The sequence below is a fragment of the Kitasatospora sp. Xyl93 genome, assembly GCF_055383135.1.
Map to the genome: position 1 here is coordinate 4,923,063 of NZ_AP029185.1, position 56,761 is coordinate 4,979,823.

Genomic DNA, 56,761 nt, shown 5'->3' on the forward strand with positions numbered 1-56,761 from the left:
CGCCGCCGTCTGCGAGGTGATCCGCCACTTCGACCACCAGGGCCCGGTCGGGCTGACCTTCCCCGGCGTGGTCGTCGACGGCCGCACCAGGACGGCGGCCAACGTGGACAAGGGCTGGATCGGCCTGGACGCGGCCGGCCTCTTCCGCCAGGCGCTGGGGATGCCCGCGACCGTCCTGAACGACGCGGACGCGGCCGGGCTGGCCGAGCTGACGCACGGCGCCGGGCGGGGCGAGCCGGGCGTGGTCCTGGTGCTCACCTTCGGGACCGGCATCGGCAGCGCCCTGTTCGTGGACGGCGTGCTGGTGCCCAACACCGAGCTGGGCCACCTGGAGGTGCGCGGCAAGGACGCCGAGCGCCGGGCCTCCTCGGCCGCCAAGGAGCGGCACGGGCTGAACTGGGAAGAGTGGGCCGGGCGGGTCGACGAGTACCTGGACGTGGTGGAGACGCTGTTCTCGCCGCGGCTGATCGTGATCGGCGGCGGGGTCAGCCGCAAGCACGAGAAGTTCCTGCCGCTGCTGAAGGACCGCGCGGCGCGGATCGTCCCGGCGGAGCTGCGCAACGACGCGGGCATCGTCGGAGCCGCCATGGCGGCGGCCAGGGCGGAGGTCTGAGGGGCGTCCCCCGGTGGGCCGGCGGCCTGGTCGGGCGGCGCCTCGCCGGAACGGCTTCGGCCGGCGGGCGGGGTGCCGGCGGGTGGGGTGCCGGTGGGTGGGGTGCGGCCGGGGTGCCGACGGGTACGGCCTCAGCGTGCGCGGTGGATCCGGCGCTGGGCGACGAACCGGGCGAGCACGATCAGCGCGGCCAGCCCGGTGCCGGAGAACAGCCAGCCGGCCCGCAGCGCCAGCCCGGTCGCCAGCGAGACCACCTGGGCGGTGACGCCCGGGGAGTTCACCGGTTCGAGCAGCAGCAGTGCGACGGCGAAGGCGATCGGGCCGCTGATCGGTGCGGCCAGCAGGTCCGCGTAGCGCACCCGGACGGCCAGCTGGAAGCAGACCACCAGGTAGCCGAGGCCGAACAGCCAGCCGAGGCCGTCGAACAGCAGCCGGTCCACGCCCGCCACCGCGAGCGTCGCCAGGACGGCGGCCACCCCGGTGCCGACGGCCGTCAGCCGGGTCGGCCGGCCGGTGCGCCGCCGCCCGTACAGCTGCTCGTCGCCGCGCCCGCGCAGGGGCAGGCGCAGCCGCAGCCGGGGCCCGGTCGGGCGGGGGGCGCCGGACGGGCCGGCCACCGGGCGCAGCCGGGAGGCGGGGACGGACCCGGAGGGGGTGCCGGCGGCCCCGGGGGCCCGGCCCGGACCGGGGACGGCGGCTGCCGCCGCGCGGGTCGGCGGACGGCGTCTGGGCCCTGGCGGCTGGGTACGGGTGCTCTGCTCCACCCGCCCAACGTACGGTCCGATCATCGCCACACTGTGTAATGGACCGTTCAGGTCTTGTCCCGTGTCTCCTGGCGGAGTAGTCATGTGATCGTCACTCAGGTCGGCTGACCTGCGCGGTCGCGCCGACGCACGACGATCACCGGATCCGTTCACGGGTCTCTTCACGGGGGAACAGCATGACCGATTTCACGTTCGAACGGCTCGATCACGTCCAGCTCGACATCCCGGCCGGCGCCGAGGACGCGTGCCGGGCCTTCTGGTCCGGCGTGCTCGGGATGACCGAGCTGGCGAAGCCGCCGGTGCTGGCCGCCCGCGGCGGCTGCTGGTTCCGCGGCGGCGGGGTCGAGGTGCACCTGGGCGTGACCCCGGACTTCCGTCCGTCCCGCAAGGGGCACCCGGGCATCCTGGTCCGCTCGCTGGACGCGCTGGCCGACCGCCTCACCGCGCACGGCCACCAGGTGACCTGGGACGACAACCTGCCCGGCCACCGGCGCTTCTACGCCGACGACAGCCTGGGCAACCGGCTGGAGTTCCTGGAGCCCCGGGCGGCGGCGACCGAGGAGTGAGGCAGTGCGGGGGCTGCCCGTAGACTTGGGGGTCGGCCCGTACGGTGCCGACCCAACTCCTCCAAGCCCACGGGACTGCGCTTCATGTCGCTCACGATCGGAATCGTCGGCCTGCCGAACGTCGGCAAGTCGACCCTGTTCAACGCCCTGACCAAGAACGACGTGCTGGCGGCCAACTACCCGTTCGCCACGATCGAGCCGAACGTCGGCGTGGTCGGCGTCCCGGACGAGCGGCTGGCCAAGCTGGCCGAGATCTTCGGCTCCCAGCGCATCCTCCCGGCGACCGTCGACTTCGTCGACATCGCCGGCATCGTGCGCGGCGCCAGCGAGGGCGAGGGCCTGGGCAACAAGTTCCTCGCCAACATCCGCGAGTCGGACGCGATCTGCCAGGTCGTGCGCGCCTTCACCGACCCGGACGTGGTGCACGTGGACGGCAAGGTGTCGCCCAAGGACGACATCGAGACCATCCACACCGAGCTGATCCTGGCCGACCTCCAGACCATCGAGAAGGTCCTGCCGCGGCTCCAGAAGGAGGCGCGCCTCAAGAAGGAGACCGCCGCCGTGCTGGCCGCCGCCGAGGCCGCGCAGGCGATCCTGGAGACCGGGAAGACCCTCTTCGAGGCCGGCTTCGACACCGCCCCGATCCGCGACCTCCACCTGCTGACCGCCAAGCCCTTCCTCTACGTCTTCAACGTGGACGAGGACGAGCTGGCCGACGAGGACTTCAAGAAGGCCCAGCGCGAGCTGGTCGCCCCGGCCGAGGCGATCTTCCTGAACGCCAAGATCGAGTCCGAGCTGATCGAGCTGGACGACGCCGAGGCCCTGGAGCTCCTCCAGTCCATGGGCCAGGAGGAGCCCGGCCTCGCCACCCTCGCCCGGGTCGGCTTCGACACCCTCGGCCTCCAGACCTACCTGACGGCCGGCCCCAAGGAAACCCGCGCCTGGACCATCAAGAAGGGCGCCACCGCCCCCGAGGCCGCCGGAGTCATCCACACCGACTTCCAGAAGGGCTTCATCAAGGCCGAGGTGATCTCCTTCGCCGACCTGGTCGAGACCGGCTCCATCGCCGAGGCCCGCGCCAAGGGCAAGGCCCGCATCGAGGGCAAGGAGTACGTCATGCAGGACGGCGACGTCGTGGAGTTCCGCTTCAACGTGTGAGCGTTTGATTGCTTTGAGATAGCTTGATCTGTCGAATGCACAGGTCGGACGGGGCCCGCCTCCCTTGAGGCGGGCCCCGATCTCTTTTCCGTGCTGACTTGGTGCTGACTTCTTCGGCTTACTGCATCCATGCGAGTGGTACGTTATGTGGTACCACTAGTGGAGGAGCCCAGTCGATGTCGATCACTGCCAGCGAGGCGCGCAAGGCTCTCTTCCCGTTGATCAAGAAGGTCAACGACGATCACGAGGCCATTGAGATCGTCTCCAAGCACGGAAATGCCGTGCTCGTCTCGGCCGAGGACTATGCCGCCTTGCGTGAAGGCTCCTACCTGTTGCGCTCGCCCGTGAATGCCCGCCGCTTGCTCAAGGCGTACGAGAACGCCCTCGGCGGCATAGGGCTTTCCGAGCGGGAGCTCATCGACCCTGATGCGGCGGATGGCGAGAAGGGTGCCGCGTGAGGCTCGTCTTTGAGGAAGGCGGCTGGGAGGACTACACCTCCTGGCTCAAGACCGACCGCAAGATGCTCGCCCGGATCAACAAGCTCATCGAGGACGTGTTGCGCGACCCGTTCACCGGTATCGGCAAGCCCGAGCCACTGAAGTACCACTTGCCCGGGGCCTGGTCGCGGCGGATCGACGACGAGCACCGCCTCGTCTACTTGGTGACGGACCGGGAGATCATTGTTCTGGCCGCCCGCTACCACTACTGATGGCTGGCTGTGTGTCTGAGTCACCGTGCTGATTCCGTGCTGACTTGGGCCTTCAGAGTCAGCGTTTCCACAGCTCACAGCCGTGGTGGGTATTCCGCTTCAACGTCTGACCGGTCACCGTGCACGGTCCGAAGGGGCCGGACTCCCCACACGGGGTCCGGCCTCTTCGCCGTCGTCCGGTCTGCTCGGAGGTGCCGGATCGGTGCCGTGCGAGGGCTCAGCCGATGGTGACGGTGAGGAGGCCGTCGGGGGCGGCGGTGACGGTGACGGCGGTGAGGGTGGCGGCGTGGGCGTCGGGGTGGTGGGGGAGGGCGCGCGGGCCGATGCCGACGACGCGGGTGCCGGCGGCCCTGGCGGCCGCGATGCCGGCGCCGGAGTCCTCGAAGGCGAGGCAGTCGGCGGGGGCGAAGCCGAGGGCGGCGGCGCCCTTGAGGAAGCCCTCGGGGTCGGGCTTGCTGGCGCCGACGGACTCGGCGGTGACCAGGACGGGCGGCAGCGGCAGACCGGCGGCGGCCATCCGGACCCGGGCGAGCGGCTGGTCGGCGGAGGTGACCAGGGCGTGCGGGTGGCCGGCCAGCGAGGCGAGGAAGGCGGCGGCGCCGGGCACCGGCACGACGCCTTCGGTGTCGGCGCGCTCCTCGGCGAGCATCCGCTCGTTGTCGGCCAGGTTGAGTTCCATCGGGCGGTCCGGCAGGAAGTGGGCCATGGTCGCGTGGCCCTGGCGGCCGTGCGCGACGGCGAGCACCTCGGCCGGGTCCAGGCCGTGCCGCTCGGCCCAGCGGCCGAAGCAGCGCTCGACCACGGCGTCGGAGTCGACCAGGGTGCCGTCCATGTCCAGGAGGACGGCTCGGGCGGTCAGCCGGACGGGGGCGGCGGGCATGGGACGGCTCCTCAAGGGGTGAACAGCATTTGTTGTCGAATGATACAAAAAGTCACGCGGGTCCGAGCAGGTGGGCGTTGACCGCGCGGGCCTCCTCGGCCAGCTCCGACAGCTCCACCACCTCGACCCCGGCCGCCGCCAGCAGCGCGGTGCCCTGGCAGTCGGTGACGAACAGGTCCGGCTCGCGCCAGGCGACCACCACCCGCGGCACGCCCGCCGCGACGAGCAGCCGGGCGCACGGCACCGGCCGCGAGGCGCGCTGTCCGCAGGGCTCCAGCGAGCTGTAGACGGTCGCGCCGCGCAGCCGCGGGTCACCCGCCGGGAGCTTGGCCAGGGCCGCCTCCTCGGCGTGGTCGTGCGGGTCCGTCTCCCGGCTGTAGCCCTCCGCCAGCACCGTGCCGTCGGCGCCGACGATCACCGCGCCGACCGAGAAGGCCGTCTCGGACGGCGGGCACCGGCGGGAGAGTTCGACGGCCCGGCGCAGGTGGTCGAGGTCGGTGGACGCGGACTGGGTCACGGCGCGGGCTCCTTGGGGGCGTACCTGAGCAGGACGACGTCGCCCACGGTACGTGCCTCCAGCAGCCGCATCCGCCGGGCCGGGCCGCCAGGGAACGCGGCCGGGCGGACGAACCGGGGTGCCTCGGCCTGGCCGACCAGCAGCGGGGCGACGGCCAGCTGGAGCTCGTCCGCGAGCCCCTGCGCCAGGAACTGGGTGTGCACGCCGCCGCCGCCCTCGACCATCAGCCGCCGCACCCCGCGGGTGCCCAGGTCGTCCAGCACCGCGCCGAGGTCCACCGCGCCGCCCAGTGCGACCACCTCGGCCAGCCCCTCCAGCCGGGGGCGCAGCACCGCGGCCCCGGCGTCCGTGGTGTAGGCGAGCCGGGCGCCGCCGGTGTGCCAGAACCGCAGGTCGGCGCCGAGTCCGCCGCTCGCGGAGAGCGTCACCTTCAGCGGGTGCTCGGGCCGGCCGGACGCCAGGCGGGCGGCCCGGCGCCCGGGGTCGTTGACCAGCAGCCGCGGGTTGTCGGCGCGCAGGGTGTTGCCGCCGACCAGGATCGCGTCGGCGGCCGCGCGCTCCTCGTCGACCCGGTCGAAGTCGGCGGCGTTGGAGAGCAGCAGCCGGTCGGGGGAGGCGTCGTCGAGGTGGCCGTCGAGGGAGACGGCGGCGCTCAGCAGGACGTAGGGGCGCGGGCCGGGCATCTGGCGGGACCGTTCTGTCGGGGGCGCCTCCACGGTACGGCGGCCGGGTGCGCTCCGGTCCCCGAGTGATCGGAGTGTGAGACGGATCTTCTCGGGATGCGGGACGGCGAGTAGCGTCGGAGGCGCCGTGGAGCACCGCGGCCGACCGCAGTCAGTCGCCACACCAGGGGGACCCCATGACCGGACCGCAGCCCGCCGCCGTCTACACCCACGGCCACCAGGAGGCCGTGCTGCGCTCGCACCGCTCCCGCGCCGCCGCCGACTCGGCCGGCTACCTGCTGCCCGAACTGCGGCCCGGACAGGCCCTGTTGGACGTCGGCTGCGGACCGGGCACGATCACCGCGGACCTGGCCGGGCTGGTCGGCCCGCAGGGGCGGGTGGTCGCGGTGGACACCTCCGCCGAGGTGCTGGAGCAGGCCGCCGGACACATCGCCGGGCTGGGCCTGTCCAACGTCGTCGTCGAGCACGCCGACGTGCACCGACTGCCGTACCGCGACGGCGAGTTCGACGTGGTGCACGCCCACCAGGTGCTCCAGCACGTGGCCGACCCGGTGGCCGCGCTGCGCGAGCTGCGGCGGGTGACGGCGCCGGGCGGCGTGGTCGCGGTGCGCGACGTCGACTACGCCTCGATGACCTGGTTCCCCGAGGTGCCCGCGCTGGACCGGTGGCTGGAGCTGTACCGGCGGACCGCCCGCGCCAACGGCGGTGAGCCGGACGCCGGCCGGCGGCTGCTGTCCTGGGCCCGCGCGGCCGGCTTCACCGACGTCACCGCCGGCGCCTCCACCTGGACGTACGCGACGCCCGAGCAGCGCGCCTGGTGGGGCGGGATGTGGGCGGACCGGGTGACGGGCACCGCGCTGGGCCGGACGGCGGTCGGGCTGGGCTTCGCGGACCGGGACGAGCTGGGCCGGATCGCGGACGGCTGGCGGGAGTGGAGCTCCGCCGGGGACGGCTGGTTCTCGATGCTGCACGGTGAGGTCCTGGCCCGGGGCTGAGCCGGCCGAGTCGGCCGAGCCGACTGGGCGGCGGACGGCTGGCCGGCGGACGGCGGGCCGAGGGGCGCGGGCGGACGGAGCGCGGGCCGGGAGGGCGGGCAGGCGTTCGGAAAGATCGGGTAAAGTCGCGCGACCGTTCAGATCGGGCCCGTTCGGGTCCGAGCCATGATGCCGAGCGCCGAGCCGACGCCCGTTCCGGCGGGTTGGGGGAGTCCACGTGTCCAAGCCTGAGTCCGAGCCGCCCGTCCCGGGCCCGGAGTCGCCCTCGGCCACGGGGGCCGGCGCGGACACGGGTACGGACGCGGTCACGGGTACGGACGCGGTCACGGGTACGGACGCGGGCGCCGACGCGGTCACGGATCCGGCGCAGACGCCGACGGCCGGTCAGGACCCCCGGGTGGACTTCCGCAAGGACGCCGCCGAGCCCGCCGAGCCCGCCCCGAGCCCCGCCGAGCCCATCGCGGCCGCGCCGGAGCCCCAGCCCGAACCCGAGCAGTCCGCCCCCGCCGACCCCTGGGCCGCACCCGACTTCTCCGCCGGCCCGTCCGCGGCCCCGGCCCCGCCCGCCCCGGCCCCGTCCGGCGCCGTCCCGCCGTCGGCCGCCCCGCCCCAGCCCCCGCACCCGCTGCCCGCCGGCGGCTGGGCCTCCGTCACCCCCGCCGCCCAGTCCGGCTTCCAGCCCGCCCACCCCTACGCCCCGGTCCCGGGCCCTGGCCCGGCCGCGGGCCCCGGCCAGGGCCCGGCCGCCGCCCCCTTCCCCGGGTACCTCCCCGGCCCCGCACCCACCAACGGCTTCGCCGTCGGCTCCCTGGTCACCGGGCTGCTCCTGGTCGCCCCGGTGGCCCTGGTGTTCGGCGTCCTCGCGCTGGTCCAGATCAAGCGCCGCAAGGAGCGCGGCTCCGGCATGGCGGTGACCGGCCTGGTGCTCGGCACGATCGGCACGGTGCTGCTGGCCCTCCTGCTCGGCGCGGCCGACTTCAGCTCGCCGCGGGCCGGCCGCTTCGGCCAGGCCCCGAAGGCACCGGCCGGTTCGGTGCACTGGTCCGACCTCAGGGCCGGCGACTGCTACGACTCCCCCGAGGGCGGTTCGACGGCGAACGGGGACGGCGACGTGACGGTGTACTGGGTGCACCGGGTGGCCTGCGCCCAGCCGCACCACGGCGAGGTGGCGGGCAGCGCCGAGATCCCGAGCGGCAACGGCCTCTACCCGGGCGAGAGCGCGGCCCGTGAGTCGGCCGGCCGGCTGTGCCGCAAGGTGCTGGACGGCTACGCGCTCGACCAGTGGGTCGTCCCGGACGGCATGGACGACGTCTACCTCTACCCGACCGCGAGGAACTGGGAGTCCGGCGCGCGGTCCGTCACCTGCGCCTTCGAGGACCGCGACGACCGGCACCAGGGGACGGTCCGCACCGACCGGAGCCGCCTGACCGCGCCCCAGCTGGCCTACCTGGAGGCCGTCCGCGACTTCAACGACGTCTACCGGGACCCGCCGGAGGGCGAGCCCGCCGGGGCCGAGGCCGAGTACCGGGCGTGGGCCCGGCGGGTGGCCGTGGCCTCCCGGACCGAGGCGGCGGTGCTGGGCGGGCCGTCGGTGCCCTGGCCGGCCGACGTCCAGCCGAACATCGCCAAGCTGGTCGACGCCCAGTCCCAGGCCGCCGCGGCCTGGGACGCCGCGGCCGCCGGCACCGACGTGGCGGGCGACGTCCGCCGGGCCAGGGCGCTGGTGGCCAAGACGGCGCCGACGAACGTGGAGATCCGCCGGGGGCTGGGCCTGTCCACCGGCGAGCAGGCGCCCGACCTGCGGGTCTGAGCGGCCGCGTCCGGCGGTTACCGGCCGTTGACCGCGCCCGTACCTGCCGGTAACCCGTCGGCCCTACGGTCGTGGCCACGTCCCCGGCCCGACCCCCACGCGAGCCGGGGACCAGCCCGGCCGCTTCTTTGAACGGGCACGGGCCGGAACGGGCCGGTCCCGTGAACGGGCCCGACTGGGAGCGGGACGGCCCGCGGCAGCCCCCGGTACGCTCCCGCCATGGGCACCTACCGGGTGATGCGGCAGGACGACAACGGCAACCGCTTCCTGGTCGCCAGGGACCTCGACCGGGCCGGGGCCCGGCGGCTGGCCGCCGAGTTCGAGGCCCGCGGCCACAAGCAGATGTACTGGGTCGAGGCGGACGGGGAGGCCCGGCCGGAGGCGGCGGACGGAACGCTCCGCAACGCCTGAGCCGCCCGGCGACAGGTCGTAGGGTCGGGGCCATGGACGCGACCCACGCCAGCCACCCCACGCCCGGGACATCCGGCAGCCCCGCCACCCCCGCCGCTCCGACGACTCCCGCCGTACCCGAGGCCCCCGCCACCCCCCGGATCGTGGTCGGCGGCGCGCTGGTCCGCGGCGGCCGGGTGCTCGCCGCCCGGCGCAGCGCGCCCGAGTCGGTGGCCGGCCGGTGGGAGTTCCCCGGCGGGAAGGCCGAGCCCGGCGAGACCGAGGAGCAGGCGCTGGAGCGGGAGCTGCTGGAGGAGCTGGGCGTCCGGGCGCGCGCGCTGACCCGGCTGCCGGGCGCGTGGGCCGTGCGCCCCGGCCTGGAACTGCGCTTCTGGGCCGCGGAACTGCTGGCCGGCGAGCCGCGCGCACTCGAGGACCACGACGCGCTGCGCTGGCTGGGCCCGGACGAGCTGGACACCGTGGACTGGATCGACCACGACCGCGACGTGCTGCCGCACGTCGCCCGCCTGCTCACGGACGCCCGGGCGGAGGCCTGAGCAGACGCCCGAGCGGACGCCCCACCGCACGCCCGAGCGGACGCCCGCCGGACACCTGTACAGGAGCCCCCGACAGGAACCCCGGACGGCGAGCCGACGGCCGGCGACGCGCCGTCCGCCGGGTAGGTCAATCGGACAAGACGACCCAGGGGCCGGGATAGCCTGGGTGCTGCTGGGTATGTCACTTTTCGGCAGTATTCGTCACCATCGGTGAGCCGTCCCCAGCCGGCGACGCCGATCCCGACCAGAGCCGGAGGCCCCGTCGGTGTCGAGTACCGGGAACGGTGGCGGGGAAGAGCGGCGGGCAGGTTCCGCGGGGAGCGCCGCCGCCCGCGCCCGACTGCGCCGCGCCGCCCGTCCGGCCGCCCCCCAGCCGCCGGTCGGCCGTCGCCGCGGCGGCACCGTCGAGGCCCCCGACACCGTGCGGCCCGACCATCCGGCGCCCACCCTGGCGGTGGCCGACCCGGGCGCCCGTTCCGGCCTGCGCGGCCGCCCCGCCCGGCCGTTCCCCGGCGGGCCCGCCGACGTCCAGGGCGGCCAGGGCACGCCCGCCGAGGGCAGCCTGCTGGACATGCTCAAGGTCGCCATCGCGATCCTGGACACCGCGGGCCGGGTGGTGCTCTGGAGCCCGGCCGCCGAGGAACTGCTCGGCTGGCCGAACGAGCTGCTGGTCGGCCGCCGGATCGACGAGCTGATCCCCGACCGGGAGCAGGTCGCCCGGATCCGGGCCGCGATCCAGGACACCCTGCGGCAGGGCCGCTGGGCCGGCCACACCGAGCTGCGCGACCGGGACGGCCTGCCGGTCGCCGTGGACGCCCGGATCTCCCTCCTGGTGGACGGCGACGGCACCCCGTTCCTCCAGGTCAACATGGCCGAGGCGGCCGCCGTCCGGGCCGTCGAGCGGGACCTCGCGGTGCGCGACGCGCTGTTCGAGCAGTCCCCGCTGGGCATCGCCATCCTGGACACCGACCTGCGCTACACCGCCGTCAACCGGACGCTGGCCGAGATGAACGGCGTCGCCCCGGACGACCACGTCGGCCGCACCACCGGGGAGACCCTGCCGGAGCGGGCCGCCGACGAGATCACCGCCATCCAGCGCCAGGTGCTGGCCACCGGCGAGCCGGTCATCGACGTCACCCTGGCCTCCCCGGTCACCACCCGGGCCGGCTACCGCTCGATCTCCTACAGCCGGATGACCGACCGCTCCGGCCGGGTCCTCGGCATCTCCGGCACCGTGATGGACGTGACCGAGCGCTACCGGGCGGTCGCCAAGGTCGAGCACGCCCGGCGCCGGCTCTCGCTGCTCAACGAGTTCGGCTCCCGGGTCGGCGACCTGCTGGACGCCTCCCGGATCGCCCAGGAGCTGGCCGGCTCGGTCGTCCCCCGGCTGACCGACCACTCGGCGGTGATCCTGCTCCAGGCCGTCGCGCACGGTGACGACCTGCCCCGGCACGGCCACGACCGGCGCACCTCGCTGCTCCAGCTCGGCACCGCCTCCGTCCAGGACGGCCCCGAGGTGGACGTGATGCTCCGCCGCGGCGCCCGGATCACCTTCGCCGAGGACTCGGTCTGCGGCCGGGTGCTGCGCACCGGCGTGCCGGAGCTGCTCTCCGGCGCCGAGCAGCTGGACGACGTCACCTACCCCGGCGACCCGAAGATGCAGGCCGCCCGGGACCTCGGCGTGCACTCGATGCTGGTCGTGCCGCTGCGCGCCCGCGGCATCGTGATCGGCCTGCTGCTGGTCAGCCGGGCCGGCTACCGCGAGGGCTTCGACCGGGACGACCTGGCCTTCACCGTCGAGCTGGCCGACCGGGCCGGCAGCTCGCTGGACAACGCCCGCCTCTACGCCCGCGAGCGCACCGCCGCGCTCACCCTCCAGCGCACCCTGCTCCCGCAGCAGGTCCCGCAGCCCACCGGCGTCGAGGTCGCCTACCGGTACGTGCCCGGCAGCAGCGGCACCGAGGTCGGCGGCGACTGGTTCGACGTCATCCCGCTGCCCGGCGACCGCACCGCGCTGGTGGTCGGCGACGTGATGGGCCACGGCCTGCGGGCCGCCGCCACCATGGGGCGGCTGCGCACCGCCGTCCGGGTGCTGGCCGCCCTCGACCTGCCGCCGGACGTCCTGCTGCGGCACGTCCACGAGCTGGCCGACGACCTCGCCCAGGGGCCGGACGAGGCGCTGCTGGCCACCTGCGTCTACGCGGTCTTCGACCCGGCGACGGCCCGGCTCACCGTCGCCAAGGCCGGGCACATCCCGCCGGTGCTGGTGGTGCCGGGCGGGGACGCCGGGGAGCCGACCCGCACCGGCGGCCCGCTGCCCGGCGGCGCCGGCCGCATCCTCGACCTGCCCTCCGGCGCCCCGCTCGGCGTGGGCGGAGTTCCGTTCGAATCGGTCGAACTGAAGATCCCCGAGGGCAGCCTGCTGGCGCTGTGCACCGACGGCCTGGTCGAGTCCCGGGACAAGGACCTGGACGTCGGCCTCGGCCGGCTGGTCACCGTGCTCCAGGAGCCGCACGCCTCGATCCAGGCCGCCTGCGAGGCGGTGCTGGACACCATGGAGCAGGGCCGGGAGCCGGACGACGTCGCGCTGCTGCTGGCCCGGCTCGGCCACGGCCAGGCCGGCACCCCGACGGCGGGCTGGACGCTGCCGGCCGAGCCCACCGCCGTCTCCCGGGCCCGCCGGCTGGTCCGCGCCACGCTCGTCGAGTGGAGCGTCGAGGAGCTCACCGACACCGCCGAGCTGCTGGTCAGCGAGCTGGTCACGAACGCCGTCCGGTACGCCAGCGCCCCCATCGGGGTGCGGCTGACGCTCGGTGAGACGCTGCTGGTCGAGATCTCCGACCCACTGCCCGACCCGCCCCGGGAGCGGCACGCGGCCGAGGTCGACGAGGGCGGGCGCGGGCTGGAACTGGTCCACCGCCTGGCGCTGCGCTGGGGCGCCCGGGCCGAGGGCATCGGCAAGGTGGTCTGGTTCGAGCAGGCGCTGCCGGGTAATGAGTCCGACGGATCGTGAGCGGAGCGAACAGCAGGGGAGCGGTGCCGCATATGCCATCGGGCGCTCAGGGGGAGCGCGCGCTCCGGAAGGGGGCGCGAGCGTGGCATTGTGGTTGCGCGGGCGGTAGGACAAAAACCTTCGCCCGATCTGATGTTGTGATGTTGAGGGCGTGTGAACGCACCCCTCGATGATGAATACTCGGTCTTCTCGACATCCGGACGGTCGCGGGTTGGAGGGGTCGGTCCGTTGAACAGCACTCCGGCGCGGAGCGCGTCGCCGAGCAGCAGCGGTCATGCCGCCGTACCCGGGCAGGCCGGTTCCGCGCACCTGCCCGCGGCGGACGGCGCGGTCACCGGCCGCGGCCACCGCCCCGTCCCCGAGGACCGGGCGTGGGGCGGCGGCGACCCGGGCTCGATCTACGACTACATCCGGGTCGCCACCTTCGCGATCGGCCCCGACGGGCGGATCAGCCAGTGGAGCGAGCGCGCCGCCGAGTTCTTCGGCGTCCCGGCCGCCGAAGCCGTCGGCTCCGACCCGATCACCACCTTCGTCCCCCGCGAGCTCTGGCAGCGCGGCCGGGTCCGGCTGGAGCGCACCCTGGCGGGCGAGGAGTGGGTCGGCACCACCCCGTACCGGGACGCCGGCGGCGGCGAGGGGCTCGCCGAGCTCTACCTGATGCCCGACAGCGCCCTGCCCACCGCGGGCGCCACCTGTCTGGCCGTCGACCTCGGGCGGCTGCGCCGGATCGAGACCGACCTGGCCGCCTCGGAGGCCGTCTTCGGGCAGACGCCCACCGGCTTCGTGCTGTTCGACGACCGGCTGCGGCTGCAGCGGGTCAACGACGCCTTCGCCTCCGGCATGGGCCTGGTCCCCACCGACCTGGAGGGCCTCACCCCGCACGACCTCTTCCCGCCGTCCGAGGCCGACCGGCTCAGCGCCGCCCTGCGCAAGGTCCTGGCCACCGGCGAGCCCGTCTTCGACCTGCGCTTCCACGGCGCCGTCCCGACCCGCGAGGGCAACCGGCTCTGGGCCGTCTCGCTCTACCGCCTGAACGGCTCCGCCGGGCAGACCATGGGCGTGGCCGGGCAGGTCTCCGACGTCACCAGCCGGCACGTCGCCGAGCGCGAGGCCGACGGGGTGCGCCGCAACCTGGCCCTGCTCAACGAGGCCAGCGCCCACATCGGCTCCACGCTGGACCTGGAGACCACCGCCAAGGAACTGCTGGACGTCGTCGTCCCGCCGTTCTGCGACCTCGCCACCGTCGACCTCTACACCGCGCTGCTCTCCGGCGAGACGGTGCCCAGCGCCGGCCGGCTCGGCGACACCGTGCTCACCGACGGCAGCGGTGAACTGCGCCGGGTCGCCGTCTCCAGCGTGGTCGGCGGCGCCTCCTCGGTGCTCGGCTCGGTCACCGGCCTGCCGATCGCCGAGGCCGGCGGCACCCTCTGCTACCCGCGCCGCTCCCCGCACGCCCGGGCCCTGCGCACCGGCCGCAGCGTCGTCCCCGAGCCGGGGCCCGACCCGCTGCTGCGTTCCACCCTGATCGTCCCGCTGGTCGCCCGCGACCAGGTGCTCGGCCTCGTCCAGCTCTCCCGGGCGATCGGCAGCGAGCCCTTCGACGCCCGCGACGTGGCGATCGCCGAGGAACTCGTCGCCCGCGCCGCCGTCTGCATCGACAACGCCCGGCTCTACCGGCGCGAGCACGAGCGGGCGCTGATCCTCCAGCGCAGCCTGCTGCCCCCGGGCAACCCGGCCGCCAGCGGTCTGGAGATCGCCTGCCGCTACCTGCCCAGCAACAACAACACCGAGGTCGGCGGCGACTGGTTCGACGTCATCCCGCTGCCCGGCAACCGCACCGCGCTGGTCATCGGCGACGTGATGGGCCGCGGCCTGCGCGCCGCCGTCGCGATGGGCCAGCTGCGCACCGCCGTCCGCACCCTGGCGATGCTCGACCTCGACCCCGCCGAGGTGCTCGGCGCCCTGGACGAGATCGCCCGCGGCCTCGGCGACGACTCGGTGCCGGCCGGCCCGCCCACCCCGTACGGCCGCCTCACCTCGACGGCCGACGAGGAGGCCCGCGAGGTCTACCTGGCCACCTGCGTCTACGCGGTCTACGACGCCGTCACCCGGCGCTGCATCTTCGCCAACGCCGGCCACCTGCCGCCCGTGCTGCTCAGCCCCGGCGAGGGCTCCCGGATGCTCGACGTGCCGCCCGGGCTGCCGCTCGGCGTCGGCGGCGAGCCCTTCGAGGAGGTCGAGATCGACCTCCCGGACGGCGCCGTGCTCGCCCTCTACACCGACGGCCTGGTGGAGAGCCGCAAGCACCAGCTGGACGAGGGCCTGCGGGCCTTCCGCTCCGCGCTCTCCGACCAGGGCAAGGGGCTGGAGGACCTCTGCGACCACGTGCTCGGCGAGCTCAACCCGCACCACGGCGAGGACGACATCGCCCTGCTGATGGCCAAGGTGCACGCCTTCCCCGACGACGCCGTCGGCAACTGGTTCCTGCCGCCCGAGCCCACCTCGGTGGCCAAGGCCCGTGAGCTGGCGTGCAGCTGGCTGCTCTCCCGGGGGCTGGAGGAGCTGGTCGACACCACCGAGCTGCTGGTCAGCGAGCTGGTCACCAACGCGCTCAAGCACGGGCGGGGCGAGATCCGGCTGCGGCTGCTGCGCGAGCGCAGCCTGGTCTGCGAGGTCTGGGACGACGGCTACGCGCAGCCCCGGCAGCGGCGCGCCCAGGAGACCGACGAGGGCGGGCGCGGCCTGCAGCTGGTCAGCCTGCTGGCGGAGCGCTGGGGCAGCCGGCGCACCCCCAAGGGCAAGATCGTCTGGTTCGAGCTGGCGCTGTAGGGCGGGTCGGACGGTCCCGCGGGCCCGGCTGGACCCGAAGGACGCGCCCGGACCGCCCGGAGCGGTGGGCCGGACGGGTGCAGTCGCCCGGCGGCCCGCCGTGTCGGCCCGGGCCCGGCGCCCCGGGCGGCGTTCGATGGCCGCCATGCGCGTCCGCCAGCTCACCACCGCAGCCGCCGCGCTGCTGCTCGCCGCCGGCCTCGGCGGCTGCTCCGGCGACCCGGGGCCCGCCCGCACGCCGGCCCCCGCGCCCGTCCCGGCCGAGCCCACCGCCACCACCGGGGACGTCCGGCCCGCCGACCGCACCGCCGTCCGGGACGGCGGCACGCTGCGCTGGGCGGTGGACGGCGTCCCGGCCACGCTGAACGCCTACCAGGGCGCGGCGACCGCCGACTCGGCGCTGCTCGCCCACGCGCTGTACCCCTCGCTGTTCCGGCCCGACGAGCACGGCCGGCTCGTCCCCGACCCGGACTACCTGGCGGGCACCGACTCCACTCCGCCCGGGCAGTCGCCGCAGGTGGTGACCTACCGGCTCAACCCGCGCGCCGTCTGGAGCGACGGCACCCCGGTCTCGGCCGCCGACCTCGACGCCCAGCGGACCGCGCTGTCCGGCCTGGACCCGGCCTACCGGGGCCGGAGGGTGGCCGGGTACGACGCCGTCGACTCGGTCGTCCAGGGCGCCGACCCGCACGAGGTGCGGGTGACCTTCCGGCGGCCGTACGCGGAGTGGCGCTCGCTGTTCGGGCCGCTCTACCCGGCCGCCGAGACGGCCACCCCGGCCGCCTTCGGCCGGCCACTGACCGGCGGCCGGCCGAGCGCGGGGCCGTACACCCTCTCCCGGTACGACGCCGAGGGCGGGACGGTCAGCCTGACGCGCAGCCCGCTCTGGTGGGGCGACCGGCCGAAGGCCGACCGGATCGACTTCATCGCCGTGCCGCCCGACCAGCGGCTGGACGCGCTGGGCCAGGGCCGGCTGGACGTCGCCCCGCTCACCGCGGCGGTGGACCGGGCGGTACCGGCCGCCTCCCCGGCCACCGCTTCGGCCCCGGCCTCCGCCCCCGCTTCGGCCCCCGCCACCGCCTCCGGGTCCGCCGCACCGCCCCCGGCGGCCGCGCCCGAGGCGGCGGCACTGGCGCTGCGGCGGGCCGAGTCGCTGCCCGGTGTCACCGTGCACCGGGCCGCCGCGGCCTCGCTCACCCAGCTCACCCTCAACACCGCGCGCGGCCCGCTGACCGACCCGCTGGTGCGCCGAGCCCTCACCCTGGCCGTCGACCGGCGGCGGGTCGCCGACGCCGCGCTCACCCCGCTCGGTCTGCCCGCCGCGCCGCTGGGCAACCACCTGCTCGCGGGCGACCAGGAGGGCTACCGGGACAACAGCGGCGCGGCCGGTCCGGGGGACCCGGGCCGGCTGCTGGACGACGCGGGCTGGATGCGGCCCGCCGGCGGTGGCGCCCGGACCAAGGACGGCAAGCCGCTCGACCTCTCGCTGCTCGTCCCGGCCGGTTCGGCGACGGCCAGGCGCACCGCCGACGCGCTCACCGCCGGCCTCGCGGAGTCCGGGATCGCGGTGCGGCAGGTGCCCGCGTCCGCCGAGTCCTTCGTCGGGCAGCACCTGGCGGCCGGGGACTACGACCTCGCGCTCTTCTCCTGGCCGGTCGGCCCCAGCCCGGCGGGCGAACAGCGCCCCGCCTACGCCAAGCCCCGGCCGGACCCCGACGGGGTGCCCGACCCGGGCGGCAACTTCGGCCGCGGCGGCACCGAGGAGATCGACCGGCTGTTCGACCGGGCCGCCGCCGAACCCGACCCGGCGACCCGGCTGGACCTGCTCCAGGAGGCGGACGTACGGATCTGGCAGCTCGGGCACTCGGTGCCGCTCTACCAGCGGCCGGAGCTGGTCGGGGTCCGCACCGGGGTGGTCGGCGCGGGCGCGTACGGCTTCGGGTGGCCGCGCTTCCAGGACGTGGGCTGGAGCGGGTAGCCGTCCCGTCCCACGAGGTCGCCTCCGACGCCGGCGCGGAGCTCCGGGGCAGCGGGGTACCGAGTCGTCGGATCACGAACGGAAGGGGGCGGGGACCCGGCCGCGAGGTGACGGGCGCGTGACCCGCCTGTGATCTTGATCCCGCCCGACCTGCTCGTTTCTGCCCACCTCGGTGCTTCCCCGTACGATAGGAGGAAGCCGAGGCATGGCCATGTGCCCGGCGGGTGGACCGGTAGTAGCAGGCGGAACGGGCGGCGGCGATCGACAGGGATCGCAAGTGCGCGTCACGCAGCCGGGCGCCGCAACCCACGATTCCGGGAGAATCCGCTAGGCATGCCCACGCGCAACGACATCCGTAACGTCGCCATCGTCGCCCACGTCGACCACGGCAAGACCACTCTGGTCGACGCCATGCTGAAGCAGGCCGGCGCCTTCGCCGCCCACCAGCAGCTCGATGACCGGATGATGGACTCCAACGACCTGGAGCGCGAGAAGGGCATCACCATTCTCGCGAAGAACACCGCGGTCAAGTACCACCCCAAGGATGGTGGCGCGCCGATCACCATCAACATCATCGACACCCCGGGCCACGCCGACTTCGGTGGCGAGGTCGAGCGCGGTCTGTCGATGGTGGACGCCGTCGTCCTGCTGGTCGACGCCTCCGAGGGCCCGCTGCCGCAGACCCGCTTCGTGCTCCGCAAGGCGCTCTCGGCCCGTCTGCCCGTCATCCTCTGCATCAACAAGACCGACCGTCCGGACTCCCGGATCGACGAGGTCATCAACGAGACCTACGACCTGTTCCTGGACCTGGACGCGGACGAGGACCAGATCGAGTTCCCGATCGTCTACGCCTGCGCCCGAGACGGCGTCGCCTCGCTGACCAAGCCGGAGAACGGCACCGTCCCGGCCGACAGCACCAACCTGGAGCCGTTCTTCTCCACCCTGCTGGAGCACGTCCCGGCCCCCAGCTACGACGAGGACGCCCCGCTCCAGGCCCACGTCACCAACCTGGACGCCGACAACTTCCTCGGCCGCATCGCGCTGCTCCGCGTCGAGCAGGGCGAGCTGCGCAAGGGCCAGACCGTGGCCTGGATCAAGCGCGACGGCAGCATCTCGAACGTCCGCATCTCCGAGCTGCTGATGACCGAGGCGCTCACCCGCAAGCCGGCCGAGGTGGCCGGCCCCGGTGACATCTGCGCCGTCGCCGGCATCTCCGACATCATGATCGGCGAGACCCTGGCCGACCCGGAGAACCCGATCGCGCTGCCGCTGATCACGGTGGACGAGCCGGCCATCTCGATGACCATCGGCACCAACACCTCGCCGCTGGTCGGCCGTGGCGGCAGCGGCAAGGGCGCGGACGCCAAGTCCGGCGCCAAGGTGGACCGCAAGGTCACCGCCCGCCAGGTGAAGGACCGCCTGGACCGCGAGCTGATCGGCAACGTCTCGCTGCGCGTGCTGGACACCGAGCGTCCGGACGCCTGGGAGGTGCAGGGCCGCGGTGAGCTGGCGCTGGCCATCCTGATCGAGACCATGCGCCGCGAGGGCTTCGAGCTGACCGTCGGCAAGCCGCAGGTGGTCACCAAGGAGGTCAACGGCAAGACCCACGAGCCGGTCGAGCGCCTCACCGTGGACGTGCCCGAGGAGCACATGGGTGCCGTCACCCAGCTCATGGGCGTCCGCAAGGGCCGGATGGACAACATGTCCAACCACGGCTCGGGCTGGGTCCGGATGGAGTTCGTCGTCCCGTCCCGCGGCCTGATCGGCTTCCGGACCGAGTTCCTCACCAGCACCCGCGGCACCGGCATCGCGCACTCGATCCACGAGGGCCACGAGCCGTGGTTCGGCACCCTGACCACCCGCAACAACGGCTCGCTGGTCGCCGACCGCGCCGGCGTGGTCACCGCCTTCGCGATGACCAACCTCCAGGAGCGCGGCGTGCTCTTCTGCGAGCCGGGCACCGAGGTGTACGAGGGCATGATCGTCGGTGAGAACTCGCGCTCCGACGACATGGACGTGAACATCACCAAGGAGAAGAAGCTCACCAACATGCGGTCCTCGACCGCCGACGTGGCCGAGTCGATCGTCCCGCCGCGCAAGCTCTCGCTGGAGCAGTCGCTGGAGTTCTGCCGCGAGGACGAGTGCATCGAGGTGACCCCGGAGACGGTTCGCATCCGTAAGGTCGTCCTTGACCAGAAGGACCGCGGACGCACTGCCTCGCGCGCCAAGAAGGCGTGATCCGGACGCACTGAACGGCCATTGGCCGGAATGATTCGCCCCCCTTTCCCATGGAGAGGGGGGCGAACTTTTTCAACTACTCCAAGTTGTCGGGGCCGCTATTAACGGAATAGCGCTCATCACACCCGAGTGTCCGCTGAGCGGACATGACAGTTCGTCATCCGTGACGACTGTCCGTTTGGTGCCTGTCTGGCTATGTCTCAAATGTCCGGTTTTCGAAACTTACCGACTGTTCATGTGACCTAATTGAGATCGTCACTGGTCACTTTCGTGTCCGTGCGTGACGGATAGTGGGTGCAGTCAGGCTCGGGTCAAGGGTGAACGCGCAGGGGTGCGCGCCGAAACCACGAGCGCGGACGGCACAGCGGGTCCGGTGAACAACCGTTCCGCGATGCCCTCCTCGTTGCAACGTCGAATTCAGGAGGCACACCGATGCGCGGTGCGAGCCAGGCCAAGTGGGTTGTCGCAGCTGTTGCTGTCGCCCTCGCTGCGACTGCGTGCAGCAGCGGCGGCGACTCCTCCGGGGGTAGCACCGACGGTGCTGCGGTCGACCCCGGGGCCAGCTTCAGCTACCAGAGCGCGGAGCCGCAGCGCCCGCTCCAGCCGGCGAACGCCATGGAGAACCAGGGCGGCCGTATCGTCAAGCAGCTCTTCAAGGGCCTCGTCGACTACGACCCCGCGACCGGTGCGCTGCGCAACCAGGTGGCCGACAAGATCGAGACCACCGACGCCAAGAACTACACCGTCACGCTGAAGTCCGGCTGGACCTTCCACGACGGCACCCCGGTCACCGCCAAGTCCTTCGTGAGCTCCTGGAACTGGTCGGCCAACCCGAAGAACAACCAGATCAACTCGGACTGGTTCTCGGACATCGTCGGCTACGACGCCGTGCACCCGGACAAGGACAAGGGCGAGCCCACCGCCACCGAGATGTCCGGCCTGAAGGTCGTCGACGACACCCACTTCACCATCGAGCTGACCACCCCGGTCTCGTACTTCACGTACAAGCTCGGCTACTCGGCCTTCTTCCCGCTCCCCGAGGGCTTCTTCGCCGACCCGGCCGGCTACGGCCAGAAGCCGGTCGGCAACGGCCCCTACAAGTTCGTCTCGTGGGAGCACAACAAGGCCATCACGCTGGCCGCGTTCGACAAGTACACGGGCATCGACAAGCCGAAGAACGGCGGCGTCGTCTTCCGCAACTACACCGCCGGCGAGGCCGCGTACAAGGACCTGATGTCCGACACGCTGGACGTGCTGGACCAGGTCGACCCGACCGACCTGCCGAAGTACAAGGACGACCTGGGCAAGCGCGCGGTCGACCAGCCGCAGGGCGCCATCCAGAACATCGGCTTCGCGCTGTACCAGGGCGGCTGGGACACCCCGGGCAAGGAGAAGGTCCGTCAGGGCCTCTCGATGGCGATCGACCGCGAGACGATCACCAAGACCGTGCTGAACGGCAACCGCCTGCCCGCCGACTCGTTCGTGGCGCCCGGCGTCATGGGCTACAAGGCCGGCACCTGCGGCGACGCCTGCAAGTTCAACCCGGAGAAGGCCAAGCAGCTGATCACCGAGGGCGGCGGCGTCCCCGGCGGCAAGATCGGCATCGTCTACAACTCGGACGGCGGCCACAAGGAGTGGGTGGACGCGGTCTGCAACTCGATCCGCCAGAGCACCGGCGTCGAGTGCCTCGGTGACCCGAAGCCGGACTTCAAGACCTCGCGTGACCTGATCACCAACAAGCAGGTCCCGAGCATGATGCGCACCGGCTGGGTCCAGGACTACCCGCTGAACGCCAACTTCCTGCGCGACGTCTACGGCACCGGTGCCGCGGCCAACGACGGCGGCTACTCGAGCCCCGAGTTCGACAAGCTGTCGAAGGAGGCGGACGCGGCCACCACGGTCGAGAAGACCGCCGAGCTCTACCAGCAGGCCGAGGCCGTTCTGGCCAAGGACATGCCGGCCATCCCGCTCTGGTACTACAAGACCAGCTCCGGCTACTCCAAGAACGTCCAGAACGTGAAGTTCAACTCCTTCGGCGACCCGGTCTACACCGACGTCGAGGTCAAGAAGAAGAAGTAATCGGTCGGCACCGCCTGACCCGGTGACAACGGCCGGTGCCCGTCCATCCCCACAAGGGCGAGGACTGGCACCGGCCGTTGGCACGCCGACTTATCTCTTGCCGAGTTGACGGGCTCGGCAGAGTCATACATGGAGGCACGATGGGGCGCTTTGTCGCGAGGCGACTGCTCCAGATGATCCCGGTGTTCCTCGGAACGACCGCACTCATCTTTTTCATGGTGCACTTGCTGCCTGGTGACCCGGTGGCAGCGCTGTGGGGCGACAAGGCACCGGACCCGGTGCAGCTCGCCGCGCTGAAGCACCAGCAGGGCTTCGACAAGCCGCTGATCCAGCAGTACTTCGACTACATGGGCAAGCTGTTCACCGGTGACTTCGGCACCGGCCTGGACCAGCGACCGGTCATCGACAAGATCACCGAGGCGCTGCCGGTCACGGTCCGGCTGGCGCTGTTCGCCTTCGCCATCGAGATCGTGCTGGGCATCGGCATCGGCCTGTACGCCGGCCTGCGCCGCGGCAAGGTGTTCGACAAGGGCGCCCTGGTCCTCACCCTGCTGCTGATCTCGATCCCGGTCCCGGTGCTGGGCTTCATCTTCCAGACGGTCTTCGGGCAGAACCTGAAGTGGGTCACCCCGACCGTCCAGGACAGCAACGACATCACCCAGCTGGTGCTGCCGGCCGTGGTGCTCGGCTCCCTCTCGCTGGCCTACGTCGCGCGCCTCACCCGTACTTCCATAGCCGAGAACATCAAGGCCGACTACGTCCGCACCGCGGTGGCCAAGGGTCTGCCCCGGCGCAAGGTGATCGGCACCCACCTGCTCCGCAACTCGATGATCCCGGTGGTCACCTTCCTCGGTACCGACCTCGGCGCCCTGATGGGCGGCGCGATCGTGACCGAAGGCATCTTCAACGTCCAGGGCGTGGGCCACGCGCTCTACCAAGCGATCAACATGAAGGAGGGCGCGACGGTCTCCGGCTTCGTCGCCTTCCTGGTGATCGTCTACCTGGCCGCCGGCCTGATCGTCGACCTGCTTTACGCGGTCCTGGACCCGAGGATCCGTTATGCCTGACCTGACCGAGAAGAAGACCGCCGGGGACATCCCGGCCCAGCGCGCGGCCGACACCCCGGCCCCGAAGCAGGAGAAGGCCCGCAGCCTCGGCTCGGACGCCTGGCACGACCTGCGCCGCAAGCCGATCTTCGTGATCTCCGCGCTGCTGATCCTGCTGCTGATCGTCATCGCCATCGCCCCCGGCCTGTTCACCTCGGTGGACCCGCGGGCCGGCGACCTGCGCAACCACTACCTGACGAAGCCGAACTACAGCCACCTCTTCCAGGCCGACTGGTTCGGTTACGACCTCCAGGGCCGCAGCATCTACGCCCGCGTCGTCTACGGCGCCCGCGCCTCGGTCGTGGTCGGCATCTGCGTCACCCTGGGCGTGACCATCCTCGGCGGCCTCGCCGGCATGGTGGCCGGCTACTTCGGCGGCTGGGTCGACACGATCATCTCCCGCGTCACCGACATCTTCTTCGGCATCCCGCTGCTGCTCGGTTCGCTGGTGGTCCTGAACGCCTTCACCTCGCGCACCGTCTGGAGCGTGGTCTTCGCGCTGGTCGCCCTGGGCTGGACCCAGATGACCCGTGTCATGCGCGGCTCGGTGATCACGGTCAAGCAGGCCGACTTCGTGACGGCCGCCAAGGCGCTCGGCGCCGGCACCGGCCGGATCATGTTCAAGCACATCCTGCCGAACGCGATCGCCCCGGTGATCGTCGTCGCCACCATCGCGCTCGGCGGCTACATCGCCACCGAGGCGACGCTGAGCTTCCTCGGCATCGGTCTGCAGGACCCGACCATCTCCTGGGGCATCGACATCAACTCGGCCCAGAAGGTGATCCGTACGGCTCCGTTCGCCCTGTTCTTCCCCGCCGGAATGCTGAGCCTCACCGTTCTTGCGTTCATCATGCTCGGCGACGCGGTGCGCGACGCCCTCGACCCGAAGCTCCGCTGAGAGAAGAGGTGACGACCCGATGACCACCGTGATCGAGAACAACCAGAAGAACGACCGGCTCGAAGTGGGCACGCCTCTGCTCGAGGTGAAGGACCTCCACGTGGAGTTCCACACCCGGGACGGCGTCGCCAAGGCCGTGAACGGCGTCAACTACTCCGTCGCGGCCGGCGAGACCCTCGCCGTGCTCGGCGAGTCCGGCTCCGGCAAGTCCGTGACGGCGCAGACCATCATGGGCATCCTGGACATGCCCCCGGGCAAGGTGACCCAGGGCGAGATCCTGTACCGCGGCCAGGACATGCTCAAGATGAGCAACGAGGAGCGGCGGCGGATCCGCGGCCGGAAGATCGCGATGATCTTCCAGGACGCGCTCTCCGCGCTGAACCCGGTGCTCAGCGTCGGCTACCAGCTCGGCGAGATGTTCCGCGTGCACCAGGGCGCCTCCCGGAAGGAGGCGAAGGAGAAGGCCATCGAGCTGATGGAGCGGGTGCGCATCCCGGCCGCCCGCCAGCGGGTGAACGACTACCCGCACCAGTTCTCCGGCGGCATGCGCCAGCGCATCATGATCGCGATGGCGCTGGCCCTGGAACCGGACCTGATCATCGCGGACGAGCCGACCACGGCCCTGGACGTGACGGTGCAGGCGCAGGTGATGGACCTGCTGGCCGAGCTCCAGGCCGAGTACAACATGGGGCTGATCCTGATCACCCACGACCTCGGCGTGGTCGCCGACGTCGCGGACAAGATCGCCGTGATGTACGCGGGCCGGATCGTGGAGACCGCCCCGGTGCACGACCTGTACGCGAACCCCGCGCACCCGTACACCAAGGGCCTGCTCCGCTCCATCCCGCGCCTGGACCAGAAGGGCCAGGAGCTCTACGCGATCAAGGGCCTGCCCCCGAACCTGCTCAAGGTCCCCACGGGCTGCGCGTTCAACCCCCGCTGCGACGTCGCCACCGACCTGTGCCGCACCGAGATCCCGGCGCTGCACCACGTGACGGACAAGGACGGCAAGGAGCTCACCGGCCGCCGCAGCGCGTGCCACCTCTGGAAGGAGACCCTCCATGGCTGAGAACATCCTGGAGGTCAAGGACCTGGTCAAGCACTACCCGCTGACCCAGGGTGTCCTCTTGAAGAAGCAGGTCGGCGCGGTCAAGGCGGTCGACGGCATCTCCTTCGAGCTGAAGAAGGGCGAGACGCTCGGGATCGTCGGCGAGTCCGGCTGTGGCAAGTCCACGCTGGCCAAGGTGCTGATGAACCTGGAGCGGGCCACCTCCGGCCAGGTGCTCTTCAAGGGCGAGGACATCTCCACGCTGCAGGGTGCGGCCCTCAAGGCCGTCCGCCGCAACATCCAGATGGTGTTCCAGGACCCGTACACCTCGCTCAACCCGCGGATGACGGTCGGCGACATCATCGGCGAGCCGTTCGAGATCCACCCCGAGGTGGCGCCCAAGGGCGACCGCCGCAAGGCCGTCCAGGACCTGCTGGACGTCGTGGGTCTGAACCCGGAGTACATCAACCGGTACCCGCACCAGTTCTCCGGCGGTCAGCGCCAGCGCATCGGCATCGCCCGCGGTCTCGCGCTCAAGCCCGAGATCATCATCTGCGACGAGCCGGTCTCCGCGCTGGACGTGTCCGTCCAGGCGCAGGTGATCAACCTGCTGGAGCAGCTGCAGGGCGAGTTCGGCCTCTCCTACATGTTCATCGCGCACGACCTCTCCATCGTCCGGCACATCTCCGACCGCGTCGGCGTGATGTACCTGGGCAAGATGGTCGAGATCGGCTCGGACGAGGAGATCTACGAGAACGCCACCCACCCGTACACCCAGGCGCTGCTGTCCGCGGTGCCGGTGCCGGACCCGGCGGCGCGCGAGTCCCGCGAGCGGATCATCCTGACCGGCGACATCCCCTCGCCGGCCAACCCGCCGTCCGGCTGCCGCTTCCGCACCCGCTGCTGGAAGGCGGAGGACCGCTGCTCCGAGGAGATCCCGCTGCTCGCGGTCCCCTCGGTGCTGAAGGGCGCGGCCGCCCACGAGACGGCCTGCCACTTCCCGGAGGTCCGGGAGCAGGCCGCGGCCTGATCCCCGCTGTACCCAGGAAGGGCCCGTGGCGTTCGCGCCGCGGGCCCTTCCGGCGTTCGGCGGGGCGGCGCGCCGATCCGGCGCCGCGTCAACTCCGGAGCGGGTCACGGCACCCGTCCGGGTGCTCCTGACTCGCGCCGTCGCCGGGGCGCGCTTCTCATGGGGTGTGATGCGACACACACCCTGAGGAGGGACCTCCATGCCCGTAGCCGCCCGTGCTCGTTGGGTCCTCGCCGTTGCGACGTCCGTGGTCCTGGTGGCCACCGGGTGCAGCAGCAACGACAGCGGAGGAGGCAGCGGTTCGTCGGACGCCAGCAAGACCTTCAGCTACCAGAGCAGCGAGCCGCAGAACCCCCTGCAGCCCGCCAACGCGAACGAGACCGGCGGCGGTCGCATCATCCAGAACCTCTTCAAGGGGCTGGTCGACTACGATCCCGGCAACGCCAAGATCCGGATGCAGGTCGCCGACAAGATCGACACCAGCGACTCGCTGACCTTCGACATCACGCTGAAGGACGGCTGGAAGTTCCACGACGGCACCCCGGTGCACGCCCGGAACTTCGTCGACGCCTGGAACTGGAGCGCCAACCCCGCCAACAACCAGATCAACAGCTCCTGGTTCTCCGACATCGAGGGCTACCAGGACGTCCACCCGGCCTCCGGCCAGCCGACCACGGACAAGATGTCCGGCCTGACCGTCACCGACGACCTGCACTTCACCGTCAAGCTGAACCACAAGGTCTCGTACTTCGAGTACAAGCTCGGCTACATCGCCTTCTCGCCGCTGCCGGACGGCTTCTTCAAGGACCCGGCCGGGTACGGCCAGAAACCGGTGGGCAACGGCCCGTACCAGTTCGTCAGCTGGTCGCACAACAGCAACCTGGTGACCAAGGCCTTCCCGGACTACCAGGGCGTGGACAAGCCGAAGAACGGCGGCATCGTCTTCAAGATGTACACCACGTCCGAGGCCGCCTACGCGGACCTCCAGTCCAACAACCTGGACGTGATGGACCAGGTGCCGCCGTCCGCGCTGGCCACCTACAAGAGCGACCTCGGCGACCGCGCGGTGGACGCCCCGCAGGGCGCCATCCAGAACATCGGCTTCACGCTCTACCAGGCGGACTGGGCCTCGCCGGACAAGGCCAAGGTGCGCCAGGGCCTGTCGATGGCGATCGACCGCGACACCATCACCAAGACGGTGCTCCAGGGCTCCCGCAAGCCCGCCACCGCCTGGGTGGCCGAGGGCGTCGAGGGCTACAAGGACGGCGCCTGCGGCGACTTCTGCAAGTTCGACCCGGCCAGGGCCAAGCAGCTGATCCAGGAGGGCGGCGGCGCCCCCGGCAACAAGCTGCTGATCACCTACAACGCGGACGGCGGCCACAAGGAGTGGGTCGACGCGGTCTGCAACTCGATCCGGCAGAACACCGGGGTCGACTGCCTGGGCGACCCGAAGCCCGACTTCAAGACCGCGCGGGCCGCGATCACCGGGCACACGATCAACGGCGCCTTCCGCACCGGCTGGGTGCAGGACTACCCGCTGAACGCCAACTTCCTCGCCGACGTGTACCGCACCGGTGCCGCGTCCAACGACTTCGGCTACAGCAACCCGCAGTTCGACGAGGCGGCCACCAAGGCCGACGAGGCCGCCGGCGTCGCCGAGACGGTGACCGGCTACCAGCAGGCCGAGGCGGTGCTGCCGAGCGGGATGCCCGCCATCCCGCTCTGGTACTACCGCACCACCTCGGGCTACTCGACCAAGGTGCGGAACGTGAAGTTCGACTCCTTCGGAAACCCGGCCTGGACCCAGGTCGAGGTCAAGGGCTGAGCCGCCGGGCCCCGCTCCGGCCCCGCCCTCCCCGCACGGAGGGCGGGGCGCGGTCTCTCGGCCGGCCGGACCGGTCGGCCGGGCACCCAGTCGGAACCTAGGAAGGAGGCTCGGATGGGCAGTTACGTGCTGCGGCGGGTGCTGCAGATGATCCCGGTGTTCTTCGGCACCACGCTGCTGATCTTCCTGATGGTCTACACGCTGCCCGGCGACCCCGTCTCGGCGCTGTTCGGCGAGAAGGCCGCCGACCCGGCGGTGGTCGCCAGCATCAAGCACACGTACTACCTGGACCAGCCGCTCTGGAAGCAGTACCTGCACTACATGGGGAACCTCTTCCAGGGGGACTTCGGCACCAGCTTCACCGGCCGGCCGGTCACCGACATCATGGCGGACGCCTTCCCGGTCACCATCCGGCTCGCGCTGCTGGCCTTCGTCTTCGAGATGATCGCGGGCCTGGTCCTCGGCCTCCTCTCCGGCCTGCGGCGCGGCAGCCTGGTGGACACCCTGGTGCTCGTCCTGACCCTGGTGGTGATCTCGATCCCGGTCTTCGTGCTGGCGTACATCGCCCAGACGGTGATCGCCACCGACCTGGGCTGGGTCACCCCGACGGTGCAGGACAGCTACGACCTGTCCCAGCTGGTGCTGCCGGCGATCGTGCTGGGCTCGCTCTCGCTCGCGTACGTCGCCCGGCTCACCCGGACGTCGATCGGCGAGAACCTGCGGGCGGACTACATGCGCACCGCGGTCGCCAAGGGCCTGCCCCGGCGCACCATCATCTCCCGCCACCTGCTGCGCAACTCGCTGATCCCGGTGGTCACGTTCCTCGGCACCGACCTCGGCGCGCTGATGGGCGGGGCGATCGTCACCGAGGGGATCTTCAACGTGCAGGGCATCGGCAACGTCCTGTACCGGGCGATCAACCAGAAGGAGGGCCCCACCGTGGTCGGCATCGTGACCGTCCTGGTGATCGTCTACCTGGTCGCCAGCCTGCTCGTCGACCTGCTCTACGCGGTCCTGGACCCGAGGATCCGCTATGCCTGACATCCACGACGAGGAGTCGTACGAGCCGCACCCCAAGCCCGGGGTCTCGCGCCTCGACTACGCGGGCGAACAGGGCATGGCGGTCGAGCAGGAGACGTTAGTCGAACCCGACGTGGTGAAGCGGGAGGAGGCCCGCAGCCTGTGGGCCGACGCCTGGCGGGACCTGCGCGGGCGGCCGATCTTCCTGGTCTCGGCGGTCCTGATCCTGCTGCTGGTGGTGATGGCGGTCTTCCCCTGGGCGTTCACCGACGCCGACCCGCGCAAGGCCGACCTGGTGAACAACTACCTCAGGCGGCCGGACTGGGGCGACGTCTTCGGGGCCGGCTGGTTCGGCTACGACGCGCAGGGCCGGTCCATCTTCGCCCGGGTGGTGTACGGGGCCCGGGCCTCGATCACCGTCGGCATCTTCGTGACCGCCGCCGTCACCGTGCTCGGCGGGCTGACCGGCATGGTGGCCGGCTACTTCGGCGGCTGGATCGACGCGGTGCTCTCCCGGATCACCGACATCTTCTTCGGCATCCCGCTGCTGCTGGGCGCGCTGGTGCTGCTGAACGCCTTCGCGACCCGCACGGTGTGGAGCGTGGTCCTCGCGCTGGGCGTGCTCGGCTGGACCCAGATCGCCCGCGTGATGCGCGGGGCGGTGCTGACCGTCAAGCAGTCCGACTACGTGGTGGCCGGCCGGGCGCTCGGTGCCGGGACGGGCCGGCTGATGTTCCGGCACATCCTGCCGAACGCGATCGCCCCGGTGATCGTGGTGGCGACGATCGCGCTCGGCGGCTACATCGCCACCGAGGCGACGCTGAGCTTCCTCGGCATCGGTCTGCAGGACCCGACCATCTCCTGGGGCATCGACATCTCCTCCGCCCAGAAGGTGATCCGGACCGCGCCGTACGTGCTGTTCTTCCCGGCCGTGGCGCTGTCGATCACCGTGCTGGCCTTCATCATGCTGGGCGACGCGGTGCGCGACGCCCTCGATCCGAAGCTTCGCTGAGCGAGGGAGCGCAACGTGAGCACAGCGGTGGGCATCACCGGACGCGGGCAGGAGGCGCCCTACCAGGGGCCGCTGCTCGACGTCCGGGACCTGCACGTCGAGTTCGTCACCCGGGACGGCGTCGCCAGGGCCGTGAACGGCGTCAACTACTCCGTCGCGGCCGGGGAGACGCTGGCGGTGCTGGGGGAGTCCGGCTCGGGCAAGTCGGTGACGGCGCAGGCGGTCATGGGCATCCTGGACATGCCGCCGGCCAGGATCCCGCGCGGCGAGATCCTGTACCGGGGCCAGGACATGCTCACCATGGGGAAGGAGGAGCGGCGGCGGATCCGCGGCCGGAAGATCGCGATGATCTTCCAGGACGCGTTGTCCGCGCTGAACCCGGTGCTCAGCGTGGGCTACCAGCTGGGCGAGATGTTCCGGGCGCACCGCGGGACCTCCCGCAAGGAGGCCGGGCAGAAGGCCGTCGAGCTGATGGAGCGGGTGCGCATCCCGGCGGCCAAGCAGCGGGTGAACGACTATCCGCACCAGTTCTCCGGCGGCATGCGCCAGCGCATCATGATCGCGATGGCGCTGGCCCTGGAACCGGACCTGATCATCGCGGACGAGCCGACCACGGCCCTGGACGTCACCGTCCAGGCGCAGGTGATGGACCTGCTGGCCGAGCTCCAGGCCGAGTACAACATGGGGCTGATCCTGATCACCCACGACCTGGGCGTGGTGGCGGACGTCGCCGACAAGATCGCGGTGATGTACGCGGGCCGGATCGTGGAGACGGCGCCGGTGCACGAGCTGTACGCCCGGCCCGCCCACCCGTACACCCGCGGGCTGCTCGACTCGATCCCCCGGCTGGACCAGAAGGGCCAGGAGCTCTACGCGATCAAGGGCCTGCCGCCCAACCTGCTGCGCATCCCCAGCGGCTGCGCCTTCAACCCCCGCTGCCCGCGCGCCCGGGACGTCTGCCGGGCCGAGGTGCCGGAGCTGTTCCCGGTGACCGAGGAGGACGGGACGCCGCTGGAGGGGCGCGGCAGCGCCTGCTTCTTCTGGAAGGAGACCCTCCATGACCGTTGACGGGGCCAGCGCACTGGGCGCGGCGTTGCCGGAGGAGGTCGTCTTCGAGCAGGAGGTGCCGCGGGGCGAGCCGATCCTCGAAGTCCGGGACCTGGTCAAGCACTTCCCGCTGACCAAGGGGGTCCTGCTCAGGCGGCAGGTCGGCGCGGTGAAGGCGGTCGACGGGATCACCTTCGACCTGATGCAGGGCGAGACGCTCGGGATCGTCGGCGAGTCCGGCTGCGGGAAGTCCACGCTGGCCAAGGTGCTGATGAACCTGGAGCCGGCCACCGCGGGATCGGTCCGCTACAAGGGGGAGGAGATCTCCCGGCTCTCCGGCGCGGGGCTGAAGGCCGTCCGGCGGAACATCCAGATGGTGTTCCAGGACCCGTACACCTCGCTCAACCCGCGGATGACGGTCGGCGACATCATCGGCGAGCCGTTCCAGATCCACCCCGAGGTGGCGCCCAAGGGGGACCGCCGCAAGGCCGTCCAGGACCTGCTGGACGTGGTCGGGCTCAATCCCGAGTACATCAACCGCTATCCGCACCAGTTCTCCGGCGGTCAGCGCCAGCGCATCGGCATCGCACGGGGGTTGGCGCTCAAGCCGGAGATCATCATCTGCGACGAGCCGGTCTCGGCGCTGGACGTCTCGGTGCAGGCGCAGGTGATCAACCTGCTGGAGCAGCTGCAGGGCGACTTCGACCTGTCGTACATGTTCATCGCGCACGACCTCTCCATCGTCCGGCACATCTCGGACCGGGTCGGGGTGATGTACCTGGGGAAGATGGTCGAGATCGGCAGCGACACGGAGATCTACGACCACGCGACGCACCCGTACACCCAGGCGCTGCTCTCCGCGGTGCCGGTGCCGGACCCGACGGCGCGGGAGACGCGGGACCGGATCGTGCTCACCGGCGACGTGCCCTCGCCGGCCAACCCGCCGTCCGGCTGCCGCTTCCGCACCCGCTGCTGGAAGGCGCAGCGGCGGTGCGAGGTCGAGGAGCCGCTGCTGGCCGCGCCGTCCTGGCTGGACGGGGCGGCGCGGCACGACTCGGCGTGCCACTTCGCGGCGGAGCGCGGGGACGGGCAGGGCGCGGCCGGGCCGGGCGACGAGCCGGGCTGACGGCCGAGGGGCCACGACCAGGGCGCGTCCTCGCAGGTGGGGGCGCGCCCTGTCCCGTGACGGAAAAGAGATCTGCCGCAGGCTCGCCAAGTGCGGTCCGCTCCTTGATAGTTGCTCTGCGCCCAGTGGTGGACGCCGTGGTGCTGAGGAGGGCTGCTCTGATGGACGCGGTGGAGGTGATCGGCGGCGGCCGGGGGAGCGTGGAGCCCGGGACGCCGCTGCTGGAGGTCGACGACCTGCACGTGGAGTTCCACACCCGGGACGGCGTCGCCAGGGCGGTCAACGGGGTGAGCTACTCCGTCGCGGCCGGGGAGACGCTGGCGGTGCTGGGGGAGTCAGGCTCGGGCAAGTCGGTGACGGCGCAGGCGGTCATGGGCATCCTGGACATGCCGCCGGGGCGGATCACCGCGGGGCGGATCCTGTTCCGCGGCGAGGACCTGCTGACCATGGGCGCCAACGCCCGGCGGTCCATCCGGGGCGGGCACATCGCGATGATCTTCCAGGACGCGCTGTCGGCGCTGAACCCGGTGCTCAGCGTGGGCTACCAGCTGGGGGAGATGTTCCGGGCGCACCGCGGCGTCTCCCGCAGGGAGGCGAGGGAGAAGGCCGTCGAGCTGATGGAGCGGGTGCGCATCCCGGCCGCCCGCCAGCGCGTCGGCGACTTCCCGCACCAGTTCTCCGGCGGCATGCGCCAGCGCATCATGATCGCGATGGCGCTGGCCCTGGAGCCCGACCTGATCATCGCGGACGAGCCGACCACGGCCCTGGACGTCACCGTCCAGGCCCAGGTGATGGACCTGCTCGCGGACCTGCAGGCCGAGTACAACATGGGCCTTATCCTGATCACCCACGACCTCGGCGTGGTGGCGGACGTCGCGGACAAGATCGCGGTGATGTACGCCGGCCGGATCGTGGAGACGGCCCCGGTGCGGGAGCTGTACGCCCGGCCGGCGCACCCGTACACCCGTGGGCTGCTGGACTCGATCCCCCGGCTGGACCAGAAGGGCCGGAACCTGCACGCCATCAAGGGCCTGCCGCCGAGCCTGCTGAGCCTCCCGGAGGGCTGTGCCTTCAACCCCCGCTGCGACCGCGCCCAGGACCGCTGCCGGACCGAACCGCCGTCGCTGACACCGGTGACCGGCGAGCACGGGACGGAACTGGCAGGCCGCCGCAGCGCCTGCCACTACTGGCGCGAGACGCTGCACGGCTGAGGCCCGCCCGCCCCGGACGGCGGCTACTTCACGAAGCCGACGTTCTCCCAGACGATGTCGGACAGGCCCTGCGCGCCGATGTTGGCGAGGTCGGCCTTGGCGCCGAACAGCTGCGGGCGCTGGTAGAGCGGCAGGACGCCGGCGACCTTCCAGAGCTCGCCGTCGGCCTGGTTGATCGCCTCGGAGGCGGTGGCGGCGTCGGTCGCGGCGGCGGCCCGGTCGAGCGCGGCGTCCACCGCCGGGCTGCCCGCGCCGACGTGGTTGGTGCCGCCGCCCTGGACGAAGTTGGCGCGGTTGCCGCTGGCCGGGAAGGGGGTGCCGAGCAGCGAGTAGGCGGCGATGTCGAAGTCGTTGCGGTTGACGTACCGGTCGAAGAACTCGTTGGCGGGGGCGGTCACCGTGGTGACCTTGATGCCGACGTCCTTGAGCATCCTGGTGGTGCTGGCGGCCTCGGTCTGGGCCGGGGTGACGCCGGCCGGGACGACCATCCGCAGGTTGAGCTCGTGGCCGTCCTTCCTGCGCACGTCGCCGTCCGGCTTCCAGCCGGCCGAGTCCAGCTTGCGGGCGGCCTCGGCGGGGTCGTAGCGGGCCAGGCCGAGGGAGTTGTCGCGGTAGCCGTTCTGGTTGGTGACCAGCAGGTGGTTGTTGAGCGGGACGGCCGGCCAGTCCAGACCGCTGAGGTCGGCGCGGATCACCGCGTCGCGGTTGATCGCCTGGAAGACGGCCTGGCGCACGGTCGCGTCGCCGAGCAGCGGGGAGCGGGCGTTCAGGGTGAACTGGCGGAAGTCCGGCCCGCCGGCCCGGCGCACCACCGCGCCCCTGGTGTTCTTGACGACCTGGTAGCCGGCCACGTCCGGGCCGATGTTGACGAGGTCGAGCTGCCCCTTGGCGAAGGCGGCGGGCATCGCGTCGGGGAGCATGGCGTGGAAGACGATCCGGTCCAGCACCGGCTTGTCGCCCCACCAGGAGGGGTCGGCGACCAGGGTGACGGTCTGGGCGGCGCGGTCCAGCTGCTCGACCCTGAACGGGCCGGCGGTGACCGGGACGGCGTCGACGTAGGAGCTGTTGAACAGCTCCGGGGTGGAGATCCGGCTGGCGGGCAGCAGCGGGGCGTTGCCGGCGCTGTTGAACATCGACTGCCACTCGGAGAACGGGCGGTCGAAGGTCATCACGGCCTGGAAGTCGTCCTTGCCGCGCTCGACCGCGGAGACCAGCTCGAAGCCGGTGCTGCTGGAGGACTTGTAGGCCGGGTCCTTCCCGTTCAGGGCACGCCAGTTGGCCTCGATGTCGCGCCAGGTGATCGGGGTGCCGTCGGACCAGTGGGCCTTCGGGTTGAGGGTCCAGGTGACCACCTGCCGGCCGTCCCTGAGCTCGGCGCGCGCCTCCTGCAGGTAGGCCGGGTTGGGGGTCTGGGTGCCGGCCGCGTCCGAGCGGAAGAAGGTCGGCAGCAGCGGCTTGGTGACCGCGATGGTCGAGGACTCGCTGCCGTCGGTGTGGATCGGCGACCACTGGCGGGAGAACTGGGCGATCGCCAGGTTCAGGGTGCCGCCCTGGCGCAGCCGGGCCCGGTCCTGCGGGTTGATGTCGACCGAGGTGAGCTTGGGCGACGCGGGGGCGGACGGCAGGGCGTCGGAGCCGGAGCCGTCCTTCCCGGACGTGCAGGAGCAGAGCGCCAGCGAGAGCGTGAGGGCGGTGAGACCGGCGAGCAGGGCCGTCCCGTGGTGCTGGAGGCGGCGGCGCATCGGCGTGCTCCCCGGGGTGGACGTGGCGGATGGTGTGGCGTCACATCTTGCTGACCGGGAGGGGGCGTTGTCGAGGGGCGGGCCCGGATGCGGGCCCGCCCCCCGGTATCGCGGTCGGTCGGACCGCGGATCGGTCAGACCGCGAACTTGAAGGTGCGGTCCTTGTCGCCGGTCTTGTCGAGGACCGAGGCGATGCCGTCCGCGACGTCCTGCGGGGTGACCGCGACCAGCTGGCCGTTCTTCTTGACCTTCACCTTGTCGAACACGTTGCCCAGCTGGGCGGAGAGCGCGTCGAGGTCCCACTTGGGCACGATCTTGCCGGAGGCGTCCGGGACGAGGGTGAGCACCTTGGCGGCGGTCTTCGGGCCGAAGTCCCAGGACTTGGTACCGGCGACGACGTGCACCTTGCCGGAGGCAACCTGCTTGCCGAGGCTGTCGGCGGCGGCCTGGAGGGCCTGGGTGGAGTTCTTCGGCTGGGCTGCCGTGACGGCGAGGGCGATCGGCTGCTCGGGCTTGCCGTCGGCGCGGTCGCGGTAGGCCTGCGCGATCACGTCCAGGGCGCCCGCCGAGTCCACCGCCTGGCCGGCCCGGCCGGGCACGACGATCGGCTCGCCGTTGACGTCGCCGAACTTGACGTAGCCCTCCTGGAGGCCCTGGCCGGAGCCGGCCGCCAGGGTGTCCAGGGCGGCCCTGAGCTTGGCCTTGTCGACCTTGACCTCCGGGGCGACGGCCTTGGTGCCGCCCTTGAGCGACTTGATGACGTCGACCGGGTTGTAGCTGTGCTGGGCCAGGCCGTCCACGGTGGCGGTGGTGTCGAAGCTCAGCCCGGCGACCGTCGGGTCGAGGTCCACGGTCTGGTCGCCGATCTTCAGCTTGATCGGCTGCTGGCCGGCCTTGCCGACCGACTCGTCCAGCTGGTGGATCGCCTGGTCGCGGCTGCTGCCGCCGATCTCGGTGCCGAGCACCACGGTGCCCTTGGGGACGTCGGACTGGTTGAGCATCAGGCCGGTGCCGTACGCGGCGGCGCCGAGGAAGAGCACCGCGACGACGCCGTAGACGCCCAGCTTGACCAGCTTCTTGCCGGCTCCGCCGCGCTTGGCCTTGGCGGAGGCGGCGGGCTCGGCCTTCGCCTTGGCGGGGGCCGGAGCGGGGGCGGACCGGTCGTCCTCGGCGGTCTCGGTGTCCTCGGGCCGGAGGCCGGGGGCCGGCACCGGGGTGACCGCGGTGGCCTCCGGGTCGCCGGGCCGGGGGGCGCCGCCGGGCGCGCCCGGGAAGAGGGCGCCGGGGCCCGCCGGGGCGGCGGGGACGTCCTGGCCGGGAGCGGTCGGGCGCTGGGCGGCGAACGGGTCGTTACCGGTCGGGCGCTGGGCGGCGAAGGGGTCGGTGCCCGTCGGGGCCGAGGCGAACAGGCCCGGCTGGGGACGGCCGTCGGCGCCGTTCGGAGCGCCGTTCCGGGACAGGCCGGGTATCGCGGCGGACGGCGGGGTGTTGTCGCGGATCGGCGCGAAGCCGTCGACCGAGGTGTCCTCCGGGTTCGGCTCGACGGCCGGCCCGGCCTGCGGGTGCGGCGCGGGCGCCGGGTGGCCGTTCGGCTGGAAGCCGTTCTGCGGGCCGGGCTGCCGCGGGCCGCCCGCACGCTCGTCGCGCCGCTGCCCGTGGTTCTGCCGCTGCCCGTTCTGCTGCCCGCGGTTGCGCTGCGGCAGGCCGCCCTGGGGGCCGGCGTCGGGCACGGAGGTGCCGAACGGGTCGGCGACCGGGGCGAAGGGGTCCGCGGCCTCGTACACGCCGGGCTCCTCCGCCGGGGCCTCGGCGCGGAACGGCGCGACGGGCGCGGCCGGGTTCGGCTGCTTGCCCTGGCCGGGCACCGGGCGGCCGTTCGGGGCGCCGTTGGCGCGGGCAGCCGGCGCGGCCGGGCGGGCACCGCGCGGGCGCGGCTCGGCGGCGGTGCCGGACGCGGCCGGGGCCTCCGCCGGGCTCGCGGCGCCGGCCGGCACGGTGGCCGGGGCGGGCTCGGCGGCCGGGGCCTTCTTCTGGCGCGGCCGGAACCAGGCGCCGGTGGACTCCGACTCGGAGGTGGCCGGCGGGATCGGCGGGATCTGCCACTCCGGCGGCAGGTTCGGCTGGGCGGCCTGCCGGCCGCCGTCGTCCATCACACCGAGGACCGGCGAGGCCGGCGCGGAGCGGTGCCGCGGGCCGCCCGGCTCGGCGGCGGCGGCCGGGGCGTCGTCGCCCGGGCCGTCCTCGTTCTTGACGGTGCTGCGGACGACGACCGGCGGGATCGGACGCGAGCCGGGGATGTTGATCCGGACCCGGGTGGTCAGGGTGGTCTCGGTCTTCGGACCGTCGTCCTCGCCGCCCGACGCGGCGCCCGGTCCGGCGTCGGCCCGGTCGCCGCCGGGGAGCCCCGGTGTGCCGTAGGGCGGGGTGCCCGACGGGTAGGCGTCCGGGCCCGTGCGCCGGGGCGTCGGGTGGGCGTTGTCAGATTCGCGGCTGCTCAATGCTGCTCTGCTCCGGGTTCGCGGGCGGGCCGTGCGGCGCGACCGCGGTTCGTGGTCGCCGGGCCTTGACTGGGGCGGGCGGCGGTCGGGTACGGCGTTCTGCGGGACCACCATACTGGGAAGAACTGAGCGGCGAACGGCTTCGGACAGATCCTGATACGTCCGGTTCCTCCGGTATGAGAGTAAGGCCGCGAGCTCCTGACTGCTCGTCGTGCGCGGTGCGTACGCCGCGCTCGACCCGGGTCAGCGCGTGGGGCCGGGCACTCCCGGGAACCAGCTGGTGCGGGTGGGCAGCGTGGCGCAGATCACGCCCAGCACCGAACCGGCGAACAGCCAGGCCAGCGAGGTGGCGTTGGACCACAGCACGTTGTCGCCCTCGGCCCGGGGCACGATCAGCAGCAGCATCGCCAGGAACCAGCCGGCCGCGGGCACGCCCGCGCCGAGCCGGGTGCCGGTGACCCGCAGGCCGCCGTAGAAGGTGGCGGCGGTCGCGGCGAGTGCCAGCAGGACCCCCACCGGCGGCCACAGGGCCTGCACAAAGGATCCGCAGACCGACACCGCGACGCCCAGCAGGAAGAACAGGACATAGGCCGCGATCCGGGCGACGCGCGGCGGCTGGGCCTCGGCCAGCCGCTCCTCGCGGGTGCCGAGGACGACGGCGGGCAGCGGGCGGCGCGGCGACGGGGCGGCGGACCTGCTCATCGGGCGCCCTCCTCGGGTCGCGGGGCGTCGGACGCGAGGCCGGCGAACAGGTCGTCCTCCGGCTCGCCCGGCCCGGCCTGGCCGTGCACCAACTGGTAGTACTCGGTGGCGAACAGCGGCTGGGCGAGGTCGTTGGAGAGCGCGAAGAAGTCGCCGTCCACGGTGATCTGGGTGGCGTGGGCGGCCATCGCGGCGCGCTTGCGCCCCGCGTACGCGGCGCCGTCGAGCACGGTGGTGACCACCTCGTCGTCGACCACGCCGGGGACGTCGGCAGGCCGCGCGACACCCGGGAAGGACGCCTTGGCCGCGGCCTCGGCCAGCCCGGCGTCGAGCACCGAGCAGGGCATCCGGTTCCAGTACACCTTGGCGATCCGCCAGGCCGGGCCCAGCTCCGGGCGGTACGCCGGATCGGCGGCCAGCTCGTACGCGCGCGTCGCGACCCGGTGCGCCTGGATGTGGTCCGGGTGCCCGTAACCGCCGTCCGGGTCGTAGGTGACCAGGACCTGCGGGCGCACCTCGCGGACCACCGCGACCAGGTGACCGGCCGCCTGCTCGACGTCCGCCCGCCAGAAGCAGCCGGGCACGTCGTTCTCGGGCACGCCCATCATCCCGGAGTCGCGGTAGCGTCCGGGGCCGCCGAGGAAGCGGAAGTCGGTCACGCCGAGGGCGCGCATCGCCTCGGTCAGCTCGCCGATCCGGTACGCGCCGAGGGTGTCGTCCCGATCGGCCGTCAGGTGGGCCAGCTCCGGGGGGATCACCTCGCCGCCCTCGCCGAGGGTGCAGGTCACCAGCGTGACCCGGGCGCCCTCGGCGACGTACCGGGCCATGGTGGCGCCGTTGCCGATCGACTCGTCGTCGGGGTGCGCGTGCACCAGCAGGAGGCGGCGTCCGGTAGTCGCGGTCATGGAGGAAGCCTAGCGACCGCCACGGGGGTCAGAGCCGCAGGCCGTTGATCATTCCGGCGAGGTTGCTGGTGACCTGGCTGATCGACGGGGCGATCGAGCTGGAGGCCAGGTAGAAGCCGAGCAGCGCGCAGACGATGGCGTGCGCCAGCTTCAGGCCGGAGCGGCGGATCAGCACCACCACGATGACCAGCATCAGCACGGCGGCGGAGATGTTCATGGCCATGTCGGCTCACACCCCTTCTCGGGCACGCCGCCCCGGGGGAGGGCGGCGAGGGACGGTGCGGGACTGCGGGCTGCGGGCGACCGAGGTCCGGGACGGGGTCCGACGGTCACCCACCGGACAAGTCATACCCGATGGGTGAGGGTGCCATTACCTTCGGTGAGGCCGTGCGCGCCGGGGCACGGTGGCGTCCGAGGGGCGCATGGGCCGGTCGGAGGCGGTTTCGACCCCTTTGGGGTGCACTTGCGGACGATGCTCCGAACGAGTGATCAACGTGCGTCCGGGGGTGGTGGTCCGGCGTCATAAGGTCTGGTGCCATGACCTCCCACACCTCTGCCGACACCTTTCCACGGCAGTACGCGCGGACCCTGCGGTACACCGTCGGCGCCCCCCGCTCCTTCTCCGTCGCGCCCGACGGCTCGCGGGTCGTCTTCCTCCGCTCGCGCTCGGGCCGCGACCGGGCCAACCTGCTCTGGACCCTCGACACCGCCACCGGCGAGGAGCGGGTCGCCGCCGACCCGGCCGCGCTGCTCGGCGGCGGCGAGGAGGACCTCTCGCCGGCCGAGAAGGCCCGCCGCGAGCGCAGCCGCGAGGGCTCGGCCGGCATCGTCGGCTACGCCCTGGACGCGGCCGGCGGGCTCGCCGCCTTCGCCCTCTCCGGCCGTCTGTTCACCGCCGACCTGGCCACCGGCGCCACCGCCGAACTGCCCGCCGAGGGGCCGCTGCTGGACCCGCGGCCGTCCCCCGACGGCACCCACGTCGCGTACGCCAACACCGCCGGCGAGCTGCGGCTGACCCGCACCGACGGCAGCGGCGACCGGGTGCTCGCCGAGCCGGACGGCCCGAACGTCACCTGGGGCCAGGCCGAGTTCATCGCCCAGGAGGAGATGGACCGCGACCGCGGCTTCTGGTGGTCCCCGGAGGGCGACCGGCTGCTGGTCGAGCGCGCCGACGACGGCGCGGTGCGCCGCTGGTGGATCGCCGACCCGGCGAACCCGGACCGCGAGCCCGCCGAGATCGCCTACCCGGCGGCCGGCAGCGCCAACGCCGAGGTCGGGCTCTGGCTGCTCGACCTGCACGGCGGCCGCACCGAGGTGGTCTGGGACCGCGAGGCCTACCCGTACCTGGGCCGGGTGCACTGGTCGAAGGGCGGCGTCCCGCTGCTCCAGGTCCAGACCCGCGACCAGCGCGGCCAGCGGATCCTCGGCCTGGACACCGCCACCGGCGCCACCGAGGTGCTGCACGAGGAGAAGGACGGCGCCTGGCTGGAGCTGTTCCCGGGCGCGCCGGCCTGGACCCCGGACGGCAAGCTGGTCCGGATCTCCGACGAGGGCGGAGTGCGGGCGCTGGTGATCGGCGACCGCGCCGTGACCGGGGCCGACCTGCACGTCCGCTCGGTCGTCGCGGTCACCGAGCGGGAGGTGTTCTTCAGCGCCTCCGGCGGCGCCGAGGAGGCCGACCCCGAGCCGGGCTGGGTCGGCGTCGGCCGGATCAGCCACGACGGCACCCGGCTGGGCTGGGAGTCCGCCAACGGACGGCCGTTCACCTCCGTCACCAGCGCGGTGCACGGCGGCGGGATCACCGTCCGCGCCACCGCCGAGCCCGACCTGCCCGGCACCCTGGTGCGGGTCGCCCGGGACCTGCCCGAGGGCGTGGTGGTCGACGACGTCGCCACCGTCGCCTCGTACGCCGAGACCCCGGTCATCACCGCCCGCCCGGTCTTCCGCTTCGCCGGCGAGCGCCGCATTCCGGCCGCCGTCTTCCTGCCGACCGGCTACGACCGCGAGCGGGACGGCCTGCTGCCCGTCCTGATGGACCCGTACGGCGGCCCCGGTGGCCAGCGCGTCTACCAGGCGCACAACCCGCACCTGCAGTCGCAGTGGTTCGCCGACCAGGGCTTCGCCGTGATCGTCGCCGACGGGCGCGGCACCCCCGGGCGCGGGCCGGCCTGGGAGAAGTCGATCGCCTTCGACTTCGCCGGCTCCACCCTGGACGACCAGGTGGAGGCGCTGCGGGCGCTCGCCGGGGAGTTCCCGCTGGACCTCGACCGGGTCGCCATCCGCGGCTGGTCGTACGGCGGCTACCTCTCCGCGCTCGCCGTGCTGCGCCGCCCGGACGTCTTCCACGCGGCGGTGGCCGGGGCGCCGGTCACCGACTGGGAGCTGTACGACACCCACTACACCGAGCGCTACCTGGGCGACCCGGCCGAGCGGCCCGAGGTGTACGCCGCCAACTCGCTGAGCGGGTACGCGGCGGGCCTGGAGCGCCCGCTGATGATCATCCACGGGCTGGCGGACGACAACGTGGTGGCCGCGCACACCCTGCGGCTGTCCTCGGCGCTGCTCGCCGCCGGGCGCCCGCACACCGTGCTGCCGCTGTCCGGCGTCACCCACATGACCCCGCAGGAGGAGGTCGCGGAGAACCTGCTGCTGCTCCAGGTCGACTTCGTGAAGCGCTCGCTGGGCCTGTGACACCCGCCTGACCCGCGCTCCCGGCGGCCGGTGCCCCTGTCCCCGCGGCCTGACAGGGGTACCGGCCGCCGGCATGACATCCGTCATGCCGGAGGCACGACGGCGGACACTGCCGCCGCCACCCGCCCGCGCGGGACTCTGAGGTGGTGCGAACAGCACCGACGCCACGGGCGTGACACCACCAGGGAGAGGAGCGGGGCGATGGTGACCGAGGTGGCCGCCTTCCGCGGCGTGGGCAAGAGCTACGGGCGGGTGCGTGCCGTGGACGGACTGGACCTCGTGCTCAGGCCGGGCGAGACCGTCGCCCTGCTCGGGCCGAACGGCGCCGGGAAGTCCACCAGCCTGGACCTGCTGCTCGGCCTGCGCGAGCCCGACCAGGGCAGTGTGACGCTGTTCGGCGGCGCCCCGCGGGCCGCGATCGAGGCCGGCCGGGTCGGCGCGATGCTGCAGAGCGGCGGACTGATGTCCGACGTCAAGGTGCGCGAGCTGGTACGGCTCGCCTGCGACGTGCACCCGCGCGGTCGGTCGGTCACGGGGGTGCTGACCGACGCCGGGATCGCCGAGCTGGCGGAACGACGGGTCGACAAGCTGTCCGGAGGCCAGGAGCAGCGGGTTCGCTTCGCCCTGGCCATCGCCGGCGACAGCGACCTGATCGTGCTGGACGAGCCCACCACCGGCATGGACGTCGGCGTGCGGCAGTCGTTCTGGGCGAGCATGCGCGCCCAGGCCGACGCCGGGCGCACGGTGCTGTTCGCCACCCACTACCTGGAGGAGGCCGACTCGGTCGCCGACCGCGTCCTGGTGCTGCACCGGGGCCGACTGATCGCCGACGGCAGCTCGGCGGAGATCAAGGCGCGGGCCGGCGCCCGCCGGGTCGCCTTCGAACTCCACGACGAGGACGGGGGGTTCCCCGACGAGGCGGTGCTGCGCACGCTGCCGGGCGTGCGGTCGCTGGACGTCACCGCGAGGGTCCCGGGGGTGCGGACGGTGCGGATCCGGACCGCGGACGCCGACGCCTGCGTGGCCGGGATCTACCGGGCGGGGCTGTACCCGCGCGGGCTGGAGGTCACCGGCGTGGGCCTGGAACAGGCCTTCCTGACCATCACCGGGGAGCAGGACCGCGAGGACCGCACCGGGAACGCCGACAAGGAGGGCGTGCGATGACCACCCTGATCCGGCTGGAGGTCCTGCGGACCCTCCGCAACCGCCGCTACCTGCTCTTCACCGTCGCCTACCCGGCGCTGATGTACGTCTTCTTCATCAACGCCTACAGCTCCACCCGGCTGGCCGGCGGCCTGCCCGTGAAGACCTACTTCATGGTCTCGATGGCCACCTTCGGCGCGGTCGGCGCCGTCCTGACCAACAGCGCGCAGCGGATCTCGCTGGAACGCCGGAGCGGCTGGGTGCGCCAGCTGCGGCTGACCGCGCTGCCCGGCCGGGCGTACACCGTCGGCAAGATCGCGGCGAGCGCGGTGACCACGCTGCCGGCGATCCTGGTGGTCTTCGCGGTCGGCGCGAGCCAGGGGGTCTCGCTCACCGCGGCGCAGTGGACCGCACTGGCCGTCGCGCTCTGGCTGGGCAGCTTCGTCTTCGCCGCGCTCGGGGTGGCCCTCGGGTACGCGGCGGCGCCGGACGCGGTGCAGACCATCGTGATGATCACCTACATGGCGATGGCGCTGCTCGGCGGCACCTGGTTCCCGGTGAGCGGCTCGATGGAGAGGTTCGCCCGGTTCAACCCGGTGTACCTGTACAACCAGCTGGCCACCTTCACCCAGCCCGGGCACTCCCTGGACACCGTCGCCGTCCTCGGACTGGCCGCCTTCCTCGGGGTGTTCACCACCGCCGCCGCGGCGCTGTACCGCCGCGACACCCGCCAGGCATGATGATCCACATGAGTGACGCGCGCCAGGCCCACCGCCCCGACGGACCACCGGAGGTGGGCGTGGCGCGCGCGTCGTTCATGAACGTGCCCGGCTCCCCGGTGGAGAGCAGGCGGCAGCTGCTGGTCAAGGTCGCCTGGATGACGCTGTGGATGCTCTACCTGGCGTACCCGGCGGGCGACCTGCTGGGCGGCGGCCACAGCACGGTCGGGACGGTGCTCGGCTGGTGCTGCCTGGCCGGGTTCGTGGTCGCCTACATCCTGCTGGTGATCTTCCGCTCCCAGGCCGGGATGCGGCCGCGGGCCTGCCTGGTGATCGTCACGACGATGGTCGTGCTCGCCGTCGCCGCCTCGGTCGGCCTCGGCCCCGCCTTCCTGACCCTGTTCATCTACGCCTCGGTGTGCGTCGCGATCATCGTGCCGGTCCAGTACGCGGTGCGCGCCCTGGTCGCCATGGCGGTGCTCACCGCGGCGATCGGGACGGGCGTCGGGGCCGGTGCCGACACCGTCACCACCTTCGCGCTCAGCGCCTTCCTCTCCGGCATCGCGATGACCGGGCTGCAGCGGCTGGTCGCCACCATGAAGGAACTGCGCGAGGCCCGGGCCGCGGTCGCCCACCTGGCCGCCTCCGAGGAGCGGCTGCGGCTCGCCCGCGACCTGCACGACCTGCTCGGGCACTCGCTGTCGCTGATCACCCTGAAGAGCGAGCTGGCCGGGCGGTTCATGGACGCCGGCAAGGACGAGGCGGCGCGGGCGCAGGTCGCCGACATCGAGCAGGTCGCCCGGCAGTCGCTGATCGACGTCCGGGAGGCGGTGACCGGCTTCCGGCGCCCGACCCTGCCGGTCGAACTGGCCGCCGCCCGTACCGCGCTGGCCGCCGCGCAGGTCCGGTTGGAGGCCTCGCCGGAACTGGTGGACGCCTGGCCGTCGCTGGCCGACGAGGAGACCGGCGCGCTGGCCTGGGCGCTGCGCGAGGCCGTCACCAACGTCGTCCGGCACGGCGAGGACGCCACCGTCTGCACGGTGACGGCGGACGAGAGCTGGGAGGCGAGCGGCGAGCGCTACGCCGTCCTGGAGATCACCGACAACGGGCGCGGGCCGGGCAAGTCCCACCCGGGCAACGGCCTGTCCGGGCTGGAGGAGCGGCTGGCGCTGGTCGGCGGGCGGCTGGAGACCGGGCCGGGAGAGCGCGGACGGGGCTTCCGGCTGCGGGCCTCGGTGCCGCTGCGGACGGCGCCCGCCCCCGTGTCGAAGTCCCCCTGAGTGACGGCGGTTCCGGCACGGAACGGGGAACCCGGGCGGCGGGGTCGAGCGTCGTACCGGACATGCCCACTGTTCTCGTCATCGGCTTCGACCCGTACGCCGTGCCCGGCATGGACGGCGACGCCGTGCAGGCCGTCCTGGACGCCGAGCTCGTCCGCTTCGCCGAGCACGGCATCGACGCCTCCACCGCGCTGGTCGCCCCCGACGGCACCGCCGAGCCCGCCGTCGTGGCGGCCCTCACCGGCCGGGACTGGGACGTCGTCGTCATCGGCGGAGGCATCCGCAAGCCCGAACCGGCGCTCCCCTTCTTCGAACTCGTCGTCAACCTCGTCCGCCGCCACGCCCCCCGGGCCGCGCTCGCCTTCAACACCGGCATCACCGACAGCGTCGAAGCCGCCAGGCGCTGGCTGCCGTAGCGGGAAGCCGGCCCGGTCGGCTTCCCGCGCGGCGGGCTCCCGTACTCGCGGACGGTGCGCGGTCGTTCCGGAAGGGAGGGCGTGCCCTCAGCCCGGGTCGGCCGGGTCGGCCGGGTCGGCCGGGTCGGCCGGGCCGACCAGGTCGGTCAGGTCGCGGCGGTAGGCGAGCGCGGGGCGGTCGCCGAGGAGGAACTCGCGCCCGAGCTCGAAGCCGTTGCGGGTGAGGACCGCCTGGGAGGCGGGGTTGTCGACGGTGGTGACGGCCGTCAGGAAGCGCAGGCCGTAGGCGGTGGCGGCGAGGCGGCAGACCTCGGCGACGGCGGCGCCGGCGACGCCCCGGCCGGTGGCGGATTCCGCGACGCGGTAGCCGAGTTCGGCCCCGCCGTCGGCGAGGTCGACCAGGTTGACGCGGCCGACCAGGACGCCGGCCGCGTCGCGGATCACGTGGAACCGGCAGACGCCCTCGGCCTGTTCGGCGAGGAGGGCGGCGTGGCGGTCCGCGAACCGGGCGAAGTAGTCGTCGCCGCGGTCCGGGATGCTGCGGGCGAAGAAGGCGCGGTTGGTGCGCTCGAAGTCGAGCAGGGCCTCGGCGTGGTCGGGGCGCAGCGGTTCCAGGGTCAGCATTCCGCCAGTCTGGCCCGAAGGGCCTCGCCGAACCACTCGAATACGTCCCGCAGGCTCTCCTGGACCGGCCAGCCGTTGACGGTCGCCATCAGCTGCCAGTAGCGCTCGGCCCTCGGGTCGTCGGCGACCCGGAGGCGGTCCGACAGCCACTGCCGCAGGCCGGCGTCGTCCGGGCGGCCGAAGACCTCGGCGTAGGCGGCCGTGAGGGCGTCGACCACCGGGTCGGCGGCGGGGGAGCCGGGGGCGGTGCCGGCCGCCAGCGCGGCCCGGACCCGGGAGGTCACCGTCCCGGTGAGCTCGGAGTGCAGGCCGGTGCGGTCCCCGTCGGCGCGCTCGGCGGCCTGCTGTTCGGCCATCCGACGCACCGCCGCCCGGAAGTCCGGGTCCTGGACGAGTTCGCCCAGCTCGACCCAGGCCTCGACCTGCTCGGCCGTCGGCTCGTCGGGCAGTTCGGGCATGGCGGAGCGCATCATGGCGACGAACTCCGGGTTGGCGTCCAGGCCGCCGAAGGCCTCGTCGATGAAGTCGTGGACCAGACGCCGGCGTTCGGCGTCGGAGAGCTTGGCGAGCTTGTGCATGAGTCTCGTCTCCTCGGGTGTGGAGCCGCGTTGGGCGACGGCGAGCAGTACCGCCCGGCGCAGCCGGAGCGTGCGGATCTGCACCTCCAGCGCCTCGGCGTGCGCGGCGGCGACCTCGTGCAGCGGGGCCTCCCGCTCCAGCACCCGGCGGATCGCGGGCAGGTCGAGCCCGAGTTCGCGCAGGGTGCGGACGAGGTCCAGCCGGGCGAGGGCGTGGACGTCGTACCGCCGGTAGCCGGCGGCGGTGCGGTCGGTGGGCGGCACCAGGCCGGTGTCGGCGTAGAACCGGATGGCCTTGACGGTGAGCCCGGTACGGCGGGCCAGGTCGCCGATCGAGTAGAGCGTGTCGCTGCCGTCCATGGGGCCCACTCTGGACTCTCCCCTTACCGGAGACGCAAGCCCGTCGGCGCGGGCCCTAGTGTCTTGGCCATGAACGACACTGACAACGGGGCCTCGATCCGCGTGCTGCTCGCCGAGGATCAGGGGATGGTCCGGGAGGCGCTGGCCGCGCTGCTCGGGCTGGAGGGGGACATCGACGTCGTCGCGCAGGTCGGCCGCGGGGACGAGGTGGTGGCGGCGGTGCTCGCGAACGACGTGCAGGTCGCCGTGCTGGACATCGAGATGCCGGGGATGACGGGCATCGAGGCGGCCGCCGAGCTGCGGAGCCGGGCGCCCGGGACGAAGGTGGTCATCGCGACGACCTTCGGCCGGCCCGGCTACCTGCGCCGGGCGATGGAGTCGGGCGCGGACGCCTTCCTGGTGAAGGACGCGCCGGCCGCCGAGCTGGCGGAGGCGATCCGCCGGGTGCTGCGCGGCGAGCGGGTGATCGACCCGGTGCTGGCCGCCGCCGCGCTGGCGGAGGGCGCCAACCCGCTGACCCCGCGCGAGCGGGACGTGCTGGGCGCGGCCGCCGACGGCGCGGTGAACGCGGACATCGCCCGGCGGCTGCACCTGTCCGAGGGGACGGTGCGCAACTACCTGTCGATGGCGATCCAGAAGACCGAGGCCCGCAACCGCACCGAGGCGGTCCGGATCGCCCGCGAGAAGGGCTGGCTCTAGGCGGCGGCCCGGGCGGCCCGGGAGGCGCGGCCGGGTTCAGTTGAGCCGGTGCCGGGCCGCCCGGGCCTCCTGCCGGACCTTGGCGGCGGTGTCCGGGTCGAAGGCGTCCAGGATCTGCGCGTAGGCGTCCATCTCCGCCGAGCCGCCGAGGAAGTCCCCGGTGCGGACGAGGAGTTCGGCCCGCTCCAGGCGCAGCTGGGCGGGGTGCCGGGGCAGCAGCAGGGCGAGTTCGGTGGCCCAGAGCTGGGTGCGGGCGTGCTCGGGGCGGTCGGCGGCCCAGACCCGAATGTTGCCGAGCACCCGCAGCACGATCTCCAGCGGCTGGGCCGGGGTGAGCAGGGTGGGGGTGAACTCCTCCCCGGCGGCGGCGACCAGCCGCTCGACGTCCTCCTGGTCGAGCAGCCGCCCACCGTGGAACGGGTCGGCCAGGACGTACTCCTCGCCGCCCGCCGGGCCACTGACCGCGACGATGAAGTGGCCGGGCAGCGCGATGCCGTGGACGGCCAGCCCGGCCCGCCGGCCGACCGCCATCCACACCAGGGAGAGGGTGATCGGCAGTCCGCGCCGCCGCCGCAGCACCTCGGGCAGCAGCGAGGACTCCAGCCGCCGGTAGTCCGACTGCCGACCGTGGAAGCGCTCCCGCCCGCCGAGGACCGCGGCGAGCAGGGCGGCGGTCTCCTCCGGCCCGGTGGGCGCCCGCTCGGCGACCGCCCGGCGGACCGCCGCCGCGTGCCGTTCCAGCGCGGCCTCGCAGGCGGCGAGCAGCGCGTCCACGCCGGGCGGCTCGCCGGGGTCGCCGGGGTCGGGCACCATGCCGTGCTCGGCGGCGGCGAGCACGCACAGCAGCACCGGGTCGGGCTGCTCGGAGCGGGCGGCGGTCCGGAAGCGGTCTCTGCTCTGCTCGGTCACGGTGACGGCGACGGCTTTCGTACGGCGGACGGACAAGACGGCGGACGGTACGGCCTGGCGGCTACCCCTGGGGAAGCAGGGCGTAGTGGTAAGTGTGACTGGTCGTGAACCCGAGCCCGTCATAGAGCGCGATCGCCCCCGCGTTCTCCGCCTCGACCTGGAGGTAGCCGCCGCTCGCCCCCTCCTCGGCCGCGCGCGAGGCGAGCACCGCCATGACCGCCGTGGCCAGCCCGGCCCGCCGGGCGTACGGCTGGACCTCGATCGCGCCGAAGCAGGCCCAGTCACCCTCGATGACGCAGCGTCCGATCGCCGCCGGCGGCTGCCCGGGGGCGCCCGGTACGGTGGCGAACCAGACCGAGGGGCCGCCGTGCAGCACCCGCCGGGCCGCCTCCTCCACCGCCGGGTCGCCGCTCACCCGCCGGTACACCGACAGCCACCGGTCGTCCGCGGTGCGCGCCAGCCGCACCCGGTCGAGCCCGGCGCCGGCCCGGGCGAGCCCGGCCAGCGGGGCGGTGAGGACCAGGGTGGGCGCGTACCCGGCCCCGAGCCGGTCGAGCTCGGCGACCAGCGTCTGCGGCGAGCCGGGGGAGACCACCTCGACGTACGCGGGCAGCCCGCGCGCCGCGTACCAGGCGCGGACCTCGGCCAGCGCCTGAGGCAACGGCAGTCCGGGGTCGCCGAGGGCCTGGACGGAGTTGGCCCGCCGGGTGAACCCGGCCGCCGCGCGCAGCGTCCACTCGCCGAGCCGCTCCTGCTCGACGGCGGGCCAGCCGCGACCCGCGATCCGCTGCAGCTCGACCGGCGTGGTGGCCGGCAGGGGCGCCCGCCGGGCCGGGAAGGGCGGCACGACCTTGCCCGCCATCAGCAGCCTCTCCGGCAGGAACACCGGATCGCCGGAGCGCGGGGCGACCGTCAGGCCGTGATCGTCCCACGATGTGAGCACGCCGATCGAATCACGGAACACCGGCCGGTCGTCCACGAACTCCGTAAGGCGCCGGACGGACACGCGTCGTCCCACGTCAGAGCGATCTATCCGGACCTCCGGACGGTCGCCGACCGGGTTGTCCGTCGCCATCTGGCCACCTCCTGTGCATTTGCGGTCCCCGACCCGCGATACTAGGGGCGGGCATCGACGACGCCGCGCTCACCGCGCACGGCAGCAGAACAGAACGGGCCACCAGGCCCTTCCGAGGAGGAACGACAGCGTGACCTACGTCATCGCGCAGCCTTGTGTCGACGTGAAGGACAAGGCGTGCATCGAAGAGTGCCCGGTTGACTGCATCTACGAGGGCGAGCGATCGCTCTACATCCACCCGGATGAGTGTGTCGACTGTGGCGCGTGCGAGCCGGTCTGCCCGGTCGAGGCGATCTTCTACGAGGACGACACTCCGGAGGAGTGGAAGGACTACTACAAGGCGAACGTCGAGTTCTTCGACGACCTGGGTTCGCCCGGTGGTGCCTCGAAGCTCGGCCTGATCGAGCGTGACCACCCGTTCATCGCCGCTCTGCCGCCGCAGAACGCCGACCACTGACGATCGGTGGCAATTCAGCTGTGAGCACCAACAGCACGCGCGCGCCGTTCCCGGGCCACCCGGGGGCGGCGCGCCGCGTTTCGGACAAGCTCCCGGTCTTCCCCTGGGACAAGCTGGAGCCGTACAAGAGGACCGCCCTGGCCCATTCGGGCGGGCTCTGCGACTTCTCCGTCGGCACCCCGGTGGACCCGGTCCCCGAGGTGGTCCAGAAGGCGCTGGCCGCGCACACCGACACCCCGGGCTACCCGACCGTCTGGGGCCCGCTGGAGCTGCGCGAGGCGATCGCCGGCTGGCTGCACCGCCGGCTCGGCGCGCGGATCGGCCCGCAGGCCGTGCTGCCGACCGTCGGCTCCAAGGAGCTGGTGGCCTGGCTGCCGACCCAGCTCGGCCTCGGCCCCGGCGACCAGGTCGCCTACCCGCGGCTGGCCTACCCGACCTACGAGGTGGGCGCCCGGCTGTGCGGCGCGGAGCCGGTCGAGTACGACTCGGTGGACGAGCTGGACGGTTCCCGGGTGCGCCTGCTCTGGGTGAACTCGCCGTCCAACCCGACCGGCCGGGTGCTGGGCGCGGACGAGCTGCGCCGCGCCGTCGAGTGGGCCCGGGAGCACCGGGCGCTGCTGGTCAGCGACGAGTGCTACCTGGAGCTCGGCTGGGAGGCCGATCCGGTGTCGGTCCTGGCCCCGGAGGTCTGCGGCGACGGCCACGAGGGCCTGCTGGCCGTCCACTCGCTCTCCAAGCGCTCCAACCTGGCCGGCTACCGCGCCTCCTTCGTGGCGGGCGATCCGGTGGTGGTCGGGGAGCTGCTGGAGGTGCGCAAGCACGGCGGCATGATCGTGCCGGCGCCGGTGCAGGCGGCCACGGTCGCCGCGCTCGCGGACGACGCGCACGTGACCGAGCAGCGCGAGCGGTACGCGGCCCGGCGCTCGGCGCTGCGGGCGGCGCTGGAGGCGTACGGCTTCCGGATCGAGCACTCCGAGGCCAGCCTCTACCTGTGGGCGACGCAGGACCGTCCGTGCTGGGAGACCGTGGCCGAACTGGCCGACCTGGGCATCCTGGTGGCGCCGGGCGACTTCTACGGGCCGGCCGGCGACCGCTTCGTGCGGGTCGCGTTCACGGCGACCGACGAGCGGGTCGCCGCGGCCGTGGAGCGGCTGGGCGCGGCGCGCTGACCGTACCCGGGGATCGTACGGCGAAGGGGGCCGGTGTCACGGACACCGGCCCCCTTCGGGCTTCTCCGGGGAGGCGGGGGTTACAGCGGCAGGCCGCCGCCGAGGTTGCCGCCGTTGAGGCCGCCCAGCAGGCCGCCGAGCGGGCCGAGCGCGCCGGTGAGGCCGGACAGCGGGCTGTTCGAGCCGAGGTCGGCACCGCCGAGGCGGTTGGCCGACCCGTGCTCGGCCAGGCCGAGCACGTCGGTGGCGGGCAGGTCGGCCGGCAGGGCGCGCTCGACCGAGCCGAGCGGCAGCGCCCGCTGCACCGCGCCCACCGGCAGGGCGTCGGCGACGGCGGTGCCGCCGGGGACGGCGCCGGTGAGCGTCTCGGCGCCCGGCACGGCCTGGGTGACCGAGCCGGTCTGGGTGAGCCCGCCGAGCGGGCCGGTGTCGGCGGTGGCACTGCGGGTGTCCGCGCTCTTGCCGGTGACGGCCTCGCCGAGCTTGCCGGCCAGGGCCGAGGCGACCTTCGGGGTGACCGAGGAGAGCTGGCCCGCGGTCGCGGCGGTCTGGTCGACCGGAGCGGTCAGTGAGCCGGCCTTCTCGTTCGCCTCGGGAAGCTGCTGGGCGACGATGTTGCCCGCGGCGTCGGCGGAGGCCGGTACGCCCGCGGCGACGGTGGCCGCGCCGGTGGTGCCGGCGGCCTGGCCGAGCTGGTGGGTGGTGTGCTGGAGGGTGGAACCGGTGTCGTTGTTGGTCAGCTGGCCCAGCGGTGCCGCGAGGTCGCTCTTGGGCAGCAGGGCGTCCCCGCCCAGGGCGGACGCGGAACCGGCCGCGACCAGCGGGGTCGCTCCGGCGGCCACGATGAGCGCGGCCTGGGCGATCCGGCGCGTGAGGGGGTGAGACATGGGGCTCCTCGAAGGGGTCTGGGTCAGTCCCGTCCGCCCTGGGGACCGGGAGTGGACGACCGGGCGGACGACGTTGTTACCGCTTGAGAAGCCAGAAGGTTTCGGCCGGTGCAAGGAAGCTTCCTGACCGACCATCGGATCGTACGACCGCAGCAGGGTCGCCCGCCGGGCCCGGTCGGACGCCGTCGAACCGGCCCCGGCCAAGGGGAGTGACGGTTCTCCACCCCGGTTCGCCGGAACGGGGGGCCGGTCCACCGAGGTTGACCGGAATCACCCGATCGGCGGCAACCCGAACACCAGTGCGTCAGCTCTTGTCGGCCGGGGCCAGAGTGACCTGGACGAGCTTGGTCGAGGTCCCCGAGGTCTGGGTCTGCCAGCCGTCCTCGGACTTGGACTTGCGCCAGATCTTCCCGTCGTAGGCGACCGTCGCGATGCCCAGCTGCTGGGCCTGGGCGACGGCCCAGTGGGCGACCTCCCAGCCGCTCGCCCGCTCGGCGCCCACCCCGCCGTCCGCCCCCGCCTCCGAGGAGGAGGTCAGCGCGGCGGTGGCCGGGTCCGGGGTCAGCGAGACGGCGTTCTCGGCGCCCTTGATGGTCGAGGCGTAGCCGGTCGCCGGGGTCACCGTGCGGCCGAACTCCCGGCGTACCCGGTCGGACAGCACCTGGGCCCGGTCCGGCGCCGCGGCCGGGGTCGCGGTGGCGCCCGGGGCGGCGGAGGCGGAGGCGGAGTCCGCCGGGTCCGGCTTGGCGTAGTCGTGCACCACGCAGGTGAACGAGGCGGGCTCCCGGCCGGCCAGCGCCGTGGTGAGCAGCGTCGCCTTGGTCTCGTGCTTGGCGTAGGCCTGCGGGTAGCCGCTCTTCTGCACCGTCTGCGCGGCGTCGGTCAGCGGCATCCGGGTGTAGCCGGGGACCTTGACCAGGCCGTCCAGGAACTTGTTGGTCGCGTACACCGGGTCCGAGATCTGCGCCGGGGTGCCCCAGCCCATCGACGGCCGCTGCTGGAAGAGGCCGATCGAGTCCCGGTCGCCGCCGGCCAGGTTGCGCAGCTTGGACTCCTGCATGGCGGTCGCCAGCGAGATCGTGGTCGCCCGGTCCGGCAGCCCGCGCGAGCGCGCCACGGCGGCGATCGTCGCGGCGTTGGCGGCCTGCGGCAGCTCCAGCGTGCCGTTGCCGGCGGCGGTCTTCACCGAGCACTCCTCGGACGCGCCCGGCTTGAAGCCGAACCACCAGATCCCTACCACGGCCAGACCGGCGACCAGGGCCAGGCCGAGCAGCCCGACGATCACCATCAGCAGGGCGCGCAGCGGCCCGCGGCGGTGAGTGGGCTCCTCTTCGTCGCCCAACTCCTCGCTGCTCCTTCTCCTGGCCACCGTCGCCCCTCTCGCGCCTGCTCCCTGAATGCGACACCGTACCCACTCGGACGGATGTGCGGCGCCCCCCGGTTGCCGATGTCCGTCCGCGCGCCTTCCCGCGCCCCGGTCGGCGGTCCGGTCCGTGTCACCGGGCGGAGCCGCCGGAGGGACCCGGCCGCGCACTAGGCTGGCCCCATGAGCAGCCCGAACCCGACGCCCCTGGACCTCACTCTCGACGGCGGGACGCTGACCGCCCGGCTCGTCGACTTCCCCTCGGTGAGCGGCGACGAGCAGGCGCTCGCCGACGCCGTCGAGGCCGCGCTGCGCGGCTACCCGCACCTCACCGTGGACCGCCACGGCAACAACGTGGTCGCCCGGACGAACCTGGGCCGGTCCGAGCGCGTCGTCCTGGCCGGCCACCTGGACACCGTGCCGATCGCCGACAACCTCCCCTCGTACGTCGAGGGCGACCTGCTCTACGGCTGCGGCACCTCGGACATGAAGTCCGGCGTCGCCGTGCAACTGCGCCTCGCCGCCACGCTCCCGGAGCCCAACCGCGACCTCACCTTCGTGTTCTACGACTGCGAGGAGGTGGAGGCCCACCGCAACGGCCTGGGCCACCTCGCCAAGGACCGCCCGGAGTGGCTGGCCGGCGACTTCGCGGTGCTGATGGAGCCCAGCGGCGGCATGGTCGAGGGCGGCTGCCAGGGCACCCTGCGGGCGCAGGTGCGGCTCACCGGCGTGCGCGCCCACTCGGCCCGCAGCTGGCTCGGCGACAACGCCATCCACCACGCCGCCGAGGTGCTCACCCGGCTCGCGGACTACCGGCCGCGCCGGGTGGAGATCGACGGCCTGGAGTACCGCGAGGGCCTGAACGCGGTCCGGATCGACGGCGGCGTGGCCGGCAACGTGATCCCGGACGAGTGCGTCGTCACCGTCAACTTCCGCTACGCGCCGGACCGCAGCGAGGCGGACGCGGAGAAGCACGTGCGCGAGGTCTTCGACGGCTTCGAGCTGACCGTCACCGACTTCGCCGCCGGCGCCCTGCCCGGGCTCGCCCAGCCGGCCGCCCAGGCCTTCCTGGCGGCCACCGGCGGCCAGGCCCGGGCCAAGTTCGGCTGGACCGACGTCGCCCGGTTCAGCGCGCTCGGCGTGCCGGCGGTCAACTACGGCCCCGGCGACCCGAACCTGGCGCACAAGCGCGAGGAGCACTGCTCGCTGAGCGCCATCGCCGAGGTCGAGGAGCGGCTGCGCGCCTGGCTGAGCAGCTGAGCCGGGCACCGGGCCGATCGTCCGATCAACGGCCGAACGCCACCTTCCGGTTGCTCAACCGACCTTCCCCCGTTGCCTGAAAACGGGGGAGGGCGGGCGTAGGGTTTCGTCATGACAGGCACAGGAGACGAGAAGCACTACGGTCACGGTCCCGAGCAGGTCGGGGTGCCGCGGAAGAAGAAGGCCTGGCCCGAGAAGCAGCAGGGCCCGGTGCTGGTGCGCCGGGACCAGGTCGGTACCAGCACCACCGACCAGCGCCTGCTGGACACCACCGGTCCCACCGACTGGCTGCACACCGACCCGTGGCGGGTGCTGCGGATCACCTCGGAGTTCGTCGAGGGCTTCGGCGCCCTCGCCGAACTCCCGCCCGCCATCAGCGTCTTCGGCTCCGCCCGGACCCCGGCCGACTCACCCGAGTACCAGTCGGGCGTGGCCATCGGCCGGGCCCTCGCCGAGGCCGGCTACGCGGTGATCACCGGCGGCGGCCCGGGCGCGATGGAGGCCGCCAACCGCGGCGCCTCCGAGGCCGGCGGCCTCAGCGTCGGGCTCGGCATCGAGCTGCCCTTCGAACAGGGCCTCAACGAGTTCGTCGACCTCGGACTGAACTTCCGCTACTTCTTCGTCCGCAAGACGATGTTCGTGAAGTACGCGCAGGGCTTCGTGGTCCTGCCCGGCGGCCTCGGCACGCTGGACGAGCTGTTCGAGGCGCTCACCCTGGTCCAGACGAAGAAGGTCACCCGCTTCCCGGTGATCCTCTACGGCAGCGCCTACTGGGGCGGGCTCTACGAGTGGCTGAAGAACACCCTGGTCGAGCAGGGCAAGGCGGCCCCGCACGACCTGGAGCTGTTCCACATCACCGACGAGATCGACGAGGTCATGAAGATCCTCGCCGACGCCCGCCGGCCCGCCGGCGAGATCTAGGGCCGGGCGCTCGTCACGCCAGCCCCCGGCGGGCGACCGCCGGGGGGCGGGTGCCCCGGATCGAGGCGACCATGTCCAGCACCTGGCGCGTCTCCGCGACCTGGTGCACCCGGTAGACCTGGGCACCCAGCCAGGCCGAGACCGCGGTGGTGGCCAGGGTGCCGAGCAGCCGCTCGTTCACCGGCCGGTCCAGGGTCTCGCCGACGAAGTCCTTGTTGGAGAGCGAGACCAGCACCGGGAAGCCGGTCGCGGTCATCTCCGGCAGCCGCCGGGTGGCCTCCAGCGAGTGCCGGGTGTTCTTGCCGAAGTCGTGCCCCGGGTCGATCACGACCGCGTCCCGCCGCACGCCCAGCTCCACCGCGCGCTCGGCCAGGCCCACCGTCACCCGCAGGATGTCCGCCATCACGTCCTCGTACCCGACCCGGTGCGGCCGGGTACGGGGCTCGGCGCCGCCCGCGTGGGTGCAGACCAGCCCGGCGTCGTACCGGGCGGCCACCTCGGCGAGCTTCGGGTCCACCCCGCCCCAGGCGTCGTTCAGCAGGTCCGCGCCCACCTCGCAGACCGCCTCGCCGACCTCGTGCCGCCAGGTGTCCACGCTGATCACCGCCCCGGGGTGGCGCCTGCGCAGCTCGGCCACGAAGGGCACGGTGCGCCGCAGCTCCTCCTCGACCGTGACCTCGTCGCCCGGCCCGGCCTTCACCCCGCCGATGTCCAGGATCGCCGCGCCCTCGGCCACCGCCCGGTCAGCGGCGGCGAAGGCGGCCTCGTCGGCGAAGGTCGCGCCCTTGTCGAAGAACGAGTCCGGCGTCCGGTTGACGATCGCCATGATCACCAGCTCGTCGTCGGCGAATTCCCGCGGTCCCAGGCGCAGTGCCACCGATGTCTCCTCCACAGCTCCTACGGGTGCGATGATGGCCCCCGGCCTCACTAAGGGACCATGCTGTCATGATCAGTGTGGTTACCTGCCACCACATAGCGGACCGGCCGGGAGTTCGGGAGGACAGCTCGTGTTCTGGGTGATCGTGGTCGCCATGGCCGTGGTGGTCGGCGGCGCCGCCCTGGTGGCGCTCGGCGGAGGCGGCTCGATGCCGGAGGCGGCACCGGACCGGATCTCCGCGCGACTGCCGCAGGACCGCCCGCTGGGCAAGGCGGACGTGGACGAACTGCGCCTGCCGATGGCGCTGCGCGGCTACCGGATGGACGAGGTGGACGACGTCCTGGACCGCCTCGGCGCCGAACTCGCCTACCGGGACGCGCGGAT

The 56,761-nt window shown here is 73.0% G+C and carries 49 protein-coding genes and 1 pseudogene (2 of these 50 only partly in view); 35 read left to right on the plus strand and 15 right to left on the minus strand.

Translation table 11 applies throughout. From position 1 onward, the window contains the following. Positions 1 to 613, plus strand: partial view of a polyphosphate--glucose phosphotransferase gene (gene ppgK / locus ACZ5GH_RS22045; RefSeq protein WP_387749769.1) — the 3' portion only. Its footprint begins 134 nt before the window's first position; only the last 613 of its 747 coding nucleotides appear in the window; its start codon lies off the left edge, out of view; its stop codon occupies positions 611 to 613. A gap of 131 nt (positions 614 to 744) precedes the next feature. Here the strand turns inward: ppgK and ACZ5GH_RS22050 are convergent, their stop codons facing one another. Further along, complete coding sequence (locus ACZ5GH_RS22050; protein WP_387749772.1) at positions 745 to 1,377, minus strand: DUF6542 domain-containing protein; 633 nt, start codon at positions 1,375 to 1,377, stop codon at positions 745 to 747. Positions 1,378 to 1,553: 176 nt separating this feature from the next. Here ACZ5GH_RS22050 and ACZ5GH_RS22055 point away from each other — a divergent pair, with 176 nt between their 5' ends. The 4 genes from ACZ5GH_RS22055 (at position 1,554) to ACZ5GH_RS22070 (ending at position 3,810) form a co-directional block, all read left to right on the plus strand. Beyond that, the gene (locus tag ACZ5GH_RS22055; RefSeq protein WP_387749774.1) at positions 1,554 to 1,943 is read left to right on the plus strand and encodes a VOC family protein; all 390 of its coding nucleotides are present in this window, start codon (positions 1,554 to 1,556) and stop codon (positions 1,941 to 1,943) included. Positions 1,944 to 2,027: 84 nt separating this feature from the next. After that, complete coding sequence (gene ychF / locus ACZ5GH_RS22060) at positions 2,028 to 3,101, plus strand: redox-regulated ATPase YchF (protein WP_464335090.1); 1,074 nt, start codon at positions 2,028 to 2,030, stop codon at positions 3,099 to 3,101. A 176-nt stretch (positions 3,102 to 3,277) separates the two neighbouring features. Beyond that, on the plus strand, positions 3,278 to 3,559 hold the full coding sequence (locus ACZ5GH_RS22065; protein WP_344325967.1) for a type II toxin-antitoxin system Phd/YefM family antitoxin: 282 nt from the start codon (positions 3,278 to 3,280) through the stop codon (positions 3,557 to 3,559). Beyond that, the gene (locus ACZ5GH_RS22070) at positions 3,556 to 3,810 is read left to right on the plus strand and encodes a Txe/YoeB family addiction module toxin (RefSeq protein WP_387749780.1); all 255 of its coding nucleotides are present in this window, start codon (positions 3,556 to 3,558) and stop codon (positions 3,808 to 3,810) included. The genes ACZ5GH_RS22065 and ACZ5GH_RS22070 overlap by 4 nt, the downstream gene beginning before the upstream one ends. A 217-nt stretch (positions 3,811 to 4,027) precedes the next feature. On the opposite strand, the gene ACZ5GH_RS22075 is transcribed toward ACZ5GH_RS22070, so the two are convergent. Together ACZ5GH_RS22075 and ACZ5GH_RS22080 are read right to left on the minus strand one after the other, a co-directional pair. Further along, a complete protein-coding gene (locus tag ACZ5GH_RS22075) occupies positions 4,028 to 4,690 on the minus strand; it encodes an HAD-IA family hydrolase (RefSeq protein WP_464335091.1) in 663 nt (220 codons plus the stop codon). A 52-nt stretch (positions 4,691 to 4,742) separates the two neighbouring features. Continuing rightward, positions 4,743 to 5,890, minus strand: a pseudogene (locus ACZ5GH_RS22080) (dihydrofolate reductase family protein). 176 nt (positions 5,891 to 6,066) lie between these two features. Between ACZ5GH_RS22080 and ACZ5GH_RS22085 the strand changes: the two are divergent. From ACZ5GH_RS22085 to ACZ5GH_RS22175, 19 genes are all read left to right on the plus strand, one after another. Continuing rightward, entirely contained in the window at positions 6,067 to 6,885 is an 819-nt protein-coding gene (locus ACZ5GH_RS22085; protein ID WP_464335092.1) for a methyltransferase domain-containing protein, read from the plus strand. Positions 6,886 to 7,102: 217 nt separating this feature from the next. Next, entirely contained in the window at positions 7,103 to 8,695 is a 1,593-nt protein-coding gene (locus ACZ5GH_RS22090; protein WP_464335093.1) for a DUF4190 domain-containing protein, read from the plus strand. Between the two features lie 219 nt (positions 8,696 to 8,914). After that, entirely contained in the window at positions 8,915 to 9,106 is a 192-nt protein-coding gene (locus ACZ5GH_RS22095) for an SPOR domain-containing protein (RefSeq protein WP_387749790.1), read from the plus strand. Positions 9,107 to 9,138: 32 nt separating this feature from the next. Next, complete coding sequence (locus tag ACZ5GH_RS22100) at positions 9,139 to 9,642, plus strand: NUDIX domain-containing protein (RefSeq protein ID WP_387749793.1); 504 nt, start codon at positions 9,139 to 9,141, stop codon at positions 9,640 to 9,642. Between the two features lie 265 nt (positions 9,643 to 9,907). Beyond that, positions 9,908 to 12,655 (plus strand): SpoIIE family protein phosphatase, encoded by a 2,748-nt coding sequence (locus tag ACZ5GH_RS22105; protein WP_387749796.1) that lies wholly within the window; start codon positions 9,908 to 9,910, stop codon positions 12,653 to 12,655. A 228-nt stretch (positions 12,656 to 12,883) separates the two neighbouring features. Next, on the plus strand, positions 12,884 to 15,484 hold the full coding sequence (locus tag ACZ5GH_RS22110; protein ID WP_387749799.1) for a SpoIIE family protein phosphatase: 2,601 nt from the start codon (positions 12,884 to 12,886) through the stop codon (positions 15,482 to 15,484). Between the two features lie 145 nt (positions 15,485 to 15,629). After that, positions 15,630 to 17,462 carry an ABC transporter family substrate-binding protein gene (locus ACZ5GH_RS22115; protein WP_464335094.1) on the plus strand — a complete coding sequence of 611 codons (1,833 nt, stop codon included), beginning with the start codon at positions 15,630 to 15,632 and terminating at the stop codon, positions 17,460 to 17,462. Positions 17,463 to 17,795: 333 nt separating this feature from the next. Then, positions 17,796 to 19,700: a translational GTPase TypA gene (typA, locus tag ACZ5GH_RS22120; protein ID WP_387749805.1), complete on the plus strand. Its 1,905-nt coding sequence runs from the start codon at positions 17,796 to 17,798 to the stop codon at positions 19,698 to 19,700. Between the two features lie 432 nt (positions 19,701 to 20,132). After that, on the plus strand, positions 20,133 to 21,779 hold the full coding sequence (locus ACZ5GH_RS22125) for a peptide ABC transporter substrate-binding protein (RefSeq protein ID WP_387749808.1): 1,647 nt from the start codon (positions 20,133 to 20,135) through the stop codon (positions 21,777 to 21,779). A 140-nt stretch (positions 21,780 to 21,919) separates the two neighbouring features. Further along, positions 21,920 to 22,846, plus strand: a complete 927-nt coding sequence (locus ACZ5GH_RS22130) for an ABC transporter permease (RefSeq protein WP_387749811.1) — start codon at positions 21,920 to 21,922, stop codon at positions 22,844 to 22,846. Next, positions 22,839 to 23,783 (plus strand): ABC transporter permease, encoded by a 945-nt coding sequence (locus ACZ5GH_RS22135; protein WP_464335095.1) that lies wholly within the window; start codon positions 22,839 to 22,841, stop codon positions 23,781 to 23,783. Before ACZ5GH_RS22130 ends, ACZ5GH_RS22135 begins: the two co-directional genes overlap by 8 nt. A 19-nt stretch (positions 23,784 to 23,802) precedes the next feature. Continuing rightward, complete coding sequence (locus ACZ5GH_RS22140) at positions 23,803 to 24,852, plus strand: ABC transporter ATP-binding protein (protein ID WP_387749817.1); 1,050 nt, start codon at positions 23,803 to 23,805, stop codon at positions 24,850 to 24,852. Next, positions 24,845 to 25,861 (plus strand): ABC transporter ATP-binding protein, encoded by a 1,017-nt coding sequence (locus ACZ5GH_RS22145; protein WP_387749820.1) that lies wholly within the window; start codon positions 24,845 to 24,847, stop codon positions 25,859 to 25,861. The genes ACZ5GH_RS22140 and ACZ5GH_RS22145 overlap by 8 nt, the downstream gene beginning before the upstream one ends. A gap of 199 nt (positions 25,862 to 26,060) precedes the next feature. Next, the gene (locus tag ACZ5GH_RS22150; protein ID WP_387749823.1) at positions 26,061 to 27,686 is read left to right on the plus strand and encodes a peptide ABC transporter substrate-binding protein; all 1,626 of its coding nucleotides are present in this window, start codon (positions 26,061 to 26,063) and stop codon (positions 27,684 to 27,686) included. Positions 27,687 to 27,800: 114 nt separating this feature from the next. Further along, a complete protein-coding gene (locus ACZ5GH_RS22155) occupies positions 27,801 to 28,727 on the plus strand; it encodes an ABC transporter permease (protein WP_387749825.1) in 927 nt (308 codons plus the stop codon). A 76-nt stretch (positions 28,728 to 28,803) separates the two neighbouring features. Next, positions 28,804 to 29,718: an ABC transporter permease gene (locus tag ACZ5GH_RS22160; RefSeq protein ID WP_387750578.1), complete on the plus strand. Its 915-nt coding sequence runs from the start codon at positions 28,804 to 28,806 to the stop codon at positions 29,716 to 29,718. A gap of 15 nt (positions 29,719 to 29,733) precedes the next feature. Next, positions 29,734 to 30,786, plus strand: coding sequence for an ABC transporter ATP-binding protein (locus ACZ5GH_RS22165; RefSeq protein ID WP_401114039.1), 1,053 nt, complete (start codon positions 29,734 to 29,736; stop codon positions 30,784 to 30,786). Continuing rightward, positions 30,776 to 31,891 carry an ABC transporter ATP-binding protein gene (locus ACZ5GH_RS22170; RefSeq protein ID WP_387749831.1) on the plus strand — a complete coding sequence of 372 codons (1,116 nt, stop codon included), beginning with the start codon at positions 30,776 to 30,778 and terminating at the stop codon, positions 31,889 to 31,891. The genes ACZ5GH_RS22165 and ACZ5GH_RS22170 overlap by 11 nt, the downstream gene beginning before the upstream one ends. 161 nt (positions 31,892 to 32,052) lie before the next feature. Continuing rightward, positions 32,053 to 33,102, plus strand: a complete 1,050-nt coding sequence (locus ACZ5GH_RS22175) for an ABC transporter ATP-binding protein (RefSeq protein ID WP_387749834.1) — start codon at positions 32,053 to 32,055, stop codon at positions 33,100 to 33,102. A 23-nt stretch (positions 33,103 to 33,125) separates the two neighbouring features. Here ACZ5GH_RS22175 and ACZ5GH_RS22180 read toward each other — a convergent pair whose 3' ends face one another. The 5 genes from ACZ5GH_RS22180 to ACZ5GH_RS22200 form a co-directional block, all read right to left on the minus strand. Further along, positions 33,126 to 34,844 carry an ABC transporter family substrate-binding protein gene (locus tag ACZ5GH_RS22180; RefSeq protein ID WP_387749836.1) on the minus strand — a complete coding sequence of 573 codons (1,719 nt, stop codon included), beginning with the start codon at positions 34,842 to 34,844 and terminating at the stop codon, positions 33,126 to 33,128. A 134-nt stretch (positions 34,845 to 34,978) separates the two neighbouring features. Further along, on the minus strand, positions 34,979 to 37,342 hold the full coding sequence (locus tag ACZ5GH_RS22185) for a peptidoglycan binding domain-containing protein (RefSeq protein WP_464335096.1): 2,364 nt from the start codon (positions 37,340 to 37,342) through the stop codon (positions 34,979 to 34,981). 243 nt (positions 37,343 to 37,585) lie between these two features. Continuing rightward, positions 37,586 to 38,044, minus strand: a complete 459-nt coding sequence (locus ACZ5GH_RS22190; protein WP_387749842.1) for a DUF6113 family protein — start codon at positions 38,042 to 38,044, stop codon at positions 37,586 to 37,588. Then, positions 38,041 to 38,949, minus strand: coding sequence for an N-acetyl-1-D-myo-inositol-2-amino-2-deoxy-alpha-D-glucopyranoside deacetylase (gene mshB, locus ACZ5GH_RS22195; RefSeq protein ID WP_464335097.1), 909 nt, complete (start codon positions 38,947 to 38,949; stop codon positions 38,041 to 38,043). The genes ACZ5GH_RS22190 and mshB overlap by 4 nt, the downstream gene beginning before the upstream one ends. Positions 38,950 to 38,977: 28 nt before the next feature. Further along, positions 38,978 to 39,172: a DUF2304 family protein gene (locus tag ACZ5GH_RS22200; protein ID WP_188296382.1), complete on the minus strand. Its 195-nt coding sequence runs from the start codon at positions 39,170 to 39,172 to the stop codon at positions 38,978 to 38,980. 314 nt (positions 39,173 to 39,486) lie between these two features. Here ACZ5GH_RS22200 and ACZ5GH_RS22205 point away from each other — a divergent pair, with 314 nt between their 5' ends. The 5 genes from ACZ5GH_RS22205 to ACZ5GH_RS22225 all read left to right on the plus strand — a co-directional run bounded on the left by ACZ5GH_RS22205 (position 39,487) and on the right by ACZ5GH_RS22225 (position 45,198). Further along, a complete protein-coding gene (locus ACZ5GH_RS22205; RefSeq protein WP_464335098.1) occupies positions 39,487 to 41,640 on the plus strand; it encodes a S9 family peptidase in 2,154 nt (717 codons plus the stop codon). Positions 41,641 to 41,841: 201 nt separating this feature from the next. Further along, complete coding sequence (locus tag ACZ5GH_RS22210; protein WP_387749852.1) at positions 41,842 to 42,804, plus strand: ABC transporter ATP-binding protein; 963 nt, start codon at positions 41,842 to 41,844, stop codon at positions 42,802 to 42,804. Beyond that, positions 42,801 to 43,523, plus strand: coding sequence for an ABC transporter permease (locus ACZ5GH_RS22215; protein ID WP_387749855.1), 723 nt, complete (start codon positions 42,801 to 42,803; stop codon positions 43,521 to 43,523). Before ACZ5GH_RS22210 ends, ACZ5GH_RS22215 begins: the two co-directional genes overlap by 4 nt. An 8-nt stretch (positions 43,524 to 43,531) precedes the next feature. Further along, positions 43,532 to 44,782 carry a sensor histidine kinase gene (locus ACZ5GH_RS22220; RefSeq protein WP_464335099.1) on the plus strand — a complete coding sequence of 417 codons (1,251 nt, stop codon included), beginning with the start codon at positions 43,532 to 43,534 and terminating at the stop codon, positions 44,780 to 44,782. 62 nt (positions 44,783 to 44,844) lie between these two features. Further along, positions 44,845 to 45,198: a hypothetical protein gene (locus ACZ5GH_RS22225; RefSeq protein ID WP_387749860.1), complete on the plus strand. Its 354-nt coding sequence runs from the start codon at positions 44,845 to 44,847 to the stop codon at positions 45,196 to 45,198. A gap of 87 nt (positions 45,199 to 45,285) precedes the next feature. On the opposite strand, the gene ACZ5GH_RS22230 is transcribed toward ACZ5GH_RS22225, so the two are convergent. Together ACZ5GH_RS22230 and ACZ5GH_RS22235 are read right to left on the minus strand one after the other, a co-directional pair. Beyond that, positions 45,286 to 45,822, minus strand: coding sequence for a GNAT family N-acetyltransferase (locus tag ACZ5GH_RS22230; protein ID WP_464335100.1), 537 nt, complete (start codon positions 45,820 to 45,822; stop codon positions 45,286 to 45,288). Then, a complete protein-coding gene (locus tag ACZ5GH_RS22235) occupies positions 45,816 to 46,760 on the minus strand; it encodes a MerR family transcriptional regulator (RefSeq protein ID WP_387749866.1) in 945 nt (314 codons plus the stop codon). Before ACZ5GH_RS22235 ends, ACZ5GH_RS22230 begins: the two co-directional genes overlap by 7 nt. 69 nt (positions 46,761 to 46,829) lie before the next feature. Here ACZ5GH_RS22235 and ACZ5GH_RS22240 point away from each other — a divergent pair, with 69 nt between their 5' ends. Then, entirely contained in the window at positions 46,830 to 47,459 is a 630-nt protein-coding gene (locus ACZ5GH_RS22240; protein WP_387749869.1) for a response regulator, read from the plus strand. A gap of 36 nt (positions 47,460 to 47,495) precedes the next feature. On the opposite strand, the gene ACZ5GH_RS22245 is transcribed toward ACZ5GH_RS22240, so the two are convergent. Both ACZ5GH_RS22245 and ACZ5GH_RS22250 read right to left on the minus strand, forming a co-directional pair. Next, positions 47,496 to 48,404, minus strand: a complete 909-nt coding sequence (locus ACZ5GH_RS22245) for a transglutaminase family protein (protein ID WP_464335101.1) — start codon at positions 48,402 to 48,404, stop codon at positions 47,496 to 47,498. 25 nt (positions 48,405 to 48,429) lie between these two features. Then, the gene (locus ACZ5GH_RS22250; protein ID WP_464335102.1) at positions 48,430 to 49,443 is read right to left on the minus strand and encodes a GNAT family N-acetyltransferase; all 1,014 of its coding nucleotides are present in this window, start codon (positions 49,441 to 49,443) and stop codon (positions 48,430 to 48,432) included. Between the two features lie 130 nt (positions 49,444 to 49,573). On the opposite strand from ACZ5GH_RS22250, the gene fdxA reads away from it, so the two are divergent. Both fdxA and dapC read left to right on the plus strand, forming a co-directional pair. Further along, positions 49,574 to 49,900, plus strand: coding sequence for a ferredoxin (gene fdxA / locus ACZ5GH_RS22255; RefSeq protein WP_030061559.1), 327 nt, complete (start codon positions 49,574 to 49,576; stop codon positions 49,898 to 49,900). A gap of 20 nt (positions 49,901 to 49,920) precedes the next feature. Continuing rightward, positions 49,921 to 51,069 (plus strand): succinyldiaminopimelate transaminase, encoded by a 1,149-nt coding sequence (gene dapC, locus ACZ5GH_RS22260; protein ID WP_464335103.1) that lies wholly within the window; start codon positions 49,921 to 49,923, stop codon positions 51,067 to 51,069. Positions 51,070 to 51,149: 80 nt separating this feature from the next. Here dapC and ACZ5GH_RS22265 read toward each other — a convergent pair whose 3' ends face one another. Together ACZ5GH_RS22265 and ACZ5GH_RS22270 are read right to left on the minus strand one after the other, a co-directional pair. After that, entirely contained in the window at positions 51,150 to 51,956 is an 807-nt protein-coding gene (locus tag ACZ5GH_RS22265; protein WP_387749880.1) for a hypothetical protein, read from the minus strand. Between the two features lie 304 nt (positions 51,957 to 52,260). Further along, positions 52,261 to 53,244: a hypothetical protein gene (locus ACZ5GH_RS22270; RefSeq protein WP_464336852.1), complete on the minus strand. Its 984-nt coding sequence runs from the start codon at positions 53,242 to 53,244 to the stop codon at positions 52,261 to 52,263. A gap of 258 nt (positions 53,245 to 53,502) precedes the next feature. Here ACZ5GH_RS22270 and dapE point away from each other — a divergent pair, with 258 nt between their 5' ends. Together dapE and ACZ5GH_RS22280 are read left to right on the plus strand one after the other, a co-directional pair. Continuing rightward, a complete protein-coding gene (gene dapE, locus ACZ5GH_RS22275) occupies positions 53,503 to 54,579 on the plus strand; it encodes a succinyl-diaminopimelate desuccinylase (protein ID WP_387749886.1) in 1,077 nt (358 codons plus the stop codon). A gap of 111 nt (positions 54,580 to 54,690) precedes the next feature. Continuing rightward, complete coding sequence (locus ACZ5GH_RS22280) at positions 54,691 to 55,500, plus strand: LOG family protein (protein ID WP_387749889.1); 810 nt, start codon at positions 54,691 to 54,693, stop codon at positions 55,498 to 55,500. 13 nt (positions 55,501 to 55,513) lie between these two features. Here ACZ5GH_RS22280 and folP read toward each other — a convergent pair whose 3' ends face one another. Next, positions 55,514 to 56,326, minus strand: coding sequence for a dihydropteroate synthase (gene folP / locus ACZ5GH_RS22285; RefSeq protein WP_387750581.1), 813 nt, complete (start codon positions 56,324 to 56,326; stop codon positions 55,514 to 55,516). Positions 56,327 to 56,507: 181 nt separating this feature from the next. On the opposite strand from folP, the gene ACZ5GH_RS22290 reads away from it, so the two are divergent. Continuing rightward, positions 56,508 to 56,761, plus strand: partial view of a DivIVA domain-containing protein gene (locus tag ACZ5GH_RS22290; protein ID WP_387749892.1) — the 5' portion only. 181 nt of this gene lie beyond the right edge of the window; the window shows 254 of its 435 coding nt (coding positions 1-254); the start codon lies at positions 56,508 to 56,510; its stop codon lies beyond the right edge, outside the window.

Bases quoted from the DNA above. Each gene is read 5' to 3' on its own strand.
- ACZ5GH_RS22265 (WP_387749880.1), bottom strand. From the start codon at position 51,956: ATGTCTCACCCCCTCACGCGCCGGATCGCCCAGGCCGCGCTCATCGTG.
- ACZ5GH_RS22235 (WP_387749866.1), bottom strand. From the start codon at position 46,760: ATGGACGGCAGCGACACGCTCTACTCGATCGGCGACCTGGCCCGCCGT.
- ACZ5GH_RS22145 (WP_387749820.1), top strand. From the start codon at position 24,845: ATGGCTGAGAACATCCTGGAGGTCAAGGACCTGGTCAAGCACTACCCG.
- ACZ5GH_RS22210 (WP_387749852.1), top strand. From the start codon at position 41,842: ATGGTGACCGAGGTGGCCGCCTTCCGCGGCGTGGGCAAGAGCTACGGG.
- ACZ5GH_RS22230 (WP_464335100.1), bottom strand. From the start codon at position 45,822: ATGCTGACCCTGGAACCGCTGCGCCCCGACCACGCCGAGGCCCTGCTC.
- ACZ5GH_RS22225 (WP_387749860.1), top strand. From the start codon at position 44,845: ATGCCCACTGTTCTCGTCATCGGCTTCGACCCGTACGCCGTGCCCGGC.
- ychF (WP_464335090.1), top strand. From the start codon at position 2,028: ATGTCGCTCACGATCGGAATCGTCGGCCTGCCGAACGTCGGCAAGTCG.
- ACZ5GH_RS22135 (WP_464335095.1), top strand. From the start codon at position 22,839: ATGCCTGACCTGACCGAGAAGAAGACCGCCGGGGACATCCCGGCCCAG.
- dapE (WP_387749886.1), top strand. From the start codon at position 53,503: ATGAGCAGCCCGAACCCGACGCCCCTGGACCTCACTCTCGACGGCGGG.
- mshB (WP_464335097.1), bottom strand. From the start codon at position 38,949: ATGACCGCGACTACCGGACGCCGCCTCCTGCTGGTGCACGCGCACCCC.
- ACZ5GH_RS22160 (WP_387750578.1), top strand. From the start codon at position 28,804: ATGGCGGTCGAGCAGGAGACGTTAGTCGAACCCGACGTGGTGAAGCGG.
- ACZ5GH_RS22130 (WP_387749811.1), top strand. From the start codon at position 21,920: ATGGGGCGCTTTGTCGCGAGGCGACTGCTCCAGATGATCCCGGTGTTC.
- ACZ5GH_RS22170 (WP_387749831.1), top strand. From the start codon at position 30,776: ATGACCGTTGACGGGGCCAGCGCACTGGGCGCGGCGTTGCCGGAGGAG.
- ACZ5GH_RS22200 (WP_188296382.1), bottom strand. From the start codon at position 39,172: ATGGCCATGAACATCTCCGCCGCCGTGCTGATGCTGGTCATCGTGGTG.
- ACZ5GH_RS22180 (WP_387749836.1), bottom strand. From the start codon at position 34,844: ATGCGCCGCCGCCTCCAGCACCACGGGACGGCCCTGCTCGCCGGTCTC.
- ACZ5GH_RS22175 (WP_387749834.1), top strand. From the start codon at position 32,053: ATGGACGCGGTGGAGGTGATCGGCGGCGGCCGGGGGAGCGTGGAGCCC.
- folP (WP_387750581.1), bottom strand. From the start codon at position 56,326: ATGGCGATCGTCAACCGGACGCCGGACTCGTTCTTCGACAAGGGCGCG.
- ACZ5GH_RS22055 (WP_387749774.1), top strand. From the start codon at position 1,554: ATGACCGATTTCACGTTCGAACGGCTCGATCACGTCCAGCTCGACATC.
- ACZ5GH_RS22190 (WP_387749842.1), bottom strand. From the start codon at position 38,044: ATGAGCAGGTCCGCCGCCCCGTCGCCGCGCCGCCCGCTGCCCGCCGTC.
- ACZ5GH_RS22125 (WP_387749808.1), top strand. From the start codon at position 20,133: ATGCGCGGTGCGAGCCAGGCCAAGTGGGTTGTCGCAGCTGTTGCTGTC.
- ACZ5GH_RS22115 (WP_464335094.1), top strand. From the start codon at position 15,630: ATGCGCGTCCGCCAGCTCACCACCGCAGCCGCCGCGCTGCTGCTCGCC.
- ACZ5GH_RS22205 (WP_464335098.1), top strand. From the start codon at position 39,487: ATGACCTCCCACACCTCTGCCGACACCTTTCCACGGCAGTACGCGCGG.
- ACZ5GH_RS22095 (WP_387749790.1), top strand. From the start codon at position 8,915: ATGGGCACCTACCGGGTGATGCGGCAGGACGACAACGGCAACCGCTTC.
- ACZ5GH_RS22075 (WP_464335091.1), bottom strand. From the start codon at position 4,690: ATGCCCGCCGCCCCCGTCCGGCTGACCGCCCGAGCCGTCCTCCTGGAC.
- ACZ5GH_RS22220 (WP_464335099.1), top strand. From the start codon at position 43,532: ATGAGTGACGCGCGCCAGGCCCACCGCCCCGACGGACCACCGGAGGTG.
- ACZ5GH_RS22100 (WP_387749793.1), top strand. From the start codon at position 9,139: ATGGACGCGACCCACGCCAGCCACCCCACGCCCGGGACATCCGGCAGC.
- ACZ5GH_RS22215 (WP_387749855.1), top strand. From the start codon at position 42,801: ATGACCACCCTGATCCGGCTGGAGGTCCTGCGGACCCTCCGCAACCGC.
- ACZ5GH_RS22250 (WP_464335102.1), bottom strand. From the start codon at position 49,443: ATGGCGACGGACAACCCGGTCGGCGACCGTCCGGAGGTCCGGATAGAT.
- ACZ5GH_RS22240 (WP_387749869.1), top strand. From the start codon at position 46,830: ATGAACGACACTGACAACGGGGCCTCGATCCGCGTGCTGCTCGCCGAG.
- ACZ5GH_RS22085 (WP_464335092.1), top strand. From the start codon at position 6,067: ATGACCGGACCGCAGCCCGCCGCCGTCTACACCCACGGCCACCAGGAG.
- ACZ5GH_RS22150 (WP_387749823.1), top strand. From the start codon at position 26,061: ATGCCCGTAGCCGCCCGTGCTCGTTGGGTCCTCGCCGTTGCGACGTCC.
- typA (WP_387749805.1), top strand. From the start codon at position 17,796: ATGCCCACGCGCAACGACATCCGTAACGTCGCCATCGTCGCCCACGTC.
- ACZ5GH_RS22065 (WP_344325967.1), top strand. From the start codon at position 3,278: ATGTCGATCACTGCCAGCGAGGCGCGCAAGGCTCTCTTCCCGTTGATC.
- ACZ5GH_RS22155 (WP_387749825.1), top strand. From the start codon at position 27,801: ATGGGCAGTTACGTGCTGCGGCGGGTGCTGCAGATGATCCCGGTGTTC.
- ACZ5GH_RS22280 (WP_387749889.1), top strand. From the start codon at position 54,691: ATGACAGGCACAGGAGACGAGAAGCACTACGGTCACGGTCCCGAGCAG.
- ACZ5GH_RS22270 (WP_464336852.1), bottom strand. From the start codon at position 53,244: ATGGTGATCGTCGGGCTGCTCGGCCTGGCCCTGGTCGCCGGTCTGGCC.
- ACZ5GH_RS22140 (WP_387749817.1), top strand. From the start codon at position 23,803: ATGACCACCGTGATCGAGAACAACCAGAAGAACGACCGGCTCGAAGTG.